The organism is Alloyangia mangrovi, from assembly GCF_002300555.2.
In the GTDB taxonomy this organism is placed as follows: Bacteria; Pseudomonadota; Alphaproteobacteria; order Rhodobacterales; family Rhodobacteraceae; genus Salipiger; species Salipiger mangrovi.
Genome location: NZ_NTHN02000003.1, coordinates 115,343 through 171,944 on the forward strand (window position 1 = coordinate 115,343; position 56,602 = coordinate 171,944).

At 66.3% G+C, this 56,602-nt stretch carries 51 protein-coding genes and 4 pseudogenes (2 of these 55 cut by a window edge); 32 read left to right on the top strand and 23 right to left on the bottom strand.

The window, feature by feature from the left end:
• From CLG85_RS02860 to uvrA, 4 genes are all read left to right on the top strand, one after another.
• Positions 1-668, top strand: partial view of a carbohydrate ABC transporter permease gene (locus tag CLG85_RS02860; RefSeq protein WP_095881585.1) — the 3' portion only. It extends 472 nt beyond the left edge of the window; only the last 668 of its 1,140 coding nucleotides appear in the window; the start codon falls outside the window, past its left edge; its stop codon occupies positions 666-668.
• A 16-nt stretch (positions 669-684) separates the two neighbouring features.
• Positions 685-2,328, top strand: a complete 1,644-nt coding sequence (locus tag CLG85_RS02865) for an alpha-glucosidase (protein WP_095881584.1) — start codon at positions 685-687, stop codon at positions 2,326-2,328.
• 35 nt (positions 2,329-2,363) lie between these two features.
• The gene (locus tag CLG85_RS02870; RefSeq protein WP_260348405.1) at positions 2,364-3,455 is read left to right on the top strand and encodes an ABC transporter ATP-binding protein; all 1,092 of its coding nucleotides are present in this window, start codon (positions 2,364-2,366) and stop codon (positions 3,453-3,455) included.
• Between the two features lie 186 nt (positions 3,456-3,641).
• Entirely contained in the window at positions 3,642-6,524 is a 2,883-nt protein-coding gene (uvrA, locus tag CLG85_RS02875; protein ID WP_095881582.1) for an excinuclease ABC subunit UvrA, read from the top strand.
• Between the two features lie 143 nt (positions 6,525-6,667).
• On the opposite strand, the gene CLG85_RS02880 is transcribed toward uvrA, so the two are convergent.
• The 3 genes from CLG85_RS02880 to CLG85_RS02890 all read right to left on the bottom strand — a co-directional run bounded on the left by CLG85_RS02880 (position 6,668) and on the right by CLG85_RS02890 (position 7,962).
• The gene (locus tag CLG85_RS02880; RefSeq protein ID WP_260348406.1) at positions 6,668-6,805 is read right to left on the bottom strand and encodes a hypothetical protein; all 138 of its coding nucleotides are present in this window, start codon (positions 6,803-6,805) and stop codon (positions 6,668-6,670) included.
• Positions 6,806-6,896: 91 nt separating this feature from the next.
• Positions 6,897-7,058 (bottom strand): hypothetical protein, encoded by a 162-nt coding sequence (locus tag CLG85_RS02885; RefSeq protein ID WP_260348407.1) that lies wholly within the window; start codon positions 7,056-7,058, stop codon positions 6,897-6,899.
• Between the two features lie 103 nt (positions 7,059-7,161).
• Complete coding sequence (locus tag CLG85_RS02890) at positions 7,162-7,962, bottom strand: enoyl-CoA hydratase (RefSeq protein ID WP_260348408.1); 801 nt, start codon at positions 7,960-7,962, stop codon at positions 7,162-7,164.
• A 54-nt stretch (positions 7,963-8,016) separates the two neighbouring features.
• Here CLG85_RS02890 and CLG85_RS02895 point away from each other — a divergent pair, with 54 nt between their 5' ends.
• The gene (locus CLG85_RS02895) at positions 8,017-8,439 is read left to right on the top strand and encodes a PaaI family thioesterase (protein WP_095881579.1); all 423 of its coding nucleotides are present in this window, start codon (positions 8,017-8,019) and stop codon (positions 8,437-8,439) included.
• 7 nt (positions 8,440-8,446) lie between these two features.
• On the opposite strand, the gene CLG85_RS02900 is transcribed toward CLG85_RS02895, so the two are convergent.
• Positions 8,447-9,499, bottom strand: coding sequence for an Ldh family oxidoreductase (locus CLG85_RS02900; RefSeq protein ID WP_260348409.1), 1,053 nt, complete (start codon positions 9,497-9,499; stop codon positions 8,447-8,449).
• Positions 9,500-9,760: 261 nt separating this feature from the next.
• Here CLG85_RS02900 and CLG85_RS02905 point away from each other — a divergent pair, with 261 nt between their 5' ends.
• The 4 genes from CLG85_RS02905 (at position 9,761) to CLG85_RS02920 (ending at position 14,312) form a co-directional block, all read left to right on the top strand.
• Positions 9,761-10,291 (top strand): SRPBCC family protein, encoded by a 531-nt coding sequence (locus CLG85_RS02905; protein ID WP_095881256.1) that lies wholly within the window; start codon positions 9,761-9,763, stop codon positions 10,289-10,291.
• Positions 10,292-10,349: 58 nt separating this feature from the next.
• Positions 10,350-10,835 (top strand): (2Fe-2S)-binding protein, encoded by a 486-nt coding sequence (locus CLG85_RS02910; protein ID WP_095881257.1) that lies wholly within the window; start codon positions 10,350-10,352, stop codon positions 10,833-10,835.
• Between the two features lie 214 nt (positions 10,836-11,049).
• Entirely contained in the window at positions 11,050-13,410 is a 2,361-nt protein-coding gene (locus CLG85_RS02915) for a xanthine dehydrogenase family protein molybdopterin-binding subunit (RefSeq protein ID WP_095881258.1), read from the top strand.
• Between the two features lie 116 nt (positions 13,411-13,526).
• Entirely contained in the window at positions 13,527-14,312 is a 786-nt protein-coding gene (locus CLG85_RS02920; protein WP_095881259.1) for an FAD binding domain-containing protein, read from the top strand.
• A 74-nt stretch (positions 14,313-14,386) separates the two neighbouring features.
• Here CLG85_RS02920 and CLG85_RS02925 read toward each other — a convergent pair.
• The 3 genes and pseudogenes from CLG85_RS02925 to CLG85_RS02940 form a co-directional block, all read right to left on the bottom strand.
• Positions 14,387-15,833: pseudogene (locus tag CLG85_RS02925) on the bottom strand (cobyric acid synthase).
• 37 nt (positions 15,834-15,870) lie between these two features.
• Positions 15,871-16,563 (bottom strand): YitT family protein, encoded by a 693-nt coding sequence (locus CLG85_RS27995; RefSeq protein ID WP_446323471.1) that lies wholly within the window; start codon positions 16,561-16,563, stop codon positions 15,871-15,873.
• Positions 16,564-16,715: 152 nt separating this feature from the next.
• A pseudogene (locus tag CLG85_RS02940) lies at positions 16,716-17,932 on the bottom strand (NADP-dependent isocitrate dehydrogenase).
• Positions 17,933-18,094: 162 nt separating this feature from the next.
• On the opposite strand from CLG85_RS02940, the gene CLG85_RS02945 reads away from it, so the two are divergent.
• The gene (locus CLG85_RS02945) at positions 18,095-18,454 is read left to right on the top strand and encodes a hypothetical protein (RefSeq protein WP_095881263.1); all 360 of its coding nucleotides are present in this window, start codon (positions 18,095-18,097) and stop codon (positions 18,452-18,454) included.
• Positions 18,455-18,522: 68 nt separating this feature from the next.
• Positions 18,523-20,028, top strand: a complete 1,506-nt coding sequence (locus tag CLG85_RS02950) for a methyl-accepting chemotaxis protein (RefSeq protein WP_235865326.1) — start codon at positions 18,523-18,525, stop codon at positions 20,026-20,028.
• 16 nt (positions 20,029-20,044) lie between these two features.
• On the opposite strand, the gene CLG85_RS02955 is transcribed toward CLG85_RS02950, so the two are convergent.
• The 9 genes and pseudogenes from CLG85_RS02955 to CLG85_RS02995 all read right to left on the bottom strand — a co-directional run bounded on the left by CLG85_RS02955 (position 20,045) and on the right by CLG85_RS02995 (position 30,184).
• Positions 20,045-21,286: a multidrug effflux MFS transporter gene (locus CLG85_RS02955; protein WP_095881266.1), complete on the bottom strand. Its 1,242-nt coding sequence runs from the start codon at positions 21,284-21,286 to the stop codon at positions 20,045-20,047.
• 194 nt (positions 21,287-21,480) lie between these two features.
• Positions 21,481-22,114, bottom strand: a pseudogene (locus tag CLG85_RS02960) (DsbA family oxidoreductase).
• A 201-nt stretch (positions 22,115-22,315) separates the two neighbouring features.
• Positions 22,316-23,188: a 3-hydroxyisobutyrate dehydrogenase gene (mmsB, locus tag CLG85_RS02965; protein WP_224850000.1), complete on the bottom strand. Its 873-nt coding sequence runs from the start codon at positions 23,186-23,188 to the stop codon at positions 22,316-22,318.
• Between the two features lie 42 nt (positions 23,189-23,230).
• Complete coding sequence (locus CLG85_RS02970; protein ID WP_095883139.1) at positions 23,231-24,262, bottom strand: enoyl-CoA hydratase/isomerase family protein; 1,032 nt, start codon at positions 24,260-24,262, stop codon at positions 23,231-23,233.
• Positions 24,259-25,401, bottom strand: a complete 1,143-nt coding sequence (locus tag CLG85_RS02975; RefSeq protein ID WP_095883138.1) for an acyl-CoA dehydrogenase family protein — start codon at positions 25,399-25,401, stop codon at positions 24,259-24,261. The genes CLG85_RS02970 and CLG85_RS02975 overlap by 4 nt, the downstream gene beginning before the upstream one ends.
• A gap of 97 nt (positions 25,402-25,498) precedes the next feature.
• Entirely contained in the window at positions 25,499-26,668 is a 1,170-nt protein-coding gene (locus tag CLG85_RS02980; protein ID WP_095883137.1) for a glycosyltransferase, read from the bottom strand.
• Positions 26,669-26,758: 90 nt separating this feature from the next.
• Positions 26,759-28,201, bottom strand: a complete 1,443-nt coding sequence (locus tag CLG85_RS02985) for a TRAP transporter large permease (protein ID WP_095883136.1) — start codon at positions 28,199-28,201, stop codon at positions 26,759-26,761.
• 1 nt (position 28,202) lies between these two features.
• Positions 28,203-28,991 carry a TRAP transporter small permease subunit gene (locus tag CLG85_RS02990; protein WP_095883135.1) on the bottom strand — a complete coding sequence of 263 codons (789 nt, stop codon included), beginning with the start codon at positions 28,989-28,991 and terminating at the stop codon, positions 28,203-28,205.
• 143 nt (positions 28,992-29,134) lie between these two features.
• Positions 29,135-30,184, bottom strand: coding sequence for a TRAP transporter substrate-binding protein (locus CLG85_RS02995; protein ID WP_176476646.1), 1,050 nt, complete (start codon positions 30,182-30,184; stop codon positions 29,135-29,137).
• Positions 30,185-30,498: 314 nt separating this feature from the next.
• On the opposite strand from CLG85_RS02995, the gene purM reads away from it, so the two are divergent.
• Positions 30,499-31,545 carry a phosphoribosylformylglycinamidine cyclo-ligase gene (gene purM / locus CLG85_RS03000; RefSeq protein ID WP_260348410.1) on the top strand — a complete coding sequence of 349 codons (1,047 nt, stop codon included), beginning with the start codon at positions 30,499-30,501 and terminating at the stop codon, positions 31,543-31,545.
• Positions 31,542-32,132 carry a phosphoribosylglycinamide formyltransferase gene (gene purN, locus CLG85_RS03005; protein WP_260348411.1) on the top strand — a complete coding sequence of 197 codons (591 nt, stop codon included), beginning with the start codon at positions 31,542-31,544 and terminating at the stop codon, positions 32,130-32,132. The genes purM and purN overlap by 4 nt, the downstream gene beginning before the upstream one ends.
• On the opposite strand, the gene CLG85_RS03010 is transcribed toward purN, so the two are convergent.
• On the bottom strand, positions 32,129-32,314 hold the full coding sequence (locus tag CLG85_RS03010) for a hypothetical protein (protein WP_260348412.1): 186 nt from the start codon (positions 32,312-32,314) through the stop codon (positions 32,129-32,131). The two genes, purN and CLG85_RS03010, sit on opposite strands and share 4 nt — an antisense overlap.
• A gap of 281 nt (positions 32,315-32,595) precedes the next feature.
• Between CLG85_RS03010 and rnd the strand changes: the two genes are divergently transcribed.
• Positions 32,596-33,753, top strand: coding sequence for a ribonuclease D (gene rnd / locus CLG85_RS03015; protein ID WP_260348413.1), 1,158 nt, complete (start codon positions 32,596-32,598; stop codon positions 33,751-33,753).
• A gap of 84 nt (positions 33,754-33,837) precedes the next feature.
• On the opposite strand, the gene CLG85_RS03020 is transcribed toward rnd, so the two are convergent.
• Complete coding sequence (locus tag CLG85_RS03020) at positions 33,838-34,311, bottom strand: hypothetical protein (RefSeq protein WP_141244559.1); 474 nt, start codon at positions 34,309-34,311, stop codon at positions 33,838-33,840.
• Between the two features lie 171 nt (positions 34,312-34,482).
• On the opposite strand from CLG85_RS03020, the gene CLG85_RS03025 reads away from it, so the two are divergent.
• From CLG85_RS03025 to lpxB, 13 genes are all read left to right on the top strand, one after another.
• The gene (locus CLG85_RS03025) at positions 34,483-34,893 is read left to right on the top strand and encodes a SufE family protein (RefSeq protein WP_095882396.1); all 411 of its coding nucleotides are present in this window, start codon (positions 34,483-34,485) and stop codon (positions 34,891-34,893) included.
• A gap of 101 nt (positions 34,894-34,994) precedes the next feature.
• Positions 34,995-35,558, top strand: a complete 564-nt coding sequence (gene frr / locus CLG85_RS03030) for a ribosome recycling factor (protein ID WP_095882397.1) — start codon at positions 34,995-34,997, stop codon at positions 35,556-35,558.
• Positions 35,559-35,587: 29 nt separating this feature from the next.
• Positions 35,588-36,313, top strand: a complete 726-nt coding sequence (gene uppS, locus CLG85_RS03035; protein ID WP_095882398.1) for an undecaprenyl pyrophosphate synthase — start codon at positions 35,588-35,590, stop codon at positions 36,311-36,313.
• Positions 36,310-37,101: a phosphatidate cytidylyltransferase gene (locus tag CLG85_RS03040; protein ID WP_095882399.1), complete on the top strand. Its 792-nt coding sequence runs from the start codon at positions 36,310-36,312 to the stop codon at positions 37,099-37,101. Before uppS ends, CLG85_RS03040 begins: the two co-directional genes overlap by 4 nt.
• 10 nt (positions 37,102-37,111) lie before the next feature.
• Positions 37,112-38,281, top strand: a complete 1,170-nt coding sequence (dxr, locus tag CLG85_RS03045) for a 1-deoxy-D-xylulose-5-phosphate reductoisomerase (protein ID WP_095882400.1) — start codon at positions 37,112-37,114, stop codon at positions 38,279-38,281.
• A gap of 71 nt (positions 38,282-38,352) precedes the next feature.
• On the top strand, positions 38,353-39,699 hold the full coding sequence (gene rseP, locus CLG85_RS03050) for an RIP metalloprotease RseP (protein ID WP_095882401.1): 1,347 nt from the start codon (positions 38,353-38,355) through the stop codon (positions 39,697-39,699).
• Positions 39,700-39,849: 150 nt separating this feature from the next.
• Positions 39,850-39,975, top strand: a complete 126-nt coding sequence (locus tag CLG85_RS03055; RefSeq protein WP_260348414.1) for a hypothetical protein — start codon at positions 39,850-39,852, stop codon at positions 39,973-39,975.
• An 85-nt stretch (positions 39,976-40,060) separates the two neighbouring features.
• Positions 40,061-42,427, top strand: coding sequence for an outer membrane protein assembly factor BamA (gene bamA, locus CLG85_RS03060; RefSeq protein WP_176476596.1), 2,367 nt, complete (start codon positions 40,061-40,063; stop codon positions 42,425-42,427).
• Positions 42,428-42,443: 16 nt separating this feature from the next.
• Positions 42,444-43,058 carry an OmpH/Skp family outer membrane protein gene (locus CLG85_RS03065; protein WP_235865396.1) on the top strand — a complete coding sequence of 205 codons (615 nt, stop codon included), beginning with the start codon at positions 42,444-42,446 and terminating at the stop codon, positions 43,056-43,058.
• 114 nt (positions 43,059-43,172) lie between these two features.
• Entirely contained in the window at positions 43,173-43,634 is a 462-nt protein-coding gene (gene fabZ, locus CLG85_RS03070) for a 3-hydroxyacyl-ACP dehydratase FabZ (protein WP_095882404.1), read from the top strand.
• Positions 43,631-44,419 (top strand): acyl-ACP--UDP-N-acetylglucosamine O-acyltransferase, encoded by a 789-nt coding sequence (lpxA, locus tag CLG85_RS03075; RefSeq protein ID WP_095882405.1) that lies wholly within the window; start codon positions 43,631-43,633, stop codon positions 44,417-44,419. The genes fabZ and lpxA overlap by 4 nt, the downstream gene beginning before the upstream one ends.
• A 5-nt stretch (positions 44,420-44,424) precedes the next feature.
• Complete coding sequence (locus CLG85_RS03080) at positions 44,425-45,210, top strand: LpxI family protein (RefSeq protein ID WP_095882406.1); 786 nt, start codon at positions 44,425-44,427, stop codon at positions 45,208-45,210.
• Complete coding sequence (lpxB, locus tag CLG85_RS03085) at positions 45,207-46,364, top strand: lipid-A-disaccharide synthase (RefSeq protein ID WP_095882407.1); 1,158 nt, start codon at positions 45,207-45,209, stop codon at positions 46,362-46,364. The genes CLG85_RS03080 and lpxB overlap by 4 nt, the downstream gene beginning before the upstream one ends.
• 87 nt (positions 46,365-46,451) lie before the next feature.
• On the opposite strand, the gene CLG85_RS03090 is transcribed toward lpxB, so the two are convergent.
• Positions 46,452-47,105, bottom strand: coding sequence for an invasion associated locus B family protein (locus CLG85_RS03090; RefSeq protein WP_095882408.1), 654 nt, complete (start codon positions 47,103-47,105; stop codon positions 46,452-46,454).
• 408 nt (positions 47,106-47,513) lie between these two features.
• On the opposite strand from CLG85_RS03090, the gene CLG85_RS03095 reads away from it, so the two are divergent.
• Positions 47,514-49,079, top strand: coding sequence for a helicase HerA-like domain-containing protein (locus tag CLG85_RS03095; RefSeq protein WP_095882409.1), 1,566 nt, complete (start codon positions 47,514-47,516; stop codon positions 49,077-49,079).
• Positions 49,080-49,095: 16 nt separating this feature from the next.
• Entirely contained in the window at positions 49,096-49,527 is a 432-nt protein-coding gene (locus tag CLG85_RS03100) for a potassium channel family protein (protein WP_235865397.1), read from the top strand.
• Positions 49,528-49,648: 121 nt separating this feature from the next.
• Here CLG85_RS03100 and CLG85_RS03105 read toward each other — a convergent pair whose 3' ends face one another.
• On the bottom strand, positions 49,649-49,765 hold the full coding sequence (locus tag CLG85_RS03105; RefSeq protein WP_095882411.1) for an entericidin EcnA/B family protein: 117 nt from the start codon (positions 49,763-49,765) through the stop codon (positions 49,649-49,651).
• Between the two features lie 51 nt (positions 49,766-49,816).
• On the bottom strand, positions 49,817-51,550 hold the full coding sequence (locus CLG85_RS03110; RefSeq protein WP_375796893.1) for an extracellular solute-binding protein: 1,734 nt from the start codon (positions 51,548-51,550) through the stop codon (positions 49,817-49,819).
• A gap of 641 nt (positions 51,551-52,191) precedes the next feature.
• Here CLG85_RS03110 and CLG85_RS03115 point away from each other — a divergent pair.
• The 3 genes and pseudogenes from CLG85_RS03115 (at position 52,192) to CLG85_RS03125 (ending at position 55,745) form a co-directional block, all read left to right on the top strand.
• The gene (locus CLG85_RS03115; RefSeq protein WP_095882413.1) at positions 52,192-52,965 is read left to right on the top strand and encodes a 3-hydroxybutyrate dehydrogenase; all 774 of its coding nucleotides are present in this window, start codon (positions 52,192-52,194) and stop codon (positions 52,963-52,965) included.
• Between the two features lie 101 nt (positions 52,966-53,066).
• Positions 53,067-54,303: pseudogene (locus tag CLG85_RS03120) on the top strand (putative DNA modification/repair radical SAM protein).
• Entirely contained in the window at positions 54,303-55,745 is a 1,443-nt protein-coding gene (locus CLG85_RS03125) for a UdgX family uracil-DNA binding protein (RefSeq protein ID WP_095882415.1), read from the top strand. The pseudogene CLG85_RS03120 and the gene CLG85_RS03125 overlap by 1 nt, the downstream one beginning before the upstream one ends.
• Positions 55,746-55,747: 2 nt before the next feature.
• On the opposite strand, the gene CLG85_RS03130 is transcribed toward CLG85_RS03125, so the two are convergent.
• Together CLG85_RS03130 and CLG85_RS03135 are read right to left on the bottom strand one after the other, a co-directional pair.
• On the bottom strand, positions 55,748-56,443 hold the full coding sequence (locus CLG85_RS03130; protein WP_095882416.1) for a DUF502 domain-containing protein: 696 nt from the start codon (positions 56,441-56,443) through the stop codon (positions 55,748-55,750).
• A gap of 92 nt (positions 56,444-56,535) precedes the next feature.
• Positions 56,536-56,602 carry the 3' end of a pseudouridine-5'-phosphate glycosidase gene (locus tag CLG85_RS03135; protein WP_095882417.1) on the bottom strand. The gene runs 851 nt beyond the window's last position, so the window shows 67 of its 918 coding nt (coding positions 852-918); its start codon lies beyond the right edge, outside the window — the gene reads right to left on this strand; it ends in the stop codon at positions 56,536-56,538.

Sequence of the window (56,602 nt, forward strand, 5' to 3'; positions counted from 1 at the left end):
ACGTGCTCTTCGGCACGACCGCGGGGGCAGGGGTCGGGCAGGCCTTTCTCAATACGCTGACCGTGGCGATCCCGGCGACGGTGATCCCGATCCTCGTCGCCGCCTTTGCCGCCTATGCGCTTGCCTGGATGGAGTTCCCCGGTCGCGCGCTGCTGATCGCCGCTGTGGTCGCGCTGCTCGTCGTGCCACTGCAGCTGGCGCTGATCCCGCTCCTGCAGCTGCACAACGCGATCGGCATCGGCAAGGGGTATCTCGGGGTCTGGCTGGCACACACCGGCTTCGGGCTGCCGCTCGCGATCTACCTTCTGCGCAACTACATGGTCGGCCTGCCCAAGGACATCATCGAGAACGCCCGGGTGGATGGCGCCTCGGACTTCCAAATTTTCACCAAGATCGTGTTGCCGCTCTCCTTCCCTGCGCTGGCGAGCTTTGCCATCTTCCAGTTCCTCTGGACCTGGAACGACCTACTGGTGGCGCTGGTCTTCCTCGGCACCGACGACGACCGGCTGGTGCTGACGGCGCGGCTGGTGAACCTCATGGGCTCGCGCGGCGGGCAGTGGGAGATCCTTGCAACCTCGGCCTTCGTGTCGATCGTCGTGCCGCTGATTGTTTTCTTCGCCATGCAGAAATACCTCGTGCGCGGCCTGCTTGCAGGCTCCGTGAAGTGATCGAAAGAACCGACCAATGAGCAACAACACCCTCCCAGTCCCCTCGACCCAAGACCGTGACTGGTGGCGCGGCGCGGTGATCTACCAAGTCTACCCGCGCAGTTTCCAGGACAGCAATGGCGACGGGATCGGCGATCTGCTCGGCATCTCCCGCCGACTGCCGCATATCGCCTCCATGGGTGTCGACGCAGTCTGGATCTCGCCCTTCTTCCGATCGCCGATGAAAGACTTCGGCTACGACGTGAGCGACTATTGCGACGTCGACCCGATGTTCGGGAGCCTCGCCGATTTCGACGTGCTGATCGAGACCGCGCACAAGCTCGGCCTCAAGGTGCTGATCGACCTCGTCATGTCACACAGCTCGGACCAGCACCCGTGGTTCGAGGAGAGCCGCTCGTCCAAGGACAACTCGCGCGCCAACTGGTATGTCTGGGCCGACGCCAAGCCCGACGGCACGCCGCCGAACAACTGGCTGTCGATCTTCGGCGGCTCGGCCTGGCAATGGGACACCACGCGCTGCCAATATTACCTGCACAACTTCCTGACCTCGCAGCCCGACCTCAACTTCCACGAGCCGCAGGTGCAGAAGACGCTGCTCGACGTGGCCGAGTTCTGGCTCGACCGCGGGGTGAACGGCTTCCGGCTCGACACGGTGAACTTCTACACCCATGACGCCGAGCTGCGCGACAACCCGGCCCTGCCGCCCGAACGGCGCAACCCGATCACCGCGCCCGCGGTGAACCCCTACACCTGGCAGGAACACCTCTACGACAAGACCCAGCCCGAGAACCTGGAGTTCCTCGCCAAGCTGCGCAAGCTGATGGACCGCTACAACGCCGCCGCCGTGGGCGAGATCGGCGAGGACCTGCGCGGACTCGAGGTGCTGGGCGAATACACCTCGGGCAGCGACCACCTGCAGATGTCCTACGCCTTCGAGCTGTTGTCAAAGCGCGCGCCGACGGCGGATTACGTCAAGGAGGTGATGGACAAGGTGGCCGAGGTCGCGGGCGGCGGCTGGGCCTGCTGGGCCTTCTCGAACCACGACGTCGAGCGCCATGTGACCCGCTGGGGCATCGGCGACGCCGGGGCTCGGCTCTACACCACGTTGATGATGTGCCTGCGCGGCTCGGCCTGCATCTACCAGGGCGAGGAACTTGCACTGCCCGAGGCGGTGCTGGCCTTCGAGGATCTGCAGGACCCCTACGGCATCCGCTTCTGGCCCGCTTTCAAGGGCCGCGACGGCTGCCGCACGCCGATGGTCTGGGAGCCCGACGCGCACCACGGCGGCTTCTCGGAAGGCAAGCCCTGGCTGCCGGTGAGCCACGAGCACCTGCGCATGACCGTCGAGGAGCAGGAAAAGGACCCCGCGGCGATCCTGCACCATTACCGCCGCGCCATCGCCTTCCGCCACGCCCATTCGGCGTTGCGCAAGGGCGAGATCACAGACGTCACGGCGACAGGAAATGTCCTCAGTTTCCACCGGAAGGACGACACCGAGGAGCTGTTCTGCGCCTTCAACATCGGTCCGGAACCGGCGGTGATCGACGCGCCGGCGGGCAAGTGGCTGCAGGTCGGCGTCGAGATGGGCTCGACCGGTACCGCGCCCGACGGCAAGTTCCACCTCGGGCCTTGGCAGCCCGCGCTGGCGCTGCGGATGTGATCGGCGGATACCAAGGATAAGGGGAGGCGGAGACGATGGCAGACCTGAAACTCACCGATGTCGGAAAAACCTACGGCGGCACCGTGGAGGTGCTCAAGGACATCGACCTCGACATAAAGGCAGGCGAGCTCATCGTCTTCGTCGGCCCCTCGGGCTGCGGCAAGTCCACGCTCCTGCGGATGATCGCCGGCCTCGAGCGGATCACCGGCGGCACGCTGGAGATCGACGGGCAGCTGGTCAACGACGTGCCCCCCGCGCAGCGCGGCATCGCCATGGTGTTCCAGAACTACGCGCTCTATCCGCATATGACCGTGCGCGACAACATGTCCTTTGCCCTGCAGATCGCCAAGAAGAGCAAGGCCGAGATCGCCGAGGCCGTGGAACGTGCCGCGAAGATGCTGCAGCTGGAGCCCTACCTCGACCGCCTGCCCAAGGCGCTCTCGGGCGGACAGCGACAGCGCGTCGCCATCGGCCGCGCCATCGTGCGTGATCCCAAGGTGTTCCTCTTCGACGAGCCGCTCTCGAACCTCGACGCGGCGCTGCGCGTGGCGACCCGGATCGAGATCGCCCAGCTCAAGGAGAAGCTGCCCGACCGCACGATGATCTACGTCACCCACGACCAGGTCGAGGCGATGACCCTCGCCGACCGCATCGTGGTGCTGGCCAACAAGGGCATCGCGCAGGTCGGCTCGCCGCTGGAGCTTTACGAGACCCCGAACAGCGAGTTCGTCGCGCAGTTCATCGGCTCTCCGGCGATGAACATGCTGGCGGGCGAGGTGATCGGGACCGGTGCGCAGACCACCGTGAGGCTACAGACCGGCGGCACCGCCGTCTCGGACGTGCCCACCAGCGATGCGGACATGGGGCTGCAGGTCAACGTCGGCATCCGCCCCGAGGATTTCACCGTCGCCGCGGGCGCGCCGGTCTTCACCGGCAAGGTTGCGCTGACCGAGGCGCTTGGCGAAGTGACCCTGCTGCATTTCGAGCCGCAGCCCGGCTGCAAGGAAGCGCTGATCGCCAAGCTTCCCGGCATCCATCAGGGCTTGCGCGGCACCGAGGTGGGATTGAGCGCGGAACCCGCCAAGGTGCATCTTTTCGCGGGCGGCATCTCATTGCGCTACCGTTGAGCACCGCAAAAGCCTTCGAAGGCTTCTGCAACTCTCTTTGTAGAGAGTTGCTCCACAGCCGCGCGCAGACGCGATAGGATGCAAAGGCGCATTCCCGCCCTGCATGTTCTCATTAAGTTCTCATTTACCCATTGCGATCCGGGGCGTTTCGCCTATGTGTAGGGGCGTTCCTTTCCCGAGGGTCTCATGCCAGAGCTCAAGCAGATCGAAGTGCGCGGCGCGCGCGAGCACAATCTCAAGAACATCGACGTGGATATTCCGCGCGACGAGCTGGTGGTGATCACCGGGTTGTCGGGCTCGGGCAAGTCCTCGCTCGCCTTTGACACGATCTATGCCGAGGGCCAGCGGCGCTACGTCGAGTCGCTTTCTGCCTATGCGCGGCAGTTCCTCGACATGATGGAAAAGCCCGATGTCGACCACATCTCGGGCCTCTCGCCGGCAATCTCGATCGAGCAGAAGACCACCTCGAAGAACCCGCGCTCGACCGTCGGCACCGTCACCGAGATCTACGACTACTTGCGCCTGCTCTTCGCCCGCGTCGGCACCCCCTACAGCCCCGCCACCGGCCTGCCCATCGAGGCGCAGCAGGTGCAGGACATGGTCGACCGCGTCATGGCGCTGGAGGAGGGCACGCGCGGCTACCTGCTCGCGCCGATCATCCGCGACCGCAAGGGGGAGTACCGCAAGGAATTCCTCGAACTGCGCAAGCAGGGCTTCCAGCGTGTCAAGGTGGACGGCGAATTCTACGAGCTCGACGAGCCGCCGACCCTCGACAAGAAGTTCCGCCATGACATCGACGTGGTGGTCGACCGCATCGTCGTGCGCGAGGGGCTCGAGACGCGGCTTGCCGACAGCTTCCGCACCGCGCTCGATCTGGCGTCGGGAATCGCCGTGCTGGAAACCGCGCCGCGCGAGGGTGAGGGCGATCCCGAGAGGATCACCTTCTCCGAGAATTTCTCCTGCCCGGTCAGCGGCTTCACCATCTCCGAGATCGAGCCGCGCCTGTTCTCCTTCAACGCCCCCGTCGGCGCGTGCCCGGACTGTGACGGGCTTGGCGTCGAGCTGTTCTTCGACGAACAGCTGGTGGTCCCCGATGTGACGCTGAAGGTCGCCGACGGGGCGATTGCACCCTGGCGCAAGGGCAAGTCGCCGTATTTCCTGCAGACCATCGAGTCGATCGCCAAGCACTACGAGTTCAACAAGAACGCCCGCTGGAAGGATTTGCCGAAGAAGGTGCAAGACGTCTTCCTGCACGGCTCCGGCAAGGAGGAAATCCCCTTCCGCTACGACGAGGGCGGTCGCGTCTACCAGGTGACCCGCGCCTTCGAGGGGGTGATCCCCAACATGCAGCGCCGCTACCGCGAGACCGACAGCGCCTGGGTGCGCGAGGAATTCGAGCGCTACCAGAACAACCGCCCCTGCGGCGCCTGCGGCGGCTACCGCCTGCGCCCCGAGGCGCTGGCCGTGAAGATCGGCTCGGCCAAGAAGGACACGCTGCTGCACGTCGGCCAGGTGGTGCAAATGTCGATCCGCGAGGCGCATGACTGGATCGAGACCGTCCCCGAGGCGCTTTCGGGCCAGAAGAACGAGATCGCCCGCGCCATCCTGAAAGAGATCCGCGAGCGGCTCGGCTTCCTCAACAACGTCGGGCTCGAGTATCTGACCATGTCGCGCTCGGCCGGCACGCTCTCGGGCGGCGAGAGCCAGCGCATCCGTCTCGCGTCGCAGATCGGCTCGGGGCTGACGGGCGTGCTCTACGTGCTCGACGAGCCCTCCATCGGCCTGCACCAGCGCGACAACGACCGGCTGATTGGCACGCTGAAATCGCTCCGCGACCAGGGCAACACGGTGATCGTCGTCGAGCATGACGAGGACATGATCCGCCAGGCCGACTACGTCTTCGACATCGGCCCGGGCGCCGGGGTGCACGGCGGCCAGGTGGTCAGCCACGGCACGCCGCAGATGATCTCGGACGATGCCGCCAGCCTCACCGGCCAGTACCTCGCCGGAACACGCGAGATCGCCGTGCCGACCGAGCGCCGCAAGGGCAGCGGCAAGATGCTCAAGGTGGTCAAGGCCACGGGAAACAACCTCAAGGAGGTGACCGCCGAGTTCCCGCTGGGCAAGTTCGTCTGCGTCACCGGCGTCTCGGGCGGCGGCAAGTCGACGCTGACCATCGAGACGCTCTACAAGAACGCCGCCATGCGGCTCAACGGCGCGCGCGAGACCCCGGCGCCCTGCGAGACGATCAAGGGCTTCGAGTATCTCGACAAGGTCATCGACATCGACCAGCGGCCGATCGGCCGCACGCCGCGCTCGAACCCGGCGACCTACACCGGCGCCTTCACCCCGATCCGCGACTGGTTCGCCGGGCTCCCCGAGGCCAAGGCGCGCGGCTACAAGCCCGGGCGCTTCAGCTTCAACGTCAAGGGCGGCCGCTGCGAGGCCTGCCAGGGCGATGGCGTCATCAAGATCGAGATGCATTTCCTGCCCGACGTCTACGTCGAGTGCGAGACCTGCAAGGGCAAGCGCTACAACCGCGAGACGCTGGAGATCCACTTCAAGGGCAAGAGCATCGCCGACGTGCTCGACATGACCGTCGAGGAGGCGCAGGAGTTCTTCCAATCCGTGCCCTCGATCCGCGAGAAGATGGACGCACTGATGCGCGTCGGCCTCAGCTATGTGAAGGTCGGCCAGCAGGCGACGACCCTCTCGGGCGGCGAGGCGCAGCGGGTGAAGCTCTCCAAGGAACTGGCGAAACGCTCGACGGGCCGCACGCTCTACATCCTCGACGAGCCGACCACTGGCCTGCATTTCGAGGACGTGCGCAAGCTGCTCGAGGTGCTGCACGAACTGGTGGAGCAGGGGAACACGGTGGTGGTGATCGAGCACAACCTCGACGTCATCAAGACCGCCGACCACATCATCGATATCGGTCCCGAGGGCGGTGACGGCGGCGGCGAGATCGTGGCCACGGGCACCCCCGAAGAGGTCGCCGAGGTCGGGCGCTCGCACACCGGCCACTACCTCAAGCCGATGCTGCGTCCCGGCAAGGTCGCCGCGGAATAAACGCGCGGCGCGGACGCTAGGGCGCGCCGCTGCGTATTGGCAAAGAGAAGAAGGACCGGTCGCTTCCAGAAGCGCCGGTCCTGATTTCTTCTAGGCGGAAATATCCCTGGGGGTCCGGGGGGCAGCGCCCCCCCGGCGTCTCCTCACTTTGCCAGCTGCGCGATGCCGCCGATGATGTCCAGGACCGCGCCGGTGTCGGGATCGACGCGGTAGACGTAATCGTCAACGTTGTAGTAGGTCCGGCGCGGGTCGAGCTGGTAGCGGCCCGGATCGCGGATCACGATGTAATTGTCGCGGATTCGCTCGCCGCGGTCGAAGCGGTGAATGTGGACCTCGTCGCGATCGTGATCCCGGTCGCGATCACGGTCATGATCATGGTGGCCCTGCTGGACTTTTTTTGTACTGACCCGGGGGCATGCAGGCCTCGTTCTTCTTGGCGAGGCCCGGCGGGCAGCCCTTGTTGCCGGCGCTGGCGGCCATGGGAGTGACGAGGACGGCGGCCGACAGGGCCGCGAAAGTGAGGGTACGCAACATGCTGCTCTCCTGTACGTGGTGCGGAGTTATACGCAGACAACGCGCGGCTCCGCCGCATGAGTTCCCGAAAACCCGGCGAGATCAGCGGCTTTCCGCCACAGGTTCATGTGCTCCAGTTGGGCTTGCGCTTGTCGAGAAAGGCGGCGATGCCTTCGGCAGTGTCGTGCTCGAGCATATTTTCGACCATGACCTGTCCGGCCAACGCATAGGCCTCCTCCAGCGGCAGCTCTGCCTGGGCGTAGAAGGCCTGCTTGCCGATCTTCACCGCCTGCGGCAGCTTCGAGGCGACGCTTTCCGCCAGCGCCAGCGCCGCGGCGGGAAGCTCGGCTTCGGGGACCACGCGGTTGATGAGCCCCATGGCCTGCGCTTCGCCTGCGGGGATGAACCGGCCCGTGGTGAGCATCTCGAAGGCCTGCTTGCGCGGCAGGTTGCGGGTCAGCGCCACCATGGGCGTCGAGCAGAAGAGCCCGATGTTGACCCCGTTGACGGCAAAGCGCGCATTCTCGGCGGCCACGGCCATGTCGCAGCTCGCCACCAGTTGGCAGCCGGCGGCGGCAGCGATGCCGTGGACCTGCGCGATCACCGGCTGGGGCAGGCGGGTCAGCCCGGACATCACCTTGGCGCAACGGGCAAACAGGTCGGCGAAATAGCCCGCGCCCTTGTCCTCGGCCTGACGCCCGGCCTGCATCTCGCGCAGGTCGTGGCCGGCGCAGAAGACCTTGCCTGCGCCCGAGATGACCACGGCGCGGATCGTCTGATCCTGGCCGAGCGGGTCGATCTGCGCCTGCAGCGCCGCCAGCATCGCATCCGACAGCGGGTTCAGCCGCTCCGGGGCATTCAGCCTCAGGTGTGCCACCGGCCCGGTGTCGTGACGTTCCAGAATTGCCATCTTGTCCTCCTCCATCCTCGCGGGCAGCCTAGCCAGCAAGGAAGAGGGGCGAAAGAGGCGGGAGGTCGCATGGCGCTGCAGTTCACCATTCCGGAGATGACCGGGTTCCTGAGAGAGGTCTTTCCGCAGATCGAGGGCATGTTTGCCATCGATCGGATGGACGAGGAGCTGCTGGTGATGCGGCTGATCGTGGACGAGCAGCACCTGCGGCCCGGCGGAACCGTCTCGGGCCCGTCGATGTTCGCGCTTGCGGATGTGGCGGCCTATGTGGCGACCATGGCGCGGATCGGGCGCGAGGCGCTCACCGTGACCACCCATTGCTCGATCGACTTCATGCGCAAGCCCGAGGCCGGGCGCGACCTGCTGGCCGAGGCGCGGGTGCTGAAGATGGGCCGCAGCCTCAGCGTGACCGACGTGCTGCTCTACTCGGAACACTCGGACGATCCGGTCGCCCATGCCTCGCTGACCTACGCCATTCCGCCTCGGCGCTGAGCGCGGCTCAGAGGGGCTCGGGGAAGGCCAGACCGGCTTCGGCAGCGCAGGCGCGGATGCGGGTGAGCACCTCGTCGGGCAGGGCGATGCCCTCGCGGCGCGCGCGCTCGGCGGCCGAGGCGGCACGGTCGCCGGGGATGCGCACGGGGCGCGCGGGATCGATCGGGCGGCTGGCCCGGCAGGCCTCGTTCAGATGCGCGACCTGCGCCACGAAGGCCTCGTGCCCGCCAAAGGCCGCGGGGTCCATCACCTGCAGGAAGACATTGGCGCCCCAGCGGGTCGGCGCCTCGACCCGGCCATGGCCAGCCAGCGCCTGCGTCAACATCTCGACCATCAGCCCCATCGCAAAGCCCTTGTGACCGTGGTCCGCGCCACCCACCGGCAGGATCGATCCCTTGGGCTGCTGGTTGATGACGGTAGGGTCGGTGGTGGCGTGGCCCTCGCCGTCCAGCATCCAGGGATGCGCAAATTCGGTGCCGGAGTTAATGTGCTCGCGCACCTTCGACAGCGTGGTGATCGAGGCGCAGGTGTCGATCAGCACCGGATGGTCCTTGCCCGGGTAGCCGACCGCCCAGGGGTTGGGGGTGAGCAGCGGCTCGCAGCCTCCGTAGGGCGCCACCCATTGGCCCGAGGGATCGGAGGTGGCGATGTAGCACACGTAGCCCTTCTCGGCGGCGATGCGGGTCAGCGCCGAGAGGCAGCCGATGTGATGGCTGCGGCGGATCGCCATGGCGGCCATGCCATACTCGGCGGCGCGCGCCATGCAGGTCTCGAGCGCGCGGGTCATCACCCAGTGGCCGGGCAGGTAGTTGCCGTCCCAGAGCAGGGTGACCCTGTTGTCGGCCAGCACCTCATGTTCGCCCTCCTTGGTCATCAGGTCCTTGGCCAGCTCAGGCAGGTAGTAGGAGACCATCGATATGCCATGGGTGGTGACGCCGATCTCGTCGGTCTGGATCAGCAGCTCGGCGACGGTCTCGGCCTTCTCGGGCGGCAGGCCAGCGCCGGCCAGCAGGTTTCGGGCGAGGGTGAAAAGCGCGGTGCGGTCATAGGTCTGGGTCATGCGGGTGTTGTCGGATGGGTCTGACCCCACGTCAATCACCCAAATGCGACCGCGCGGATTTTTCCCGCGCTTGCGGAGGCATGCCCGGCGCGTGCCGCCTCAGACGGGGGTTGCGAAGTTGCGAAATCGGCGCGATCCTCCGCACTGAACACGTCATGCCGCGACCGGGCATAGAGGGGGGGGGGACCGGCTGCGCCTTTGGTCTAATAGGCGCGGCGCCACTTCCTGTTAGTCTGGGAGCTGTCAGAGAGGACATTAGCCATGCAGATGAGCGATACACGGGTGATCAAGGCCCCGCGCGAGGTGGTCTGGGCCGCGATCCTGAACCCCGAGGTGCTGAAGGCCTGCGTGCCTGGCTGCACCGAGCTGACCGGCACGCCCGAAAAGGGGTTCGAGGCCACGGTGGTGCAGAAGGTCGGCCCGGTGAAGGCAACCTTCAAGGGCACCGTGAGCCTGTCGAACATGACCGAGCCCGAGGCGGTGACGCTCTCGGGCGAGGGCAAGGGCGGTGCCGCGGGCTTCGCCAAGGGCGGAGCGGACGTGCGCTTCGCCGAGGTCGAGGGCGGCACTGAGCTGACCTACGAGGTCGATGCCAAGGTCGGCGGCAAGCTTGCGCAGCTCGGCAGCCGGATCATCGACGGCTTTGCGAAGAAAATGGCCGACCAGTTCTTCACCAACCTGCAGGACGCCGTCGAAGGGCCCAGCGAGGCCGACGAGGCGCCTGTGGCCGAGGGGGACGCCGGTGAAGAGGGCAAGAAAAAGGGATGGTTCAAGCGGATGGTCTCGGGCTGACGCCCGTGCCACAGTGCAACCAACCGAAAACCGATCAGTCATCCCAGGGAGGGAACGTATGACCAAGGTAACGATGACGGTGAACGGCAAGGCTGTCAGCAAGGAGGTCAGGGGCAACATGCTGATGACCGAGTTCCTGCGCGACGAGCTGCATCTGACCGGCACCCACGTCGGCTGTGACACCTCGCAATGCGGCGCCTGCAACATCCACGTCAACGGCGAGACCGTGAAGGGCTGCACCATCTTCGCCGCCGAATGCGACGGCGCCGAGGTGGGCACCATCGAGGGGCAGGCCAATGCCGACGGCTCGCTCAACGTGATCCAGCAGGCCTTCCAGGACCACCACGGGCTGCAGTGCGGCTTCTGCACGCCGGGCATGGTGATGTCGGCGGCGACACTGCTGAAGGAGAACCCCAAGCCCACCGAGGCCGAGATCCGGCACTATCTCGAGGGCAACATTTGCCGCTGCACCGGCTACCACAATATCGTCAAGGCGATCATGGCAGCCAGCGGGCAGGATGTAAGCACCATCGCCGCCGAGTGATCTCGGCACCGCGGACCCCTGGGGGACCCCGCGCATCCACGAAAATCTGCGAACGATACAGTCTACGAACGATAGAGTCTGCGAACGATCCGGTGGCGGTTGGGAGGCCGCCGACGGAACAGGGAGGACCGGCGGAAGCGAACCCCGCCGGCTGGAGAGTTCGAGGCGGGCCGGGCGCGGCCCAAGCCCGCCGGCATATCAGGGAGGAGACCCCATGCCGAAGGATCATGGCATCGGAGCGGCCCAGAAGCGGCGCGAGGACGTGCGCTTCCTGACCGGGGCCGGGAAATATACCGACGACATCAACGTCTACGGGCAGACCTACTGCCACTTCCTGCGCTCGGACGTGGCGCATGGGAAGATCACCAGCATCGACACCAGCGCCGCCGAGGCAATGCCCGGCGTGGTGCGGATCTTCACCGGCAAAGATTTCGAGGGCATCGGCGGGCTGCCCTGCGGCTGGCAGGTGACCGACAAGAACGGCGATCCGATGAAGGAGCCGCCGCATCCGGTGCTCGCGCAGGGCAAGGTGCGCCACGTCGGCGATCCGATCTGCGCGGTGATCGCCGAGACCCTGGACCAGGCCCGCGACGCCGCCGAAGCGATCGAGCTGGAGATCGAGGAGCTACCGGCCGTCGTCGACATGCGCGCCGCGCTGGAGAGCGGCTCGGCACTGGTGCACGACGAGCTGACGGACAACCTCTGTTACGACTGGCAGTTCGGCTCCGACCAGGCGGCGGTGGACAAGGCTTTTGCCGATGCCGCCCATGTCACCACTCTGGAGCTGGTCAACAACCGCCTTGTCGCCAACCCGATGGAGCCCCGCGTCGCAGTGGCCGAATATGCCCGGGCCAATGACGAGAGCACGCTCTACACCACCTCGCAGAACCCGCACGTCATTCGCCTGTTGATGGGCGCCTTCGTGCTGGGCATCCCCGAGCACAAGCTGCGCGTGGTCGCCCCCGACGTCGGAGGCGGCTTCGGCACCAAGATCTTCCACTACGCCGAAGAGGCCTTCGTCACCTTCGCGGCGCGGCAGATCAACCGGCCGGTCAAGTGGACCTCGACCCGCTCCGAGGCCTTCATGTCCGACGCACATGGCCGCGATCACGTGACCAAGATCGAACTGGCGCTGGACGCCGAGAACAACTTCATCGGGCTGCGCACCGACACGCTGGCCAACATGGGGGCGTACCTCTCGACCTTCTCGTCATCGGTGCCCACCTGGCTGCACGGCACGCTGATGGCGGGGAACTACAAGACCCCGGCGATCCAGGTGAACGTGAAGGCGGTGTTCACCAACACCGTGCCGGTCGATGCCTACCGCGGGGCGGGCCGGCCCGAGGCGACGTTCCAGCTCGAGCGGCTGGTGGACAAGGCGGCGCGGGAGCTGGGCGTCGATCCGATCAAGCTGCGCCGGCAGAACTTCATCGAGAGCTTCCCCTACGCGACTCCGGTGGCGGTGGAATATGACACCGGCGACTACGTGGCAACGATGGACAAGCTCGAAGAGATGATCGACGTCCCCGGCTTTGCCGCGCGCCGCGCCGAGAGCGAGGCGAAGGGCAAGCTGCGCGGACTCGGCGTCAATTGCTACATCGAGGCTTGCGGCATCGCGCCGTCGAACCTCGTGGGGCAGCTCGGCGCACGGGCAGGGCTTTACGATGCGGCGACGGTGCGGGTGAACGCCACCGGCTCGATCTCGGTCATGGTGGGCGCGCACAGCCACGGGCAGGGGCATGAGACCGCCTTCCCGCAGGTGGTCGCAGACATGCTGGGTATCGATGAGAGCATGATCGACATCGTCCACGGCGACACCTCGAAGATCCCCTTCGGCATGGGCACCTACGGCTCGCGCTCGCTGGCGGTCTGCGGCTCGGCCATGGTCCGCGCCACCGAGAAAATCATCAACAAGGCCAAGAAGATCGCGGCGCACCTGATGGAGGCCTCGGAGGGCGATATAGAGCTCAAGGACGGCATGTTCACCGTCGCGGGCACCGACAAGTCGGTGGCCTGGGGCGATGTGACCCTCGCCGCCTACGTGCCGCACAACTACCCGCTCACCGAGATCGAGCCGGGGCTGGAGGAGACCGCCTTTTACGATCCGGCCAACTTCACCTATCCCGCCGGAGCCTATGCCTGCGAGGTAGAGGTCGATCCCGACACTGGCAAGGTCACCATCGAGCGTTTCGCCGCCGCCGATGATTTCGGCAACGTGGTGAACCCGATGATCGTCGAGGGGCAGGTGCATGGTGGCATCGCCCAGGGCATCGGCCAGGCGCTGCTCGAGAGCTGCATCTACGATGCCGACGGCCAGCTCCTCTCGGCAAGCTACATGGATTACGCCATGCCGCGGGCCGGGGACGTACCCTTTTACATGGTGGACCACAGCTGCGCGACGCCCTGCACCCACAACCCGCTTGGGGTGAAGGGCTGCGGCGAGGCCGGGGCCATCGGCTCGCCGCCCGCCGTGGTGAACGCGGTACTCGATGCATTGAACCATGCCGGGCATGACGTGGCGCATATCGACATGCCCGTCTCGCCGCACCGCGTCTGGAAGGCCATGCAGGGATGATCCTTTTCCCCGGCGCAGGCGCTTGCATCTTGCGCCGGGGAGGGTGAGTATTCGACGAAATATGAAAGGGATGAGGGGCGCCGGACCGCCCCGGACCCTTCCGCAGGAGGACGACGATGTACAGCTTTGACGTTGTAAGACCCAAGAGCGTGGCGGATGCCGTTGCCGCGCTCGGCGAGGAAGAGGCGCAGGCGCTCGGGGGCGGGCAGACGCTGATCCCCTCGCTGAAGCAGCGGCTCGCGGCGCCCGCCGTTCTGGTAAGCCTTGCCTCCATCGACGAGATCAAGGGCGTGTCGAGCGAAGGCGGCACCTTGAAGATCGGCGGCGGCACGACCCATGGCACCGTGGCACGCGAAGTGGCCTCGAGCTACCCGGCGCTGGCGGCCATGGCCGGAAATATCGGTGATCCGGCGGTGCGCAACCGCGGCACCATCGGCGGCAGCCTTGCCAACAACGACCCGGCGGCCTGCTACCCGGCCGCGGCGCTGGCCTCGGGCGCGACGATCGTCACCAGCAACCGCGAGATCGCCGCGGACGACTTCTTCGAAGGGCTGTTCACCACCGCGCTCGAAGAGGGCGAGATCATCACCGCGGTGCAATTCCCGATCCCCGAGAAGGCCGCCTACATCAAGTTCGAACAGCCGGCATCGCGCTTTGCGCTGGTGGGTGTGTTCGTCGCCAAGTTCGCCGATGGCGTGCGCGTTGCGGTGACCGGTGCCTCGGAAGACGGCGTGTTCCGCTGGACCGAGGCCGAGGCGGCGCTTTCGGGCGATTTCTCCGCCGCGGCGCTCGACGGGCTTTCCGTGCCGGCGGACGGTCTGATGACCGACCTGCACGGCTCGGCCGCCTACCGAGCCCACCTGATAGGTGTGCTGACCAAGCGGGCCGTCGCGCAGGCGTGAATGCACGCGATGCACCCGAGGCGCCTTCCGGGAAACCGGGAGGCGCTTTTTCCTTGGGGCCCGCCCCGCGCAGGCTATCGCGCCAGCGCCAGCAACCCTTCGACGTCGAGATGTGCCTCCATGTGGTCGGCCAGCGTGTCGAGCACCGTCTCCACCTTCGCCTCGTAGCGGGTGTCGCTGCGCGCCACGCCGAGCCCCTCGAGCCACGTGCCGCGGAAGGCGTCATCGGCGAAGAGCCCGTGCAGGTAGCTGCCGGTGATCCGCCCGTCGCGGGAAATCGCGCCATCGGGTGATCCGTCGATGACCGCGAAGGGGCAGCCGCAGTCGGGGCCCTCGGTGCGGCCTATGTGGATCTCGTAGCCCTCCAGCGGCAGGCCGCTGGCGACATGCTGCGCGCGTACCCGCGTGAGGCGCTTCTCGGCAGTCATCACCGTGTCGACCTCGAGCAGGCCGAGGCCGGGATCGCTGCCCGCCGGGCCCTCGATGCCTTCGGGGTCCGAGATGCTTCGGCCGAGCATCTGGTAGCCGCCGCAGATCCCCAGCACGTGCCCGCCGCGCCGCACGTGCGCGGCTAGATCGACGTCCCAGCCCTGCGCCCGCAGGAAGGCGAGATCGCCGCGCGTCGACTTGCTGCCCGGCAGGATCACGAGGTCGGTGTCGCCGGGGATCACCTCGCCCGGGCCGATCATGGAAAGCGACACGCCCGGCTCCTGCGCCAGCGGGTCGAGGTCATCGAAATTGGCGATCCGCGAGAGGGCGAGGCAGACGACCTTGAGCCCACCGTCCGGCGCGCGGCGCGGCAGGTCGAGCGCGTCCTCGGCAGGCAGAAGATGCGCGTCGCGGAACCATGGCAGCACGCCGAAGCCGCGCCAGCCGGTGGTCTCGGCGATCAGCGCGTAGCCATCGTCAAACAGGCGAGGATCGCCACGGAACTTGTTGATCAAAAAAACCTTTCACCAGTGCCGCGTCGTCGGGCGCGATGACAGCCTGCGTGCCCACCACCTGCGCGATCACCCCGCCGCGGTCGATGTCCCCGGCCAGAACCACGGGCACATCCGCCGCGCGGGCAAAGCCCATGTTGGCGATGTCGCGGGCGCGCAGGTTGACCTCGGCGGGGCTGCCGGCGCCTTCGACCAGCACCAGATCATGCGACGCCTTCAGGCGCTCGAAGCTCTCCAGCACGCCCGCCATGAGCCGCTCCCTCAGCCCGCCGTAGTCGCGCGCTTGCGTGGTGGCGATGCGCTTGCCCTGCAGGATCACCTGCGCGCCCATGTCGGTCTCGGGTTTCAGCAACACCGGGTTCATGTCGGTCACCGCCTCGAGCCCGCAGGCCCGCGCCTGCAGCGCCTGCGCCCGGCCGATCTCGCCGCCATCGGTCGTGACGGCGGCGTTGTTCGACATGTTCTGCGGCTTGAAGGGGGCGACCTTGATCCCCCGGCGCAGCGCCGCGCGGCAGAGCCCGGCGACCAGCATCGACTTGCCGACGTTCGAGCCGGTGCCCTGCAGCATCAGCGCGGGCATTCGGGGCCTCCGGCAATGCGGGGAACGTCAAAAGAAATCATGGGACCTGCCGTGCTGTGTCGGACCCAGTCATGCCATCGCGAGGTTCCGGGAACCAGCGCCAATGCAACCTCAGGAGCGCGCGATGTACCGATCGCGGCGGTGGTTGATCGCTATGAGCGCGTTGAGGATGATCGCTCCCAGCAGCGACCAAAGCACCTGCATCGGCGCAAAAAACAGGAACGACGAGGCGAAGACCAGCAGGTCGAAGCCAAGCTGGATGTAGCCCGCCTTGATCCCGCGCGTGTCCTGCAGCCAAAGCGCCACGATGCCGACCCCCCCCAAGCGTCGCGCCATGGCGGAAGAGCGAGAGCAGCCCGAGCCCGGCGCAGACCCCGAAGAGCGCGGCGGCCAGCGGCTCCGAGACCTCGACGTGCATCGCCGTGGGCATCAGGTCTACCATGCTCGACATCAGCACCACCGAGATGAAGCTCTTGATGGTGAATCGCCAGCCGAGCTGCTTCACGGCAAGGATGTAGAAAGGCGCGTTGAGCAGGAAGAAGAGCAGGCCGAAGCGGATCCCCGTGGGCTCTCCCAGAACCAGGGCGAGGCCAGCGATCTGTCCGGTGAAAAGCCCCGAGGCGCGCAGGAACTGGATCCCGAGGGCGACCAGCGTCGTACCGACGAGGATGCCGTGGACGTCTTCCCACAGCGTATGGCGATCTGGAGGGGGGCTATCGAGGAGGAGCATGGGACAGGAATGCTGACCTTTATGCGCAAGGTCAAGAGGGCATTCGCTGCAGCGCAGCGTCAGCAGGGAGGGTTGCTTGGAAAAGAGGCAGGAACGAAAAGGGCCGGCCCCTCAGGACCGGCCCAAATTTTTCAGGCACTTGGATACCGGCGTTACACCGTGCCGAGCGCCTTGTTGAGGTTCTCGTCGACTTTCTCGAGGAAGCCCATGGTGGTGAGCCACTTCTGGTCCGGCCCGACAAGCAGCGCGAGGTCCTTGGTCATCCAGCCCGATTCCACGGTCTGAACCACCACCTTCTCGAGCGTCTCGGCGAAGGTCATGAGCTGCGCGTTGGCATCGAGCTTGGCGCGGTGCTTGAGGCCGCCGGTCCAGGCGAAGATCGAGGCGATGGAGTTGGTCGAGGTCGCCTGGCCCGCCTGGTGCTGGCGGTAGTGGCGAGTGACCGTGCCATGCGCCGCCTCGGCTTCGACGATCTTGCCATCGGGGGTCATCAGCTGCGAGGTCATCAGCCCGAGCGAGCCGAAGCCCTGCGCCACGGTGTCGGACTGCACGTCGCCATCGTAGTTCTTGCAGGCCCAGACGAAGCCGCCGTTCCACTTCATGGCGCAGGCCACCATGTCGTCGATCAGCCGGTGTTCGTACCAGATTTTCTTCTTCTTGAACTCGGCCTCGAATTCTTCCTCGAAGACCTTCTGGAAAAGGTCCTTGAAGCGCCCGTCATAAGCCTTGAGGATGGTGTCTTGGTCGACAGGTACACCGGCCAGCCCATCATGAGGCCATAGTTGAACGAGGCCCGGGCAAAATCGATGATCGAGCTGTCGAGGTTGTACATCGCCTGGTAGACGCCGGCGGAGGGGGCCTGATAGACCTCCTTCTCGATCACCGTGCCGTCCTCGCCGACGAATTTCACCGTCAGCGTACCGGCGCCGGGGAAGGTGAAATCGGTGGCCTTGTACTGGTCGCCGAAGGCATGGCGGCCGATGACGATAGGCCTCGTCCAGCCGGGCACCAGGCGCGGCACGTTGCGGCAGATGATCGGCTGGCGGAACACCACGCCGCCGAGGATGTTGCGGATCGTGCCGTTGGGCGAGCGCCACATCTTCTTGAGGCCGAATTCCTCGACCCGCGCCTCGTCGGGGGTGATCGTGGCGCATTTGACCGCGACGCCGATCTCGCGGGTCTTTTCCGCCGCATCGATGGTGATCTGGTCCTCGGTGCGGTCCCGCTCCTCGATCCCGAGATCGTAGTAGAGCAGATCGACGTCGAGGTAGGGCAGGATCAGTTTCTTCTTGATGAAGTCCCAGATGATCCGGGTCATCTCGTCCCCGTCCATTTCGACGATGGGGTTCTCGACCTTGATCTTCGACATGGGTGTCCCTTTCGCTGGCTGAGTCGGCTGCGCCGCATGTAGCGCGTTTCCCGCGGTGTGGAAAGGTTGGTATGCAACCGTATACCGCCACGTCGTTCACTTCGTCGTATTTTCCCTGCTCGATTAGCAAAATCGAAAACCTTCGCCGCCTATAGAGGCGTCATGAGACAGAAAGCTGAGGATTTCATGACCGCGCTCCTGCTGGCACTCGTGCTCTGTATCCTCTTTGGCGCCGGGCTCTTCGCGATCTTCGGCACTGGGACCGCGCCGCAGGGGGCACTTTCCGTATCGCTGCCCGGGGCGCTCTCGGGCGTCGTCCTGGTCATCGCACCGCCCTGGGGTCAGGGCGCCGCGGCGCTCGTGACAAGGGCCGGGGGCCGGCAGATCGGCCCGGTCTCGGCCCCCTTCGGAACATTCGCCAGCTTCGACGGCCCGGCCCCCGTGGACCGGCTTCGGGACCTTGGCGCCTGGGCCGCGCGGGATGCCGGCGCGCTGGCCACCATCTGCGGAGTCCGGCCATGACGATCAGGGCCCTGAATTCCCTCTCCTCCGCCCTGCAGGCGCGCGTACGCGCCCTGTCGGAGCGAACCATGCTGTTTCTGCTCGGGATCATGCTGCTCCCGATTTTCGTGGTCACCGATCTCTACCTCGGCCGGGTCATGATGCCGAGCACGGGCGTCGCCGTCGTGCTGCTGGCGATCGCCGGGGCCGCGATGCGGCTGCAGAGAGGGCTGACCGACTACGTGCTCGCCGCTGTTGTCGTCGCCGAGGCGGCGGTCCTAACCGCCGCCTACCGGCTGCACCCCTGGCAGCTCGACACGCATATGATCTACTTCGTGATGCTCGCAGGGCTGTCGATCCTCGGCCGCGTCCGCGTGCTGCTTTTTGGCTGCCTGCTGGTCGCCATCCAGCATCTCGGTCTCGTGCTGCTCATGCCCGCGCTGGTCTTTCCCTCGACCGACCTCCTCGAGAACCTCATGCGGGTGCTGCTGCACGGTGGTATCGTCATTATGGAAGGGCTGATCCTGACCCTGGCGATCCTGCAGCGGAACGCGGGCCGCCAACGGCTCGCCGAAAGCGCCGAACGCCTCGCCGACGAAAGCCACCGCGCGGCCGAGGCTCAGGTGCGGGCCGAGGCCACCGCGCAGCTCACACAGGACCTCGTCGCGCGGTTCTCCAAGCATTTCCACGCGCTCGCGGAGAGGGATCTCGATTGCGCCCTGAACGAGCCAATGGAGGGGGTCTTCGAAGCCCTCAGGCAGGATTTCAACCGCGCGCTTTCGCAGTTGCAGGACGCGCTCGGCAGCGCGCGGCGCACCGCCGAAGGGGTCGATGAAGAGGCCGGGGCGCTCGAGCAGGTCACCGGCGATCTGTCGCTGCGCAGCGAGCGGCAGGCGCAGGAACTCAGCACCGCCGCCAATGGCATGGCCGATGTCACCGGTGCCCTGCGCGGTACGGCGTCCCGCGCGGGCGAGCTCTCGGAACAGGCCCGGCTGGCGCGGGACAGCGCGGAAGAAGGCGGCACAGTCACCGATCGCGCCATCGCCGCCATGCAGCTCATCGAGCAGAGCTCCTCCGAGGTGGGCAAGATCATCGACCTTATCGACGACATTTCCTTCCAGACCAACCTGCTCGCCCTGAACGCCGGAGTCGAGGCTGCCCGCGCCGGGGAGTCCGGCAAGGGTTTCGCCGTGGTCGCCTCGGAGGTCCGTCAACTCGCGCAGCGCACTTCCGAAGCCGCGGCCGGCGTGAAAAAGCTGATCCTCGACAGCGAGGAGCAGGTGTCCGAAGGGGCGAAACTGGTGAACGAGGCTGGCGGGCGGCTCTCGACCATCGTCACCGCGATCAGCACGGTGAGCAACATGATCTCCGAGATCCGCGATGATGCCAAGGGCCAGTCGGAGCGGCTCGCGACGCTCTCCGAGGCCGTTTCGCGCCTCGACAGCCAGACCCAGGAAAGCGCCGCCCTGAGCGAGGAGATGGCGGCCATGGGCCTGCGCCTGCGCGGTCACGCCCGCGATCTGGCCCGTGACATGGCGGTGTTCCGGCTCTCGGCAAGCGACAGCGCCCCGGCGCAAACACGGCGCCGGGCCTGAGAGCTGGGGCGCGACCTCAGCGACCCGCGCGCGCCTCGATCCTCTTGAGGCGCAGCATCAGCAGGAAGGCCAGGCTGACCTCGATGAAGACACCACAGGCCAGCGGCAGCGGGGTTCCGTTGAACATCAACCCGACGGGCACCGCGAGCCCCACGGCGATCACCGTCGACAGGGCCCCGAGCAGCGATGAGGCGATCCCGGCGATATGCCCGACCGGCTCCATGGCGATGGCATTCACATTGCCCATGGTCAGCCCCATCATGAAAAAGACCGAGACCTGCCAGACAAGAAAGACCGCAAAGCCGGGCGCCCCGCTCAGCCCGCTTGCGAAGATCAGCGTCGCGATCCCCGACAGGACGATCTGCATCAGCAGGACCGCGGTCACGATCCGCCGCATCCCAAGGCGCCCCACGAGCTTGGCGTTGACGAAGCTGGCCGAGGCCGAAAAGACCGCCGCCCCGCCGAACCAGAGCGGGAAATAGGTCCCTTGGCCATAGCTGACGTCGTAGATCTGCTGCACCGAGGAGATCATCGAGAACATGCAGGCCGCCACCAGCGCCTGCACGCCGATCGACACCTGGACCACCGGGTGAGCCATCAGCTCCTTGGTCGCGGCCCAGAGCGGGCCGGCGCGGAACGGCCGGCGACGCTCGCGCGGCAGCGTCTCGGGCAGGCGCATCGTCATCCAGAGGGCGATGACCGAGGCGAAGACGACAAAGGCAAGAAAGACCCCGCGCCAACCTGCCACGGCGATGATCAGCGTGCCGATGCTCGGCGCGACGGCTGGAAACAGGGTGAAGACCATCATTACGAAGGACATGATCTGCGCCATTCCGCGCCCGGCATAGACGTCGCGCACGATGGCCAGCGCCACGACCCGCGGCCCGGCCGCGCCGAGCCCCTGCAACATGCGCGCTGCCAGAACCAGCTCCAGCGTGTCCTCGCCCGCGGCGAGCAGAGCCGCGACGATATAGATGGCGATGCCGCCAAGGATCACCGGTTTGCGCCCAAATGTGTCGGACAGCGGCCCGGTGAACAGCGTGCCGATCCCCATGCCGAAGACGAAGCTGGTCACCACCAGCTGCGCCCGGTTGAGATCGTCCGGCGTAAGCTCCTCGCCGATCTGCGGCAGGGCGGGCAGCATCGCATCAACAGAAAAGGCGATGGTCGCGAACATGGCCGCAAGCAGGGCGATGAATTCAAAGCGGCCGGGGCCCTTGGACGCGCGCGGCGCGGCTGCGGGATCGGAGGAGGTCATGGTCATCAAGGTCTCGACAGAAAACCCCCGCGGCCCCGGGGGACGCGAGGGGAGGGAGGAGAGGGGCGTTCCGCTCTGACCTAGCGGCAAATGTGGCGTAGCGGAACCCGCCGCGCGACCCGATCCCCGCACAGAGCGCCCGCGCCCCACGCACAGGCGTAGGCAAGAGCCCGCCGTGGTTGCCGCGGGCCCGCTCAGACCTGGGCGCGAATTTCCTCGATCACCCGCAGCCAAAGCTCGGTCGGCTGGGCGCCGGGCACCGCATGTTGGCCGGCCACCACGAAGGTCGGCACCGCCTGCACCCCCATACCGCGAGCCGAGGCGTCCATCTCCTGGATTTCACGCCGGTCGGCGTCGGAAGCCAGCAGCCGCTGAACAACCGAGCCGTCCATGCCGGAGCTGTCGGCGATATCCGCCAGAACCTCGGCCTCGCCGATGTCGCGCCCGTCAACGAAATAAGCGCGGAACAGCGCGGAAACGACCGCCGTCTGCACGCCTTCGACCCCCGCCCAATGAATGAGCCGATGCGCGTCAATCGTCGAGGGCGTGGTCTTGATCTTGTCGAGATTGATCTCGAGCCCGGCGTCCGCGGCCCTGCCGGCGACGGGCATATAGGCCTGCACTGCACCCTCCTTACCGCCGAATTTCGCCTCGAGATAGGCGCGGCGGTCCATGCCCCCCCACGGGCATTTCCGGGTTCAGCATGAAGGGACGCCAGCGGATGGTGAAGGGATGGTCCGGCTGCTCCAGCAGCGCGCGGTCCAGAAGGCCCTTGCCAATGTAGCACCAGGGGCAGATCGGGTCAGAAAATATGTCAAGCGTGGTCATGAAAAGTCCGTCCTTTGCCGCCTCATAACAGGCAGGACGCGGCTTGGCGACAGGCTCCAGCCCAGAAATAAAGCATTTCGGCTCCCCCCGAAACACCCCAAGCGCGCCGCCCCCGGATGATCCCCCATCTTCTTCTAGGTGCAAATATCCCGGGGGTGAGGCCGCAGGCCGAGGGGGCAGCGCCCCCTCGAGCGCCACCTCTCAATCGCGCCCGCGCGCCTCGAACCGCGGCAGCATGGCCGAGAAATCCCGGCCGCGACCGTCCTCGTCCTCGACGAAGGCCCTGTAGAGCTCCAACGCCCGCGCGCCCATGGGCGTGTCGGCATCCGCCGCCTCCGCCGCCTGCTGCGACAGGCCAAGATCCTTGAGCATCAGTTCGGCGGCGAAACCGGGTTTGTAGCCATTATCTGCGGGCGATTGCGGGCCAACCCCGGGTGCCGGGCAGTAGGCGTTCATCGACCAGCTGTAGCCCGACGAGGTGGAGACCACGTCGAACATCGCCTCGCGCGACAGCCCCAGCTTGTCGGCCAGCGCAAAGGCCTCGCAGGTGGCGATCATGGTGACCCCGAGGATCATGTTGTTGCAGATCTTCGCCGCCTGTCCGTTGCCCGAGGGACCGCAGTGCACGGCCTTCTGCCCCATGATGTCAAAGAGCGGTTTGGCGGTGGCAAAGGCCTCCTCGGAGCCGCCGACCATGAAGGTCAGCGTGCCTGCCGCCGCGCCGCCGATGCCGCCCGAGACCGGCGCGTCGAGCGCACCGAGGCCGGCGGCCGCGGCCCGCTCCGCCACCGCGCGGGCGCTCTCCACATCCACTGTCGAGCAATCGAGCAGCACCGCGCCGGGCGCCATCGCCGGGAGGATTTCCGCCGCCACGTCGCGCAGGATCGCGCCATTGGGCAGCATGGTGATCACCACCTCGGCGCCCGTTGCCGCCTCTGCCGCCGATCCCGCCTGCGCGGCGCCCGGGACAGTTACCCCCGCCACGTCAAAGCCGGTCACCTCATGGCCTGCCGCGATCAGATTCGCCGCCATGGGCGCGCCCATGTTGCCCAGCCCGATAAAGCCGATTTTCATATCTGTCTCCTCCCCTAAACTCCGGTGCCCGATGCCATAGGCTCAGAGCGCCAGCTCGTCCTCTCCCAGCGGCGCCAGCAGTGCCGCAACCCGCTCCTCCGGCACGCCGCCGAGCGGCAGGCTCCAGCGCGGAGTGCGGTCCTTGTCGATAAGCTGCGCGCGCACCCCTTCGAGGAAATCGCCCTGCTGCATGATACGATGCGCGACGCGGTACTCCTGCGCCAGCGCCGCCCTGATGTCTTCGGGCGCCCGGCCGAGCCGGTCCAGCATCGCCAGCGTGACTGCCATCGAGAGCGGCGAATTGCGCCGAACCTGCTTCAGCGCCGCCTGCGCCAGGTCGCTCTCGGCCGAGGCCAGCGCCGCCTCGATCGCCCCGAGGTCACCAGAGGAATAGAGCGCGTCAATCTCGGCTTGCGCCTGCGCCATCGGGCTTGCCGGGGCAGGGCGCGCGGCCTCTTCCAGCGCCGAGACTTCGCCGGTCTCGATCAGCCGGTCTTTGACCAGCGGCCAGCTCTCCTCGGGCATGAAGAGATCGGCAAACCCCGCGTGGATCGCATCCCCGGGCCCCATCCGCGCGGCGGTCAGCGCGAGATGCGCGCCGAGCCTGCCCGGCGCCCGTGCCAGCAGGTAGGAGCCGCCCACGTCCGGCACGAATCCGATGCCGCATTCGGGCATGGCCACCTGCGCGCTCTCGCCGACCACCCGGTGCGAACAATGCCCGCCAAGCCCGACACCGCCGCCCATGATGAACCCATGCATGAAGGCAACGATAGGCTTGGGGTATGCGGCGAGCTTGGCGTTCATCCGGTACTCGTCGGCCCAGAAGCGGCGGCCGAAGTCCAGGTCACCGCCGAGCCCGCGTCGGTACATTTCCGCGATGTCGCCCCCGGCGCAGAAGGCGCGCTCGCCTGTCGCGTCGAGGATCACCAGCGCCACCTCCGGGTCCTCGGCCCAGGCGTCGAGCGCCTTTTCGGCCTCGAGGCACATCTCCCAGCTCAGCGCGTTGAGCGCCTTGGGACGGGTGAGGGTGATATGGCCGGCGCGGCCGGTCTTGCGGGTCAGGATATCGGTCATCGGTTTCCGATCAGGCTGCGCGCGGTGATCAAACGCATGATTTCATTGGTGCCCTCGAGGATCTGGTGCACCCGCAGATCCCGCACCAGCTTCTCGATCCCGTAATCCGCCAGATAGCCGTAGCCCCCATGAAGCTGCAGGCACTGGTCGACCACCTTCGAGCCCGCCTCGGTGACGAACTTCTTGGCCATGGCGCAGAACTTGGTGGCATCGGCGGCGCCGGTGTCCAGCTTCCAGGCCGCCTGGCGCAGGAAGACGCGCGCCGCCTGCAGCTCGATCTCCATGTCGGCAAGCCGGAACTGCAGGGCCTGGAACTGGTCGATGCTGGTGCCGAACGCCTTGCGCTCGGCCATGTAGCCCAGCGTGGCATCCAGCGCCGCCTGCGCCGCGCCGAGCGAGCAGGCCGAGATATTGAGCCGCCCGCCGTCGAGCCCGGCCATGGCATAGCGGAACCCCTTGCCCTCCTCGCCGAGGAGGTTGCCGAGCGGCACCTCGCAGCCGTCGAGCTGCACCTGCCGGGTCGGCTGGCTCTTCCAGCCCATCTTGTCCTCGAGCCCGCCGAAGCTGAGCCCCGGCGTGCCATCCTCGACGAGGATCGCCGAGATGCCCCTGGGCCCGTCCTCGCCGGTGCGGCACATGACCAGATAGGCGTCCGAATAGCCGCCCCCCGAGATGAAGGCCTTGGTGCCATTGAGCCGGTAGCTGTCGTTGCTCTTCTCGGCCTTCGTGCGCAGCGCCGCGGCGTCCGAGCCGGAGCCCGGCTCGGTCAGGCAGTAGGACAGGACCTTCTCCATCGTCAGCGCCCCTGGCAGTACCCGTGCCTTGAGCTCACCCGAGCCGTAGGCGTCGATCATCTTGGCGCACATGTTGTGGATCGACAGGAAGGCCGCCACCGAGGGGCAGGCCATGCTGAGGGCCTCGAAGACCAGCGTCGCGTCGAGCCGGGTCAGCCCCGAGCCGCCGCTGTCCTCGGACACGTAGAGCCCGCCGAAGCCCAGTTCTGCCAGCTTCGGCCAGAGATCGCGCGGGATCGTGCCCGCCGTTTCCCAGTCGCGGGCGAAGGGCGCGATATGCTCCTGCCCGAAGGCCTTCGCCATATCGAAGATCGCCTGCTGCTCCTCGCTCGGTGCAAACTCCATGGGGCCTCCCTTTCCCGATGCTTCCGGGGCCTCCCAACCCCGGAAATGAACGTTTGTTCAGAACATGGCGGGAATCGCGCGACGATGCAAGCCGCCGTCAGTGCGCCTCGCGCAGTGCGACAACCCGGCGGATCTCGTCCTCGACCTTGCCGAGCAGCACGGCGTTGTCGAATTTCGCCTCGGCGGTGGCGCGGGCGGCGCGAGACATGGCGGCACGGTCCGGAAGGTCGAGCACCTTGGCGATGGCCCCGGCAAAGCCGTCTTCGTCCCATTCCGGCACGAGAAAGCCGGTCTCGCCCTCTGTCACCGCCTCGGGGATGCCTGCGTGCAGGGTCGAGACGGTGATGCAGCCCGCGGCAAGCGCCTCCTGGATGGCGGTGGGCAGCCCCTCGGTGTTGCCGTTCTTGTCGGTGATCGAATGCTGCAGGAAGGTCTCGGTGGTCAGCAGGTGCTCGCGCACCGCCTCATGCGGCAGCGCGCCGGTGAATGTGACCTGATCCGCGACACCAAGCTCGGCGGCCAGCGCCTTGCAGGGCTCCAGCAGCGGGCCATCCCCGATGAAGGTCAGATGGGCCTCGCGGCCTCTGGCGGCGGCGGCAAAGGCGCGCAGGGTGATCTGCGGCGCCTTCTTGTCGACCATGCGACCCACGGCAAGGCAGGATCCCGGCACCTTCGCACCCGGCACGAAGCGGCGCACATCGACGCCCGAGGGCACAACGTGGGAGTTGGGATGGGTGACGCCGTGTTTCGCGAGGTTGTCGAGCAGGAACTGCGAGACGGAAAAGACCCCATCGAGGCGCGGCATCATCTTGCGGTAGCTCTTGACCCGTTGCGGCGAGGTCAGTGCGCGCGAGGCATCGGTGCCGCGGAAATAGGTGAAGACCGGCAGGTTCATCTCGTTGGCGAGCTTGGCCACGACGAGGGCCTGGGTGCCGAACTCGGCGAGGATCACCTCGACGCGCTGGTCGTGCAGCCACTCCATCAGCCTTGTGCGGTTGGCGCCGAAGGGCAGGCGGCCAGTGCCCTCGGTCAACGAGTTCCAGCCCATCGCCACCGGGGCGATCACCCTGTCCGAGATCGACAGCCTGGAGCGGCGCTCGAACAGCGGCTTGCCGTAGGGGTTCTTGCCGTTGAAGCGGCCGCAGAGCACCACGGTGTCGCCGCCGAAAATGCGCTCGATGTGGCGGTTGATGAAGGTCTCGCCCGGCACATGGTAGTCGGAGGTGACGATGCAGGTCTTGAACTGGGGCTTCTCTGGGCGGCTCATGCGGGATCTCCCGGGGTCTTCTCGCCGCGCCTACATGCCTTTGATGGCCCCGCCGCGCAAGGGCGCCGGGGCCGGTGTCTCAGGTCCGGGTCATTCCCCGTAGGCCATGGCGGGCAGCCAGGTGGTCAGCGCCGGGAACTCGAAGACGATGAAGAGGCCCAGAAGCTGCAGCACCACGAAGGGAATGATGCCCTTGTAGATGTGCCCGAGGTTCACGCCCGGCGGGCAGACGCCCTTGAGGTAGAAGAGCGCAAAGCCCACCGGTGGTGTCAGGAACGAGGTCTGCAGGGTTACCGCCACGAGAATGGCGAACCAGACCACCTGCGGGTCGCGCACCTGGTCGAAGCCTGGCACCGCCAGCTCGAGCCCCTGGATGATCGGCAGCATCAGCGGCATGATGATGATGGTGATCTCGATCCAGTCGAGCAGGAAGCCGAGGCAGAAGACGATGAACAGGATGAAGGCGATCGTCAGGTAGGGGTTGTCGAAGGCCGAGAGCACCAGGTGCTGCACGATCTCGTCCCCGCCGAAGCGGCGCAGTACGAAGGCGAAGAAGTTCGCCGCCAGGAAGATGCCGGTGATGTAGCCCGCGGTGTTGAGCGTCGAGCGCGCCACCTCGCGGAACACCTTCCAGTCGAGCTTGCGATTGACCAGCGCCAGGATCGTCGCGCCGAGCGCGCCAAGCCCGGAGGCTTCGGTCGGGGTGGCGATGCCGACGAAGATCGAGCCGAGCACCAGCAGGATCAGGAACATCGGCGGCACTACGGCAAGCAGCACCTCCTTGACCTCTTCCATGCCCACCTTTCCGGACTTCTCCGGCGCCGGCATCGAAGAGGGCGAGATGAAGCCGTAGATCACGATGAAGACGATGTAGAGCGCGCCGAGGATGAGCCCCGGGAAGAGCGCCCCCATGAACAGGTCCCCGAGCGAGATCGCCAGCTGGTCCGACATGATCACCAGCATGATCGACGGCGGGATCAGGATGCCCAGCGTGCCGGCGCTGGCGATGGTCCCCGTCGCGATGGGCTTGGAGTAGTTCTGCGCCATCATCGCCGGCAATGCCATCACCCCGAGCAGCGTCACCGAGGCTCCGATCACCCCGGTCGAGGCGGCGAGGATGATGCCGATCAGCAGCACGGTCAGCGAGAGCCCCCCGCGCAACGAGCCGAAGAGCTTCTGCATGGCGTGCATCATCCGCTGCGCCACGCCCGACTGGTCGAGCATGAGACCCATGTAGATGAACATCGGCAGCGCCACGAGCACCGGGTTGTTGACGATATTGCCGAAGAGACGACCCGACAGCGCCAGAAGCCGGTTGTACTCGAGGCCGATGCGGTCGAACTCGATCACGTCCTTGAACTCGGCGCGGAACGGGTCGAGCAGGATCTGCGACAGGATCACGAAGATCAGGCTCACGCCGACCAGCGACATGGCAACGGGAATGCCGCGGAACAGCATGTAGATGAAGGTCAGGAACATCGCCGCGACGGCGATCTCGTTCAGCGTCAGGAATTGGCCGAGGAAGTGCAGCATCTCAGCGCTCCTTACGCGCGAAGAGCCGCGCCACAACAATCACGATCACCGAGGCAACAAGCGCCAAGGCAATGGTCTTCTTCATTTCCCACGGGCCGAACTCCAGATCGTCGAAGATCGCCGCGCGGGTCGCGGTGCGGATGCTGTCCACCTCGGGGTCGGTCACCATGAGCCAGCCGACGCAGGCGTACCAGATGATCAGCTGGATCCCGAAGACGGTGGACGGCAGGGCGAAGAGCAGCTGCTTCCAGAGCAGCGGCCGGGTGAGCTGCGACAGGTGCCGCACGTAGGCCGACCAGATCGCCACCATGATCACGATGAAGCTGAGGTTCATCAGCGACTTCAGGATCCACAGGTTGTGCAGGCCGTTGGGGCTCGACGAGCCCTCGTCGGCGATGATGGCGGTGAGCGCGTAGTCCAGCGTCACGTCCCAGCACAGCAGGATGAAGGGGAAGAACAGCCAGACCAGCGCGATGATGTCGATGATCAGCCGCTTCTTCTTGGCGAAGTTGTCGTAGAAGATGTCGACCCGCACGTGGCTGCCGGTGGTCACCGCATAGGCGATGCCGATCAGCACGGCGACGCCGTAGAGCCACCATTGCAGGTCATCGAGCCAGGCCTGGTTGTGGCCCATCTGGCGCAACACCACCTGCGCGCAGATTGCGAGCATGAGAATGGGAAAGAGCCAGGCGAAGAGATTGGACAGGTGCACGATGAACCTGTCGCCCCGGTTCTGGTCCTTGCGTCCGATCTCTCCGGGGTCGGAGATGGCGACCTTGAAATCCTCCACGGGCCTTGTCCTTTGTATTGCATGCCTTGTGGGATTTGCGCCGCGGCCTGAGGGCCTCGCGACGTGAAAACGGCGCGCCCCCGAAGGTTCTGGCGCGCCGAAAGGGGGCCGGGCGCGGGCGCCCGGCAGTCAGCCGTCTTGCCTCAGTTCCAGGGACGCGGCAGGTAGATGTTGTTGAACCAGGTCTTGTAACCCGCGCGGAACTCGCTGAGGTCGGCCCAGGCCTTGGCGAACATCTCGTCCTCGGCCTTCAGCTCCTCCACCACTTCGAGCCAGGCGGCTTCGAACTGCTTGAGTTGCTCGGGGGTCCAGTTCTTGATCGTCACGCCATGCTGCTCGACGTTCTCGACCATGGCCGGGAAGTTCTTCGCCTCGCCTTCGGCGAAGTTGTCGGTCAGGTTGGCCATGCAGGCGATCTCGATCTGCTTCTGGCTCTTCTCGTCCAGCTCTTCCCAGCGATCCTTGTTGATCAGCAGCTCGAACATGGTGGCGGGCTGGTGCCAGCCGGGGAAGTAGTTGTACTTGGCGATGTTGTAGAAGCCGAGGTTGGCATCGACGATCGGCATCGAGAACTCGGTCGCGTCGATCGCGCCGCGCTCCAGCGCCGGGAAGATGTCGCCCGCGCCGAGCAGCGAGGTCGAGACACCCAGCTTCTGCATCACCTCGGCGCCAAGGCCGAAGAAGCGCATGTTCAGACCCTTGAGGTCGTCGAGCGAGTTGATCTCTTTCTTGAACCAGCCCGAGGTCTCGGGGGCGTAGGAGCCGCAAAGCACCACGTGGACGTTGTATCCGTTGGTGTCATACATCTCCTGGAAGAGATCCATGCCGTCGTCGTAGAGCATCCAGGCCAGCATCTCGCCCGGCTCGGGGCCGAAGGGCACGGCGGCGAAAAGGCCCGCGGCGGGCATCTTGCCCTGCCAGTAGCCCGAGGTCGAATAGGCCGCGTCCACCGAGCCGTTCGACACCGCGTCGAGCATCTCGAGCGACGGCACCAGCTCGCCCGGATCGAAATGTTCGAACTCGACGCCTTCCGAGATCGCGTTGATCTTCTCGACGAAGTTGACGGCAGCGGTGCCGAGGATCGGCAGGTTCTTGGAATAGCCCGAGGTCATCTCGAGAAGTTCCTGAGCCGAGGCGGCGCCCGCGAATGCGAAAGCAGCGGCCGAAACGGCCGTGAAGGTCTTGTTGATCATGATATTCCTCCCTGTGTCGGCACCCCCTCCCAAGGGCGCCGCCGGCACTTTAGGCCTATCCGAAAAGCTAACGGAGCCTCACGACGCTGTGAATACCCAGTTCTGCGTAGAGGTGACGCAAGAATATTGCTGACGCTACGGCACTTAGGGAAGATTGCTGCCCGGACTTGCGCCTCTTGTTACGCTCTCCAGCGCGAAGGAAGAGGGACGATTTTGCCTTTCTCGCCGCTTCCCCAGCCAAAGCCCCGGCATGGGCGCTTTTCATCGCTGCCCGCCTGCGCTATGCCCCCGCGAAACGAGGTCTGGAGGTTGGCATGACCGAAGGTAAGAACGGCATCACCTATGCGGATGCAGGCGTGGATATCGATGCGGGCAACGCGCTGGTGGAACGGATCAAACCGGCTGCCAAGCGGACCAACCGCAGCGGGACGGTGTCGGGTCTGGGCGGCTTCGGCGCGCTCTTCGATCTGAAGGGCGCGGGCTACGAGGACCCTATCCTCGTCGCGGCGACCGACGGCGTGGGCACCAAGCTGCGCATCGCGATCGACACCGGCCACGTCGACGGCGTGGGCATCGACCTTGTCGCCATGTGTGTCAACGACCTTGTCTGCCAGGGTGCAGAGCCTTTGTTTTTCCTTGATTATTTCGCCACCGGCAAGCTCGACACCGAGAGCGCCGCGCGGGTGATCGAGGGCATCGCCGAGGGCTGCGTGCGCTCGGGATGCGCGCTGATCGGCGGCGAGACCGCCGAGATGCCGGGCATGTACCCGGCGGGCGATTTCGATCTCGCGGGCTTTGCCGTGGGCGCGATGGAGCGCGGCTCCGACCTGCCCAAGGACGTGACCGCGGGAGACGTGCTGCTTGGCCTCGCCTCGGACGGCGTGCACTCGAACGGCTACTCGCTGGTCCGCAAGCTGGTCGAGGTCTCGGGCCTTGGCTGGGACGCGGACTGCCCCTGGGCCGAGGGCTCGCTGGGCGAGGTGCTGCTGACCCCGACCCGCCTCTATGTGAAGCAGGCGCTGGCGGCGGTGCGTGCCGGCGGCGTGCACGCGCTGGCGCATATCACCGGCGGCGGCCTCACCGAGAACCTGCCGCGCGTGCTGCCCGAGGGCTGCGGCGCGACCATCGACCTTGGCTCGTGGCAGCTGCCGCCGGTGTTCAAGTGGATGGCCGAGGTGGGCGGCATCGAGGAACGCGAGATGCTCAAGACCTTCAACTGCGGCATCGGCATGATCCTGTCGGTTTCGGCGGATCGCGCCGAGGCGCTGAAGGCGCTGCTCGAGGCCGAGGGCGAGACCGTCTTCACCCTCGGCACCGTGACCGAAGGGCAGGGCGTGGCCTACGAGGGCGCGCTGAAGTGAAGCGCGTCGCGATCTTCATCTCGGGCGGCGGCTCCAACATGGTGACGCTGGCCGAGAGCATGACCGGAGATCACCCGGCCCGCCCGGTTCTGGTGCTGTCGAACAACGAAGATGCCGGCGGGCTGAAGAAGGCCGAGGCGATGGGCATCCCCACCGCCGTTGTCGACCACCGCCCGTTCAAGGGCGACCGCCCCGGCTTCGAGGCGGCACTGCAGGCGGAACTGGACAAGGCCCAGCCCGACTTCCTCTGCCTTGCGGGGTTCATGCGCGTGCTCACCGCGGGCTTCGTCGAGCCGTGGAAGGGGCGGATGCTGAACATCCACCCCTCGCTGCTGCCGAAGTATCGCGGGCTGCACACCCATGCGCGGGCGCTGGAAGCGGGCGACACCGAGCACGGCTGCACCGTGCACGAGGTCACACCCGAACTGGACGACGGCCCGGTGCTCGGCCAGGCGCGGGTGCCGGTGCTGGCGGGCGACACGCCCGACATGCTGGCCGCGCGCGTGCTGGAGATGGAGCACAAGCTCTACCCGGCGGTGCTGCGGCGCTTCGCGGCGGGCGACAAGACGCCGGTGCTGCTGCCTTAATTCGGGACCCGGTGGCTGGCCGCATTGCCGTGCCACTCAAGCGTCGCCGCGCTCCGGTCGGGCGCGGTGAGCGCGGGCAGGCCAAGGAGCACGAACAGCGCAAGCGCCGCGAGGATGGCTCCGAAACCGCCGCTGATGGCGGGGCGGCGGGTGTAGCTGTAGGCAAGATCGAGCGAGGTCATGGGAGGGCTCCTTGGGGCTTTGCTGCTGAGGTCGGGGGACTTTGGGAGTGTCCCCAACATAGGCCCTGCATTCTCTTCGCGGAAACGAATGCTTGTAAGGCCGAGCATCACGAGACGTGATGATTCCGAGTCCCAAGGGCGCCTTCGGTGACCGGCTTGCAACCCGGCCAGTGCGAAAATGCGGCTCCCGCCCGCTTTCCGGCTCTGCCGCTTTGAACTTCACGCGCCGAAGGTGTAGGAGGCGCGATAACCAAGACAAACAAGAACGGGCCGGTGCACGAATGAAGACATTGACCAAGACCGAAGAGCTCGCGGAATTCTGCGCCGAGGCCGCCACCGCGCCCTATGTGACCGTGGACACCGAGTTCCTGCGCGAGCGCACCTATTACTCCAAGCTCTGCCTGATCCAGCTGGCGATCCCCGGCAAGGGCGAGGAGAACGCGGTTCTGGTTGATCCGCTGGTCGACGGGCTGTCGCTCGAGCCGCTGATGGAGCTCTTCCGCAACACCGCGGTGGTCAAGGTCTTCCACGCCGCGCGTCAGGATCTCGAGATCTTCTTTGTCGACCACGGCGTGATCCCCGAGCCGCTCTTCGACACGCAGGTCGCCGCGATGGTCTGCGGTTTCGGCGAGCAGGTTGGCTACGAGACGCTCGTCAAGCGCATCGCCAAGCAGCAGCTCGACAAGAGCTCGCGCTTCACCGACTGGTCGCGCCGCCCGCTGACCGAGGCGCAGAAGAAATACGCCGTCGCCGACGTGACCCATCTGCGGGTGATCTACGAGTTCCTCGCCGCCAAGCTCGAGGAAACCGGCCGCGCGCATTGGGTGGGCGAGGAACTGGCGACGCTGACCGACCCCGAGACCTACATCACTCGCCCGGACGAGGCCTGGCTGCGCGTGCGCACCCGCTCGTCGAGCCCGCGGTTCCTGGCCATCGTGCGCGAACTGGCGGCCTTCCGCGAGGACTACGCACAGTCGCGCAACATCCCCCGCAACCGGGTGTTCAAAGACGACGCGCTGGCCGAACTGGCCTCGACGAAGCCGGTCACCATGGAAGACCTTGGCCGCTCGCGCCTGCTGCTGCGCGAGGCCCGCAAGGGACCGATCGCCGAGGGCATTCTCGCGGCGGTGAAGGCCGGACAGGACGCCCCCAAGGAAGACCTGCCCAAGGTCGACGACAGCCGCGACCAGTTGCAGGTGAACCCGGCGTTGGCAGACCTGCTGCGGGTGCTGCTCAAGGCCAAGACCGAAAGCTCGGGCGTCGCCTCGAAGCTGATCGCCCCGGCGGCCGAGCTCGATGCCATCGCCGCGGGTCAGCGCGACGTGAAGGCGCTCAGCGGCTGGCGCCGCGAGGTTTTCGGCGCCGATGCACTGCGCCTCTGCGCGGGCGAAATCGCCCTCGCCGCCAACGGGAAAGCGGTCGAGGTCATCGAGATATGAGACTGCGCCTCGGGCAAAGAAAAGCGCGCCGCAAGATTGCGGCGCGCTTTTTCATTGGGGCAACTTTCTTCGAAGGAATTTGCCTCAGCGGCTGACGCTCTGGGCATTGCGCAGCCCCTCGACGCGCAGGGCGCGGTAGGGGGCCAGTTCCTTGTCGCTCATCCATTTGGCCACGGTGACCGTACGCGCCGCCTCGCTCGTCGCCCCCGGAGCGCGGACCTGCAGCGCCAGCAGCCGGAAGGCGAGGGTGCCGGTATCCTCCGAGCCCTCGACCGGCTCGAGGCGCACGTCGAAGGGGCCGGGGAAATCGGCAAGACCCGTCACCCGTACGATGTATCCGCCCGGGCGGCGCTCCAGAAGCAGTTCGGTGATCATGCCCACCGGCGTGCCCTTGTATGCGTCTTCCTTGCTCGAGAAGAAGCTCGCGGCGGCGGAACGCTGCGGAATCAGAGGGTTGTTCTCTCCGGTTCCGCTGCTCACCGGCGCGCCCTCGTCCTGGCCGACGCAGCCGCCGAGCAGGAGTGCCGAGATCATAAGAGCCGATACGGGTTTGAACATGGGTCGCGAAGCCTCTGCCTGTGATGTCCATCGGGTTAGCGTATCGGGCCAACATTGAAAAGCGTGCATTGCCGGGTCTGGACCTTTGGGGCCCGCCCGCCTACTTCTCGGGACCGATCACAGCCGCGCCCGGTCCTTCCGGCCCGCGCGGCGCGGCAAGCAGGAGCGCAGATGGCACAGGCAGGGTTCGAGGAACTGGTCGAGGATTTCGAATTCCTCGAGGATTGGGAAGACCGCTACCGCACGGTGATCGAACTGGGCAAGGCGATGGACCCTCTTCCCGAGGCGCTGAAGGTGCCGGCCACCAAGGTCGAGGGCTGCGCCTCGCAGGTCTGGCTGCACCTCACCTGGGAAGACGGGCGGCTGCAGTTCGAGGGCGAAAGCGACGCGATGATCGTGCGCGGGCTCATCGCCGTGCTGCACCGGCTCTACGACGGGCTGACGCCGGAAGAGGTTACGGCGATCGATGCCCGCGCCGAACTCGGACGGCTCGGCCTCAACGAGCATCTTTCCGCGCAGCGCTCCAATGGCTTGCGTGCCATGGTGGAGCGGATCCAACAGCAGGCCGCCGCCGCGGCGTGAGCCTTGCGGGACGGCCTGGCAGGCTGCAAAGCGCTATACATCCGTCCGCCGCTGGCTTAGAACGCCTTTTAACCGGAATGACTTGAACGGGCAGAACCAACATGTCTGAAGAATTCGAACTCGACACCGCCGATCTCCAGCGCCGTATGGATGGCGCCATGGCCAACCTGCGCACCGAATTCGCGTCGCTGCGGACCGGGCGCGCCTCGGCCTCGATGCTCGAGCCGGTGCAGGTCGACGCCTATGGCTCGATGACCCCGATCAACCAGGTCGGCACCGTCAACGTGCCCGAGCCGCGTATGGTCACCATCAACGTCTGGGACAAGGGTCTTGTCGGCAAGGTGGAAAAGGCGATCCGCGAAAGCGGCCTCGGCATCAACCCGCAGCTCAACGGCACCATCATCATGCTGCCGATCCCCGAGCTGAACGAGGAACGCCGCCGCGACCTGACCAAGGTGGCCGGCCAATATGCCGAGCACGCCCGTGTCGCGATCCGCAATGTCCGCCGCGACGGCATGGACCAGATCAAGCGGGCCAAGGGCGACGGCATGTCCGAGGACGACCAGAAGCTCTGGGAATCCGAGGTCCAGGAGATGACCGACACCTATATCAAGAAGGTCGACGTCGCGTTGGAGACCAAGCAGGAAGAGATCATGCAGGTCTGAGGCGGAAACGCCCCAAGCGAGGAGGGCCTATGCCCAAACCGATCCGAGACGGCAACGGCCCGCGTCATGTGGCCATCATCATGGACGGCAATGGCCGATGGGCGACCCAGAGGGGCCGCCCTCGGCTGTTTGGCCACCATGCCGGTGCCAAGAGGGTCCGCGAGATCGTCCAGGCCTGCCCCGATGTTGGGGTCAAATACCTGACGATCTTCGCCTTCTCGACCGAGAACTGGAAGCGCACCCAGACCGAGGTGGCGGGGCTCATGAGCCTCTTCCGCCGCTATATCCAGAAAGAGGCACGCGCGCTTCACGCCGAGAACGTGCAGGTGCGCTTCATCGGCGATCGGGTTAAGCTGGACAGGAAGCTCATCACCCTGATGGACGAGCTCGAGGCGCTGACCTCGGGCTGCACGGGGGTGAACCTGACCATCGCCATCAACTACGGCGGACGCGACGAGGTTGCCCGGGCGACCAAGCGGCTCGCGCAGGACGTGGCCGCGGGCAAGCTCTGCCCCGAGGACGTCAACGAAGAGACCTTGCCGAAATACCTTGATACCTGCGTGCTGCCCGACCCGGATCTGGTGATCCGCACCTCGGGCGAGGCGCGCATCTCGAACTTCCTGCTCTGGCAGTCCGCCTATGCGGAGTACGAGTTCGTCGACACGCTCTGGCCGGATTTCTCGGCCGAAGAATTTTCCTCCCTGATCGGCGGCTACGGGCTGCGCGAGCGGCGCTACGGCGGTGTGAAGGCATGAGCTCGGCGCGCTGGAGCGACCTTGGGCCACGCATGGCCTCGGCGGCGGTGCTGATCGTCGTCGCGCTGATCTGCGTCTGGCTGGGCGGCATCTGGTGGCGGCTCGCCATTTCGCTGGCCTGCGGCGGCATGGTCTGGGAGCTGGTCAACATGGTCGACACCAACCGACGCAAGTCGGCGCGGGTGCTGGCCCTTGTCGCCGGTGTCTGCGCGCTGGCCTCGGTCTACCTGCCACCGGCCTTCGCACTGCCGTTGCTGCTGCTGCCGTCGATGGCCGGACTCGGCCAGATGGAGCGGGGCGGGGTGACCTATGCGGTCTTCACCGCGATGATCCTGCTCGCCGGGTACGGCATCATGTCGCTGCGCTCGGACTTCGGGCTGACGTGGATGCTCTGGATGGTGACCGTGGTCGTCGTGACCGACGTCGCGGGCTATTTCGCCGGCCGCGCCATCGGCGGGCCGAAGCTCTGGCCGCGCGTCAGCCCCAAGAAGACATGGTCCGGCTCGGCCGCGGGCTGGATCGGTGCTGGCATCGTCGGCGCGATCTTCGCCGCGCTGTCGCGCGAGGCGGGCTTCGGGCTGGTCGGCGTGTCGATCGCCATCTCCATGGCCAGCCAGATCGGCGACATCGCCGAGAGCGCGATCAAGCGGCGCGCCGGGGTGAAGGACAGCTCGAACCTGCTGCCGGGTCACGGCGGCCTGCTCGACCGCTTCGACGGCATGCTGGGTGCCGCGCTCTTCCTGCTGATCGCCGGGCAGATCGTCGACTTCCCGCCCGGGGTCGAATGAGACAAGAGAAATGAGACGCATTTCCATTTTCGGCGCGACCGGATCGATTGGTCAGAACACGCTCGACCTGATCGCCCGCGATCCCGAAAGCTATCACGTCGTCGCCCTCACCGGTGGCAAGAACGTCGCGCAACTCGCCAAGGACGCACGCAAATTCGGCGCCGAGCTTGCGGTGACCGCTGACCCGGCGCTTCTGCCGGAATTGCGCGCGCGACTGGCCGGATCGTCTGTCGAGGCCGCCGCTGGCCCTGAGGCGATCATCGAGGCGGCGAGCCGGCAGGCCGATTGGGTCATGTCGGCCATCGTTGGCGCGGCCGGTCTCGCGCCGGGGCTGCGGGCGCTTGAGATGGGCGCGACGCTGGCGCTGGCGAACAAGGAAAGCATGGTCTGCGCCGGGCCGCTGGTGCTGCACACCGCGCAGACCCATGGCGGGCGCGTGCTGCCAGTGGACAGCGAGCATTCGGCGGTCTTCCAGGCGCTGATCGGCGAGGAAATGAGCCGCGTCGAGCGGGTGATCATCACCGCCTCGGGCGGCGCCTTCCGTGACTGGCCGATTGAGAAACTGGCCGAGGCGACCCCGGAGCAGGCCGCGACCCATCCCAATTGGGACATGGGCCAGCGGATCACGATCGACTCCGCCTCCATGTTCAACAAGGCATTGGAAGTCATAGAAACTAAAGAATTTTTCGATCTCAACCCAGCAAAGATCGAGGTGGTCGTCCATCCCGAGAGCATGATCCACGCGCTGGTCGGCTTCTGCGACGGTGCGCTGATGGCGCATCTTGGACCGCCGGACATGCGCCATGCCATCGGCTTTGCGCTGAACCATCCGCAGCGCGGCGCGCTGCCGGTGGAGCGGCTCGATCTGGTGAAGCTCTCGCAGCTGACCTTCCGCCCCGCCTGCGAGACCCGCTGGCCGGCGCTGCGGCTGGCGCGCGAGGTGATGGCGGCGGGCGGTCTTTCGGGCGCGGTGTTCAACGCCGCCAAGGAGCAGGCGCTCGACGATTTCATCGGCAACCGCATCGGTTTCCAGGACATGGCGGGTCTCGTCGAGCAGACGCTGGAACGTCTTTCGGCCGAGAGCGCGGTCACAAGCGCCGAGATCACCCTTGATAACGTCCTCGCCGCTGACCATCTCGCACGCAGGACCGCGCGCGAGCTGATGCTGCAGTACCACTGACGCTGACCGCCGCGTGCCGGTGAGACGGCCCGCCACGGGACAATAAGAAACGAGTTGAAAGGGCAGGGCCTTTGGAGATCACACAGCTGATTCCGCAATTCGGGGGCGTAATCTGGACGCTCCTGGCATTTGTCATCGCGCTGTCGGTGATCGTCGCGATCCATGAATACGGGCATTACATCGTCGGCCGCTGGTCGGGGATCCATGCCGATGTCTTCTCGCTCGGCTTCGGCCCGGTGCTGCTCAGCCGGGTCGACAAGCGTGGCACCCGCTGGCAGATCGCTGCGCTGCCCTTCGGCGGCTACGTGAAGTTCAAGGGCGACGACACTGCCGCCAGCGGCACCGCCGACACTGCCGCGCTCGAGGCGATGACCGAGGACGAGCGCCGCCAGACCATGACCGGAGCGCCGCTCTGGGCCCGCGCCGCCACCGTCGCGGCCGGGCCGGTCTTCAACTTCGTGCTGACCATCGTACTCTTCACCGGCATCTTCATGATGCAGGGGCAGGTCTCCGAGCCGCTCACCGTGGGCGAGCTGCGCCCCATGCCGAGCGTGCAGGAGCTTCAGGAGGGCGACGTGCTGCTGGAGATCGAGGGCATGCAGACGCCCTCCTTCGACGACGCCGAGGGTTTTGACAGCTTCCTCAAGAACCTGCCGCTGCAGAACTCGCTGACCTACACCGTCGAACGCGATGGCAGCCGGCAGGAGGTGAACGGCCCCTATGTCTATCCGCCGCTGGTGTCGCAGGTCGTGCCGCGCTCAGCCGCCAATGAGGCGGGCATGGAACAGGGCGACGTGATCATGGCCATCGATGGCGTGCCGATCTTTGCCTTCGACCAGCTCAAGCAGCGCGTGGAAAGCTCGGACGGGGCGACGCTGGGGCTGGAGGTGTGGCGCAACGGCGAGATCCTCGATCTTGCGCTCACCCCCAAGCGCACCGACGAGCCACTGCCCGATGGCGGCTATCACACGGTCTTCCGGATTGGGATCGTCGGTGGCATCTTCTTCGAGCCGGCGACCGAGACCGTTGGGCCGATTGATGCGGTCAAGGGCGCGGTGAGCCGCACCTACAGCATCGCCGCCGGCTCGCTCTCGGGCCTGTGGCACATGATCGCCGGCAATATCTCCTCGTGCAACCTGTCGGGGCCGATCGGCATCGCGGAGACCTCGGGGGCCATGGCGTCGCAGGGCGGGCAAAGCTTCCTGACCTTCATCGCTGTGCTCTCGACCGCCGTGGGCCTGCTGAACCTCTTCCCGGTGCCGGTGCTCGACGGCGGCCACCTGGTGTTCTTCGCCTACGAGGCGGTCACCGGCAAACCGCCCTCGGAGCGGGCGCTGCGGGCGCTGATGTCCGCGGGGCTCGTGCTGATCCTCGGCATGATGGTCTTCGCGTTGACCAACGACATCTTCTGTCCCTGAGGATTGCTGCCCCGAAGGCGGGGCAGGGCGACGGGAACCAAGGAATGCCAAAGCCGGGCGGGAGAAATTCTTCCGCCCGGCTTTTTCGCCCTAAATCCGCCATGATGACCCTTCATTCAGGGGCCCGGGTATTTTTCACCGGGGCACATCATGCAGACCTTCCAAGACGGTTATCGCGGGCTCGGCTTGCTGCTGGCAATCAACTGGGACCGGCTGTTCTTCGTCGCGGTGATCCTCGCCGCGTTGTATTTTGGCGCCTTCCTGGGAACTCTTTGACACCTCGCAGTTTCGTCTTTTGACAAGAAGACCTTCACCCGCTACTCACGATAAAAAAAATATTTCGGCGGAGTGGACAGCGAGCATGAGCATCGAGCAGAAGTCGGGCAGGCCCCGCGGCAAAACTTACGCACATCGGGCAGGTGTTTCGGCACTTGCCCTATCGCTTGCGGCAGCGATGGCCTTCACTGCGCTGCCCGAGGCAGTGCAGGCACAATCCTATGCATTCAGCAACGTCCGGATCGAAGGCAACGAGCGCATCGAATCCGGCACCATCCTCAGTTACGCGGGCATCGCCCGTGGCGAGACGGTGAGCGCAGGGGAGCTGAACTCGGCCTACCAGCGCATCGTGGACTCCGGCCTCTTCGAGAGTGTCGAGATCACCCCGCAGGGCAATACGCTGGTGATCCAGGTCACCGAGTTCCCGACGGTCAACCAGATCGCCTTCGAGGGCAACCGCCGGCTGAAGGACGAGGACCTGAGCAGCATCGTCAAGAGCCAGTCGCGCCGCGTCTACAGCCCGCGCCAGGCCGAGCAGGATGCCCAGCAGATCGCCAATGCCTACCTGCAGCAGGGCCGCATCGCCGCGCAGGTGACACCGAAGCTGATCCGCCGCTCGAACAACCGCGTCGACCTGGTCTTCGAGATCTTCGAGGGCGGTGTCACCGAGGTGGAGCGCATCGGCTTTGTCGGCAACCAGGCCTTCTCCGACGGGCGCCTGCGCCGCGTCATCCAGACCAAGCAGGCCGGCCTGCTGCGCGCGGTGATCCGCAGCGACACCTACATCGAGGACCGCGTGGCCTTCGACCGCCAGCTGCTGCAGGACTTCTACGCCTCGCGCGGCTACGTCGACTTCCGCGTGACCGGCATCAACTCCGAGCTTTCCGAGGAGCGTGACAGCTACTTCCTGACCTTCAACGTCGAGGAAGGACAGAAATTCAACTTCGGCCGCATCGGCGTGGCAAGCGAGCTGCCCGAGGTCGATCTGGCGAGCTTCCGCAACGCGATCAGCCTGCGCTCGGGCAAGGCCTATTCGCCGGCCGAGGTCGACAAGGAGATCATCCGCCTCGAACGTCTTGCGACCAAGCAGGGGCTGAACTTCGTCCGCATCGACCCGCAGGTCACCCGCAATGACCGCGCGCAGACGCTCGACGTCACCTTCAACCTGACCCGCGGCCCGCGCATCTTCATCGAGCGCATCGACATCGAGGGCAACACCACCACGCTCGACCAGGTGGTCCGCCGCGAGTTCGACTCTGCCGAGGGCGACCCCTTCAACCCCCGCGCCATCCGCGAGGCCGCCGAACGCATCCGCGCGCTCGGCTACTTCTCGGACGCGCAGGTCGACGCCCGCGAAGGCTCCACCCCGCAGCAGGTGATCGTCGATGTGAACGTCACCGAGAAGCCCACCGGCTCGATCGGCTTCGGCGGCTCCTACTCGACGACCGACGGCCTCGGCGCCTCGATCTCCTTTGCCGAGCAGAACTTCCTCGGCCGGGGTCAGCGCCTGTCCTTCGGGATCAACACCGCGTCGACGAACCAGAGCTACACGTTCAATTTCGTCGAGCCCTATTTCCTGGGGCGCGACGTCTCCTTCGGGCTGGCGCTGAGCTACCGCGAGACCTCGTATGACAGCGCCGATTACGACACGGCGACCGGCATCTTCCGTCCCAGCCTGACCTTCCCGATTTCGGACAACGGTCGCCTGGGCCTGCGCTACACCTACCGCTACACCGACATCATCGACTACGATGAGGACCAGGTCGGCAACGTGGTGATCTCGGAAGCCGAGGAGGAGGCCCGCAACGACCACATGCTGGGCTACACCCTCAGCTACGACACCCGGCGCGAGGGTCTCGACCCCGACCGCGGCTACCTGCTCGAGTTCGGCCAGGACTTCGGCGGCCTCGGCAGCGACACCAACTTCGTGCAGACCGACCTGCGCGCCGTGGCGCAGACGCTGGTCTGGAACGAGGAAATCACCCTGCGCGCCACCTTCCAGGCCGGGGCGATCAACTACATCGACGGCGACAGCCGCGTGACCGACCGCTACATGATGACCGAGAACATCATGCGCGGCTTCGAATACGCCGGCATCGGCCCGCGCGAAGTGAACGACGACGAGGACATCGACTCCCCGCTGGGCGGCAACTACTACGCCGCGCTGCGCTTCGATGCCGAATTCCCGCTCGGCCTGCCCGAGGAATACGGCATCAGCGGCGGTGTCTTCTACGACATCGGCTCGATCTGGGGGCTGTCCGATGACACGATCGCAAAGGCCGGAGACAATGAGATCCTCTACAGCGATTTCACCGCCCGCCAGTCGATCGGCTTCTCGGTCTTCTGGGACTCGGTGCTCGGGCCGCTGCGCCTGAACTTCTCGACCCCTGTGTCGAAGGAAAAATATGACAACGAGCAGAACTTCAGCCTCTCGGTGTCGAGCACCTTCTGAGCTTGTGGCGCGCAGCTTGCTGCGCGCCGCCGTCCTCGGGATCGTCCTTGCCGCTTCGCCCGCGCTCGCGCAGGACGGAATGCGCTCGGAGATACGGCCCGGCATCGTGCAGAGCGAGATCCTCACCGTCGAGATCGACCGGCTTTATGCCGAGAGCGATTTCGGAAAGCAGGTCTCGGAGCTGCTCGAGGAGACGGGCACGGCGATCGCCGCCGAGAACCGCCGCATCGAGGCCGAACTCACCGCCGAGGAAAAATCCCTCACCGAGAAACGCCGGACGATGGATCCCGCGGCCTTTCGCAAGCTGGCCGACGCCTTCGACACCAAGGTGCAGGAGCTGCGCGACGCGCAGGACAGCAAGGCGCGGACGCTGGGCAATCTTTCCGAGGAACGCCGTCGCGTGTTCATCTCCCGCGCCGAGCCCGTGCTGGCCGATATCATGCGCGATGCCGGGGCGAGCGTCATCCTCGACCAGCGCACGGTGTTCCTGTCGACCAATGCGATAGACATCACCGAGGCCGCGATCTCGCGGATGAACGAGCTGCTGCCCGAGCCCGACCCTCTGCCCGATCTGACCGGAACCGAACTGCCGCAGACCCCTGCTGCACCGGAGACCTCCCGCAAGCCCTGAGCCCGCGCTGTTTCAGCCTGTTGCATCGCGTGACGTCGCCGCGCGCGCGCCGCTTGCCCCGAGCCGCCGGGATTGCTAGGGGAGAGGCGACTTTTTCCTTTTGAAAGGCCCACGATGACCGAGACGCTTCTCAGCGCTGACATTCAGCTGATCCAGCGCATCCTGCCGCATCGCTATCCGTTCCTGCTCGTCGACAAGGTCGTTGAGATCGACGGCACCAGCTCGGCCGTGGGCATCAAGAACGTCACGATGAACGAGCCGCATTTCCAGGGCCACTTCCCCGGCCTGCCGATCATGCCGGGCGTGACCATCGTAGAGGCCATGGCGCAGACCACCGCGGTGATGGTGGGTGTGGCGCTTGACCTCGCTGACAAGGACCTGAAGGTCTATTTCATGGGCATCGACAAGTGTAAGTTCCGCCGCAAGGTGGTGCCGGGCGACGTCCTCAAGATGAAGGTGCGCACCCTGCGCGGCAAGCCGGGCGGCAAGGTTTGGAAGTTTGAAGGCGTGGCCGAGGTCGACGGCGAGCTGGCCTGCGAGGCCGAGTTCACCGCGATGATGGACCTGCCGGCGTGACCCAGACCGTGATCCACCCCAGCGCCTATGTCGAGGAAGGCGCGCAGATCGGAGAAGGCTGCAAGATCGGCCCCTTCTGCCACGTCGGCCCCGAGGTGGTGCTGGCGGCGAACGTCGAGCTTAAGAGCCACGTGGTGGTTACCGGCCGGACCGAGATCGGCGAGGAGACGGTGATCTTCCCCTTCGCGGTGATCGGGGAGATCCCGCAGGATCTGAAGTTCCGCGGCGAGAAGACCAAGCTGGTCATCGGCAAGCGCAACCGCATCCGTGAGCACGTGACGATGAACTCCGGCACCGAGGGTGGCGGCGGCGTGACCCGCGTCGGCGACGACGGGCTCTTCATGGCCGGTTGCCACGTGGCGCATGACGCGCAGGTCGGCGACCGGGTGATCCTCGTCAACAACTCTGCGTTGGCCGGGCACTGCGTGATCGAGGACGACGTGATCGTCGGCGGTCTTTCCGGCGTGCACCAATGGGTGCGCATCGGCCGTGGCGCGATCATCGGCGCGGTCACCATGGTGACCAACGACGTGATCCCCTACGGCCTCGTGCAGGCGCCGCGGGGCAAGCTCGACGGGCTCAACCTCGTTGGCCTCAAGCGCCGTGGCGTGAGCCGGTCCGACATCACAGCGCTGCGGGCTGCCTTCCAGATGCTGGCTCAGGGCGAGGGCGCCTTTGCCGAACGCGCCAAGCGCCTCGGCGAAGAGACCCAGAGCGAGTATGTTCGCGAGATCGTCGACTTCATCCTCGGCGACAGTGACCGTCACTTCCTGACGCCGGGCTGAACCTCGTGCTGGCTCTGATCGCAGGGCAGGGGGATCTGCCTCGGGCAGTCATCGAGGCCCTGCCCGAACCGGCGTTGGTCTGTGGCATGGAAAGCTCGCCGCCCGACCGTGTGGCAGCGGATCACCTGTTCCGGATCGAGAAGCTCGGCACCTTCCTGCGCTGGCTCAAAGCCCAGGGAGTGACCCGCGTCTGCATGTGCGGTGCGGTGGGCCGGCCGGAGATCAGGGCGTCACGGCTCGACGTGCCGACGCTGCTCCTGCTGCCGAAAATCCTGCGCGCTCTCAAGCGCGGCGACGATGGTGCGCTGCGCATCGTCATCGGGCTGCTCGAGGACGCGGGGCTCGAAGTCGTCGGCGCGCATGAGGCCGCCCCGGCGCTGCTGCCGGAAACCGGGGTACTGACGCAGGCACGGCCCGGCACCGAGGCCGCGCAGATGGCCACGCTTGCCGATGCGGTGAGCCACCGTCAGGGACTCGAGGACCTGGGCCAATGCTGCGTCATCTCCGGCGATCAGGTGGTCGCGCAGGAAGACGCGCGCGGGACAGATGCCATGCTGGGCGCCTTGCCGCCGGTGCCGGGTGGTCTCTTCTACAAGGCGCCGAAACCTGGGCAGGAGCGCCGCGCCGACCTGCCGGTCATTGGCCCCAACACCGCCGTCGGCGCGATCCGCGCCGGGCTGGCGGGCATCGTTATCGAGGCGCAGGGCGTCATGGTGCTCGACCGCGCGGCGGTCATCGAAATGCTGGATGCCGCAGGGCTCTTCCTGTGGGTACGGGAGCGGGACGCATGAAGGTCTTCATCATCGCGGGCGAGCCCTCGGGCGACAAGCTGGGCGGCGCGCTCATGCAGGGGCTAAAGGCACAGGTACCCGAGGTCTCCTTCGAGGGGATCGGCGGCGAGCGCATGCTCGAGGAGGGGCTGCAGAGCCTCTTTCCCATGGACGAGATCTCGATCATGGGCATCACCGAGATCCTGCGCAACTACGGCGCGCTCAAGGCCCGCATCCGCCAGACCGCCGACGCGGTGGTGGCCGCCAAGCCCGACGTGCTGATTACCGTCGACCTTCCGGAATTCTCGCTGCGCGTGGCCAAGCTGGTGAAGGAGAAATCCGACATCCGCACCGTCCACTACGTGGCCCCGACGGTCTGGGCCTGGCGCCCCGGCCGCGCGGCGAAGATGGCGAAACACATTGACCAGGTCCTGGCGCTACTGCCCTTCGAGCCGCCCTACATGGAGGCCGCGGGCATGCGCTGCGATTTCGTCGGCCACCCCGTTGTGACCGATCCGCAGGCGAGCCAGTCCGACGAGGCCGAGTTCCGCCTCCGCCACGATATCGGCGACGCACCGCTCTGCCTGATCCTGCCCGGCTCGCGCCGCTCCGAGGTCTCGCGCCTTGGTCCGGTCTTCGGCGAGGCGCTGGGGCAGCTCAAGGAGCAGCGACCCGAGCTGCGCTACGTGCTGCCCATGGCCGCACCGGTGGCGGAGCTCGTCAAGGAGACGGTGAAGGGCTGGCCGGTCACTCCAATCCTGCTCGATCCGCGCGAGCAGGGCGAGGCCGGCAAAGCCGAGAAGCGCGCCGCCTTTGCCGCCGCCGACGTGGCGCTGGCGGCATCTGGGACGGTGGCGCTGGAGCTGGCCGCGGCGAGCACGCCCATGGTCATCGCCTATGACATGGGCTGGCTGTCGCGGCAGATCATCGGCCGGCTGATGTTGGTGGACTCGGTGAACCTCGTGAACCTCGTCACCGATAGCCGCACCGTGCCCGAATACATCGGCGACGATTGCCGCCCCGGGCCGATCGCCGATGCGGTGCTGCGCGTGCTCGACGCGCCGCAGGACCAGACGCGGGCGATGCAACAGACCATGGAGCTGCTCGGCAAGGGCGGAGAAGCGCCGGGGATGCGCGCTGCCGAAGCGGTGCTCGCCGGGCTGCGCGAATGCTGATCCCGGTCCGATCGAGGCCAGACCTGCAGACATGAAAAAGCCCCGGCGCCTCGCGGCCCGGGGCTTTCGCGTTGCGTACTGCCGCGCTTACTGGCGCAGCGCGCTGGTCTCTTCGTAGCCCGCGGTGAAGCCCGAGAGCGACATGTCGAGCGTCACCTTCTGGTCCGGCGCCAGCGCCGGGACGATGGTGATCTGCGCGCCCTTGCCCGCCTTGAAACGGTTGACGTCTTCCTCGGTGAAGCCGACGCGGGCGTAGCAGCCCACGGGGGTGCAGAAGGAGAAGTCGTAGCGCTTGGCCTGACCGCCATCGACGGCGATGGTCAGCTTCTGGGTCAGCAGCGTCTCGAGCGGCACGACGAAGGTGCCCCCGGCTGCGACCTGGCCACCGTTGGACACCCGGAACAGGCTGACCTCGGCAACATTGTTGCCGTCGCCGTCCTGCAGGAGCTGGTACATCTGGCAGGGGTCCTCGGCCTCGGTGCCCTCGGGGGCGCGCAGGCATTGCAGCTCCCACGAGCCATGCGTGGCCTTCACGTAGGTCTCGGGCTGCTGGCCGGGTGCGGCGGGTGCTTCGCCACTGGCGTCCTCGCCCAGCGAAAGTCCGCCGGCGGCAACGGTGCCCTCGGACTGGTCTGCTGCGGGAGCGTCGCTCGGTTTGGCGGCGTCCTGCGCATAGGCCGGCATTGCTGCCAGAGCCGCCGCGAGCGGCAGCAGGCGCAGGATGTGGAGAGGTCTGATCATGGGTCCCCCTGAAACGGTCATTCTTGCCTCATTGCCCGCTTAGCATGCACACCAAGCGGTGTCAGGCCAGAAATGGGAGGCATCACGGGAACGGCAATAAAGCGCGGAAACCATTCATCAAAAAGAGAAAAGGGACCCTGCGGTCCCCTTTCCCTTGCTCCCTGTCGGACCGGCCGACTTTGTCATTGACGAGACGCTACGAAACTCTTTCCCACCGGTCAACAGGCATTGCAACGGCAGGGCTTCACTTTTGTGCAAAAGGCCGCGCCCGTGCAACGGACGCGGCAAGTCAGACAGGGAGGAAGTTCGCCCGGAGCAGGAGAGGACATGTTGCCCCGGACGAATTTCATACTGGCGCCAAAGAGTTAAGATTGTATGCTCGAGCCCGGACGGCAGCGGAGGCAGGCCATGACGGATGATGTTTTTCTAGGCGGTGGCGGCGAAGCCTATTCGGAAAAACAGTATCTTGGCCTCAAGTATGGCAACCGCCACGGGCTGATCGCCGGCGCCACCGGCACTGGCAAGACAGTCACCTTGCAGATCCTCGCCGAGGGGTTCTCGGCAGCGGGCGTGCCGGTCTTCCTGTCGGACGTGAAGGGTGACCTCTCGGGGCTGGCCCGGGCCGGGTCGGAAGGCGCCGACCTCCACACGCCCTTCATGGAGCGCAATGCCAAGATCGGCTTCGACGATTTCACCTACGCCGGTTTCCCGGCGGTCTTCTGGGACCTCTTCGGCGCCAAGGGCCACCCGGTGCGCGCCACCGTGGCCGAGATGGGCCCGCTGCTGCTCGCGCGGCTGCTGGAACTGACCGAGGCGCAGGAAGGCATTCTCAACATCGCCTTCCGCTTGTCGGATGAACAAGGCCTGCCGCTCCTTGATCTCAAGGACCTGCAGGCGCTGCTGGTCTGGGTCGGGCAGAACGCCAAGGAGTTGAGCCTGCGTTACGGCAATATCTCGAGCGCCTCGGTGGGGGCGATCCAGCGGCGGCTGCTGGTGTTGGAAAACCAGGGCGGCGCGCGCTTCTTCGGCGAACCGGCGCTGGAGCTGTCGGATCTGATGACCTGCGCGCCGGATGGGCGCGGCCATGTGAACATCCTCGCCGCCGATGCGCTGATGGGCGCACCGCGGCTCTACGCGACCTTCCTGCTGTGGCTTCTGTCGGAGCTCTTCGAGGAGCTGCCCGAGGTCGGCGATCCCGACAAGCCAAAACTGGTGTTCTTCTTCGACGAGGCGCATCTGCTGTTTGATGACGCCCCCAAGGCGCTGATCGACAAGGTCGAGCAGGTGGCGCGGCTGGTGAGGTCCAAGGGGGTCGGCGTCTATTTCGTGACGCAGAATCCCGACGACATCCCCGAGGACATCCTCGGCCAGCTCGGCAACCGCGTGCAGCACGCGCTGCGCGCCTTCACCGCGCGCGACCGAAGGGCGCTGAAGCAGGCCGCCGAAACCTACCGCGAGAACCCCGCCTTCGACACCGAGACAGCGATCCGCGAGGTCGGCACCGGCGAGGCGGTGACCTCGTTCCTGCAGAAGAAGGGCGTGCCCGGCATTGTCCAGCGCACGCTGGTGCGCCCGCCGAGCTCGCAGCTGGGGCCTATCAGCGATGCCGAGCGGACCGAGGTGATGGACGCCTCGCCGCTGAAGGGGAAATACGACACGCCGGTGGACCGCGAATCCGCCCATGAGATCCTGCAGGCCCGCGCCGCCGCTGCGGCAACGGCTGCAGAGGAAGCAGAGAAGGCCGATCATGCGGTCGAGGACGAGATCCGTGACTACAACCGCGCCCGCCGCTATGATCCCACGCCGCGCGTACAGCCGCGTAAGAGCAGCACGAGCACGTCGCGCAGCAGCCGGTACAGCGCGCCGGACAGCATCGGCGAGGCGCTGGGGCAGGCGGTACTGAAGGAACTCTCGGGTACCACCGGCAAGCGGCTGGTGCGCGGTATTCTCGGCAGCCTGTTCAAGGCGCGTTAGGTCAAGCGGGATGGGCATGTGGGCGCAGATCGCACTGGGAACGGGGCTGCTGTGTCTCTGCGCGGGGCTCCAGATCTGGATCGTCGCCCGCACCGCGCCCCGGCTGCTCGGCGCCATCGCGCGGATCGGAGTGCGCGGCGGGCCGCTGCGACTCTTCGGGCTGATATGCGCGGCCTTCGGGGCCATGGTTATGGCGCATACGCTGCAAATCTGGCTGTGGGCGGCGAGCTTTCGCCAGCTCGGCGCTTTCGAGACCCTGCCCGAGGCCTTCTATTTCGCCGTGGTGAGCTACACGACGCTGGGCTACGGCGACATCACGCTGGGCGAGGGGCTGCGGATCTACGGCGCCTTCGCGGCGATCACCGGGCTGCTGACCTTCGGGGTGAGCACCGCCTTCCTGCTGGCGGTGCTCACCCGGCTCCATCCGGTGCTCGGCGAAGAGCCCTGAGGGAAAAGCGGCACGACGTGCCGAGCCGGAGGCCTTACGGGGGCGCTGCCCCCGGTCCCCCGGGATATTTCCGCCTAGAAGAACGCGCCTGCCTTGCGCGGTGGCGCGGCCGGGCGGCTGGTCAGAACCAGCTGTCGACGGTCCGCGAGGCGCGCGAGACGTCCTGGCCGAAACCGTCGACGGTGCCGCAGGCGGCAAGCGGGGCGGCCAGGAGGGCGAGAAGGAAGAGGCGTTTCATACTGTCTGCTCGTCGTTTGTTGGTCTTGTCAGTCTTTTGGATCAGGCGAAATCAGTTCTTTTCTTCCCACCACCAGGCGTTCGGCTGCCAGTCGATCCAGTCGCCGTAGACCGGCGTCGGCTCGGCAAATGTCAACTGCTTGGCGTGGGCGATCCAGCTCTGATTCCACTCATAGGTGGGGATCACATATCGGCCAGCGGTGAGCACCCGGTCAAGCGCATGGGTGGCGGCGAGGAACTCCTCGCGGCTGGTGGCGGTCAGCAGGTCCTCGATCAGCGCGTCGACCGCCGGGCTCTTGATGCCCATGAGGTTGCGCGAGCCCTGCTGGTCGGCGGCGGCGCTACCCCAGTAGAGCCGCTGCTCGTTGCCCGGAGAGAGCGAGATGCCGCGGCGGAACCAGGTCATGTCGAAATCGAAGGAGGCGCTGCGGGCGTTGAACTGCGCGGAGTCGACCGTATCGACCCGCACCTTGATGCCGAGCCGTTCCAGCGCCTGCACGTAGATGTCGATCATCGAGCCGGCCTCGGTCTCGCCCTGCGGCAGCAGGATGTCGAACTGGAAGGGCTGGCCCTGCGGGTCCATCATCGTCCCGTCCTGCACCGCGTAGCCGGCCTCCTGCATCAGGTCCATCGCCTTGCGCAGCCCCGAGCGGTTGCGGGCCGAGCCGTCGCCCTGCGGCAGCTCGTAACCTTCGAGCGTGCCCGGAAGCAGGCTGTCGGCGAAGGGCTCCAGCAACTCTTTGACGCGCCCACTTGCGGGGCCGTGCTGCATGGCGAGCTCGGAGTTGGAGAAATAGGAGGTGATCCGCGGCTGGCGCCCGCCGGTCAGCGTTTCGTTGATGTACTCGAAGTTGAAGAGCTGGATCATCGCCTCGCGCACGCGCCAGTCGTCGAATCCGGGGCGGCGGGTGTTCATCACGAAGCCGGTCATCCCCGAGGGCCGGCCGTGCGGGATCACCGATTTCACCACCTCGCCCGATTGCACCGCGGGGAAATTGTACTGGCTCTCCCATTTCTCGGAGTTCAGTTCGCGGTTCGAGTTCAGCAGTCCCGCCTTGAAGGCCTCGAACATGGCGGTGCCATCGCCGAAGAACTCCATGCGCACCTCGTCGAGGTTGGCCTGGCCCTTCATGAAGGGCACGTCCTTGCCCCAGTAGTCGGGATTGCGTTTGAGCGAGACGTAGCGGCCTGCCTCGAAGCTGTCGACGACATAGGGCGCGGTGGTGATCGGCACCACGTCGAGCCCGGAGGCGGCAAAATCCTTGCCTTCCCACTGCGCCTTCTTGAGGATCGGGCGCATGCCGACGATCAGCGCCAGCTCGCGGTCCTGCACGTTGAAGGTGAAGCGAAGGCTGTGCTCGCCGGTCTGCTCGATGCTCTCGATGCGGCTGTAGGTGCCCTGGTAGCGCGGGTGACCTTCGGTGCCGAGAGTGTTGAAGCTCCAGATCACGTCCTCGACCGTCACCGGGGTGCCGTCGGAGAATTTCGCCTCGGGGCGCAGCGTGTATTCGACCCAGTCGCGCTCGGGCGAGGTCTCGACGGTTTCGCAGATCAGGCAATAGAGCGTGAAGGGCTCGTCCCAGCTGCGGCCCATGAGCGATTCATAGGCCAGGAAGCGCAGCTGCCAGGGCACCGAACCCTTGAGGATATGCGGGTTGAGGCTGTCGAAGCTGCCGACCTCGCCGGTGACGATGCGGCCACCCTTGGGCGCCTCCGGGTTCACGTAGGGCAGGTGATCGAAGTCCGCGGGCAGGGCGGGCTCACCATACATGGCAATGCCATGCATGGGCTCCGCGCTTGCGGCGATTCCCGAAAAAAGCGCCAGCGCGGTGAGCGCGGGCCGGATGGGAGAATATCTGAAATGAATCGCGGCCATCGTCGAAATCGTCCTGCTCTGCCCTTGTTTTCTTGGTTTTCGACCCTACCGGGGCTTTTACGTCTTTTCAAACTTTTAGGTTGGACTCCGGCAGCAAAGCGCGTATAAAGACATCACTGCTCGATAGGTTTCTTGCCTGTATGAAACCTGCCTCAATGACTGAACGCCGGCTTCGTGCCGGCGTTTTTTTTTGGTTTTTCGCGCTCTTCCGGGAAGAACCTGTCATTCGGCGCCGCCAAATTCCTCGAATCCGACCTGCCAAATTTTGGCGTTCGCGGGGCCGCTTTGCGTCGGCATCGCTATTGAAGATTTGGACGTATGCGTCGGTGTGCGACGGTGCGCCGAGCCATACAGGGCAGGGCGCGGCTTGCATAGGGGGGGCAGGCCGGGTTCCGGCCTACGAATCCGTGATGACGTTGCGAACACGGGCTTGCAGCTTCGCGCGGGATGACCGAGCAATGGCGAGGGACCGGAACCGGGAGGCGTGGTCATCCCGTTCCCCACGCAGGCGGCAAGCCATGTCGGTGCCGCAAGAAACGAGGAGTTTTCGCATGTCACTCAAGGGCAAGACGGCAGTCGTCACCGGATCGAACTCGGGCATCGGGCTCGGCGTTGCGCGCGAGCTGGCGCGGGCCGGGGCATCGGTGGTGCTGAACTCGTTCACCGACCGGGACGAGGATCACCAGCTGGCCGCGGACATGGCCAAGGAGTTCGGCGTCGAGGTGCGCTACATCAAGGCCGACATGTCCAAGGGTGACGAGTGCCGCGCGCTGGTCGAACAGGCCGGGGCCTGCGACATCCTGGTGAACAACGCCGGGATCCAGCACGTCTCGCCGATCGATGAATTCCCGGTCGAGAAATGGGACGCGATCATCGCGATCAACCTCAACTCGGCGTTCCATACGACCGCCGCGGCCCTGCCGATGATGCGCAAGGCGGGCTGGGGTCGGGTGATCAACGTCGCCTCGGCGCACGGCCTGACCGCCTCGCCATTCAAGTCGGCCTATGTGGCGGCCAAGCACGGCATCGTCGGCATGACCAAGACGGTGGCGCTGGAGACGGCGCGCGAGGATATCACCTGCAACGCCATCTGCCCGGGCTACGTGAAGACCCCGCTGGTCGAGGCCCAGATCCCCGACACCGCCGCCAAGTACAACATGACCGAGGACGAGGTGATCGAGAAGGTCATCCTCGAACGCCAGCCCTCGAAGGAATTCGCCACCACCGAGCAGATCGGCGGCACGGCGGTCTTCCTATGCTCCGACTTTGCGGCGCAGATCACCGGCACGACGATCTCCGTCGACGGCGGCTGGACCGCGCTCTGACCCGGCGCTGACATCGCGGGCGGGGACACTTCGGCGTGAGCCGGGTGGCCCCGCCCGAGTCCGGCATTGATCGGGCATCCATGTGAACATATCATGAACACATGGCAAGAATGACCCTCGATCAGAAGCTCGCGATTCTCTCGGACGCGGCGAAATACGATGCATCCTGCGCCTCGAGCGGGGGGGCAGACGCGCGACTCGCGCGACGGCAAGGGAATCGGCTCGACCACCGGCTCGGGCATCTGCCATGCCTATGCGCCGGACGGGCGCTGCATCAGCCTGCTGAAGATCCTGATGACGAACTTCTGCATCTACGATTGCGCCTATTGCGTGAACCGGGTGAGCAGCAACGTGACGCGCGCCCGTTTCACCCCCGAGGAGGTCGTGACGCTGACGCTGGAGTTCTACCGGCGCAACTATATCGAGGGGTTGTTTCTGTCTTCCGGCATCATTCGCAGCCCCGACGAGACGATGTCAGACATGGTGCGGATCGCGCGGATGCTGCGGACGGAGCATCATTTTCGCGGCTACATCCACCTCAAGACCATCCCCGATGCGGCGCCCGAGCTGATCGCGGAGGCGGGGCTCTACGCCGACCGGCTGTCGATCAACGTCGAGCTGCCCACCGATCGGGCGGTGAAGGACTATGCCCCCGAGAAGGATCCGGCGCAGATCCGCCGTGCCATGGCCGACGTGCGTCTCAAGCGCGAGGCAGGCAAGGAGCGCAGTTTCAGCGGCAAGCGCCCGCCGCGCTTTGCCCCCGCCGGGCAGTCGACGCAGATGATCGTCGGCGCGGACGGGGCGGATGACACCACCATCCTGCGCACCTCGACCCGGCTCTATTCGGGCTACAAGCTGCGGCGGGTCTACTACTCGGCCTTCTCGCCAATCCCCGATGCCTCGGCCGCACTGCCGTTGATCAAGCCGCCGCTGATGCGCGAGCACAGGCTCTACCAGGCCGACTGGCTGCTGCGCTTTTACGGCTTCGACGTCGAGGAAATCGCCTCGGCCACGCGCGGTGGGCACCTTGACCTCGAGGTCGATCCCAAGCTCGCCTGGGCGCTGGCAAACCGGCATCTCTTTCCGCTCGACGTGAACCGGGCCGAGCGCGAGATGCTGCTGCGGGTGCCGGGGCTGGGGACCAAGACCGTGGCGCGGATCCTTACGACCCGGCGCCACCGCACGCTGCGCTATGATGACCTGCGGCGGATGGGCGCCAACCTCAAGCAGGCCAAGCCGTTCATCACGCTGCTTGACTGGCGCCCACGCGCGCTGAGCGATGCCGCCGACCTGCGCGCCCGCTTCGCGCCGCCCCCAGAACAGCTCTCGCTCTTCTGATGCGGCGCGTCACGCTGCCCGAGATCGGCACCTTCGAAGCCTGGCGGGACGAGGCGCGGGCTTTGCTGGGGGCAGGCATCCCGCCCGAGGAGGTGCTCTGGCAGCGCGGGCCCGGCGCCGATGACCTCTTTACCACCGACCCGCCGCAGATCACCGGCGGTCCGACCACCGTGCCGCGCGGATTTGTCGACCTGGCGCGGCTGGTCGTCTGCCACAGTGACCCCGAGCGCTTCGCCCGGCTTTACGCGCTGCTCTGGGCGCTCCGGGACGACAGGCGCCTGCTCGAAGACCGGGGCGATCCGCGTGTCGGCAAGCTCGCCCGCATGGCCAAGGAGGTCAGCCGCGACCGGCACAAGATGACCGCCTTCGTCCGCTTCCGCGAGCTTGAGGCGCCGGGGACGGACCGCCGCCGCTTTGCCGCCTGGTTCGAGCCGAGCCACCACATCCTCGAGCTGACCGCGCCGTTTTTCGTCAAGCGTTTCGGGGATATGGACTGGGCGATCTTCACCCCCGATCTCTCGGCACATTTCGAGGATGGCGCGCTGCGGTTCACGCCAGGGGCGCCCAGACCCGATCTGCCGCAGGACGCGACCGAGGATCTCTGGCGCACCTATTTTCGCAATATTTTCAATCCCGCACGGCTGAAGCCCAAGGCGATGCAGGCGGAGATGCCGAAGAAATACTGGCATAACATGCCCGAAACGCAACTGATCCCCGAGCTCATCGCCACCGCCGAGACCCGCGCGCGGCAGATGGCGGAGGCGGCACCAACGCTTGCACCCACACGTGCAGGAACGATCAGCGCGCGCCTGCGCCTGCCCACGACCGGGATGCCAGAGGATGTCGGCGATCTTACTGCGGCGCTCGCTGGCTGCCGGCGCTGCCCGCTGTGGCAGGATGCGACACAGCCGGTGCCCGGCGAGGGACCGTTGGATGCCCGACTGATGATCGTCGGCGAACAGCCCGGGGATCGCGAGGACCTGGAAGGGCGACCCTTCGTCGGCCCGGCGGGCCAGCTCTTCGACAGCGTCGCGCAGCGGGTCGGGCTCGACCGGGACGCGACCTATGTCACCAATGCGGTCAAGCACTTCAAGTTCACCCCGCGCGGCAAGCGGCGGCTCCACCAGGCGCCGAACAGCGGCGAAATCCGGCACTGCCGCTGGTGGCTGGACCTCGAGCGAAGCCGGGTGAAACCGCAACTGATCCTCGCCATGGGCGCGACGGCGTTGGAAAGCCTGACCGGAGATCGCCGCGGGCTGATGGCCCGTCGCGGCGGGATTGAACGCACCGAGGACGGAACCCCGGTGCTGGTCACCCTGCATCCGTCCTATCTCCTGCGCATTCCCGCCGCGGAGCGCGCGGCGGCCGAGGCGCTCTTCGAGGCGGACCTGAGGCTTGCGGTGCGGGAACTGGCCGCCCTTGCGGAGCGGCCGGACCGCTGATTTCAGCTGGCGCGGCGCACCGGCTCGACCTTCGGCTTTTCACCCGTTCTATCGGGCGGGTAGACGAGCCCGGCGGAAATCACCAGCTTGGCGGCGTCCTCGATGCTCATCTCCAGCTCGACCACGTCCTCGGCGGGGAAATAGAGCAGGAAGCCCGAGGTCGGGTTCGGTGTCGTCGGCACGAAGACCGAAACCAGTTCTCCCATCACCTCCGAACGGGCGAGAATCTCGCCCTTGGCCTGGGTCGAGATGAAGCCGATCGCCCAGATGCCCTTGCGCGGGTACTGCACGAGGCAGGCCTTCTCGAAGTTGCTCTCGGTCTGCGCAAAGACCGTCTCGGCGATCTGCTTGATGCCAGAGTAGATCGAGCGCACCACCGGGGTGCGGTCCACAAGCGTTTCGGCAAAGCGGATCATCGAGCGGCCGATCAGCCCCTTGGCCACCCAGCCCACGAGGATGGTGAACACGAGGAAGAAGATCACGCCGACGCCGCGCAGGTTGATGCCGATGTATTCCTCGGGATTGAAACGCTGCGGCACCAGCGGCAGCACGAAGCCGTCGACCCAGCCGAACAGGGTCCAGATCAGCCAGATCGTCAGGCCGACCGGGGCGATGACCACCAGCCCGGTCAGGAAGCTCGCCCTGAGGCTCGCGAAGATGCCGGGGCGGCGGGGCTTGTCGTCGAAGGGCGTGTTCATTCTTGTTCCGGAGACAGAGGTGTTCCGAAACAAACTAGGGTCTCGCGCGCCGCTTCACAATGGGCGCGCGAGACTGTGATCTACGCTGTGGTTTACGTAGCGGGCAGGGCGCTCATTTCCGCCGCGATGGCGGCGCCAAGGCGGGCGTTGTTCAGCACC

Bases quoted from the DNA above. Each gene is read 5' to 3' on its own strand.
- CLG85_RS02890 (WP_260348408.1), bottom strand. From the start codon at position 7,962: ATGGAGGAGGACAAGATGGCAATTCTGGAACGTCACGACACCGGGCCG.
- dxr (WP_095882400.1), top strand. From the start codon at position 37,112: ATGAGACGCATTTCCATTTTCGGCGCGACCGGATCGATTGGTCAGAAC.
- lpxB (WP_095882407.1), top strand. From the start codon at position 45,207: ATGAAGGTCTTCATCATCGCGGGCGAGCCCTCGGGCGACAAGCTGGGC.
- CLG85_RS03105 (WP_095882411.1), bottom strand. From the start codon at position 49,765: ATGAAACGCCTCTTCCTTCTCGCCCTCCTGGCCGCCCCGCTTGCCGCC.
- CLG85_RS03040 (WP_095882399.1), top strand. From the start codon at position 36,310: ATGAGCTCGGCGCGCTGGAGCGACCTTGGGCCACGCATGGCCTCGGCG.
- purM (WP_260348410.1), top strand. From the start codon at position 30,499: ATGACCGAAGGTAAGAACGGCATCACCTATGCGGATGCAGGCGTGGAT.
- CLG85_RS02995 (WP_176476646.1), bottom strand. From the start codon at position 30,184: ATGATCAACAAGACCTTCACGGCCGTTTCGGCCGCTGCTTTCGCATTC.
- CLG85_RS02900 (WP_260348409.1), bottom strand. From the start codon at position 9,499: ATGACCCAGACCTATGACCGCACCGCGCTTTTCACCCTCGCCCGAAAC.
- CLG85_RS02950 (WP_235865326.1), top strand. From the start codon at position 18,523: ATGCTGTTTCTGCTCGGGATCATGCTGCTCCCGATTTTCGTGGTCACC.
- mmsB (WP_224850000.1), bottom strand. From the start codon at position 23,188: ATGAAAATCGGCTTTATCGGGCTGGGCAACATGGGCGCGCCCATGGCG.
- CLG85_RS02865 (WP_095881584.1), top strand. From the start codon at position 685: ATGAGCAACAACACCCTCCCAGTCCCCTCGACCCAAGACCGTGACTGG.
- CLG85_RS03090 (WP_095882408.1), bottom strand. From the start codon at position 47,105: ATGATCAGACCTCTCCACATCCTGCGCCTGCTGCCGCTCGCGGCGGCT.
- CLG85_RS03010 (WP_260348412.1), bottom strand. From the start codon at position 32,314: ATGACCTCGCTCGATCTTGCCTACAGCTACACCCGCCGCCCCGCCATC.
- fabZ (WP_095882404.1), top strand. From the start codon at position 43,173: ATGACCGAGACGCTTCTCAGCGCTGACATTCAGCTGATCCAGCGCATC.
- uppS (WP_095882398.1), top strand. From the start codon at position 35,588: ATGCCCAAACCGATCCGAGACGGCAACGGCCCGCGTCATGTGGCCATC.
- CLG85_RS03125 (WP_095882415.1), top strand. From the start codon at position 54,303: ATGCGGCGCGTCACGCTGCCCGAGATCGGCACCTTCGAAGCCTGGCGG.
- CLG85_RS02870 (WP_260348405.1), top strand. From the start codon at position 2,364: ATGGCAGACCTGAAACTCACCGATGTCGGAAAAACCTACGGCGGCACC.
- CLG85_RS03110 (WP_375796893.1), bottom strand. From the start codon at position 51,550: ATGCATGGCATTGCCATGTATGGTGAGCCCGCCCTGCCCGCGGACTTC.
- CLG85_RS02985 (WP_095883136.1), bottom strand. From the start codon at position 28,201: ATGCTGCACTTCCTCGGCCAATTCCTGACGCTGAACGAGATCGCCGTC.
- CLG85_RS02910 (WP_095881257.1), top strand. From the start codon at position 10,350: ATGACCAAGGTAACGATGACGGTGAACGGCAAGGCTGTCAGCAAGGAG.
- rnd (WP_260348413.1), top strand. From the start codon at position 32,596: ATGAAGACATTGACCAAGACCGAAGAGCTCGCGGAATTCTGCGCCGAG.
- CLG85_RS02905 (WP_095881256.1), top strand. From the start codon at position 9,761: ATGCAGATGAGCGATACACGGGTGATCAAGGCCCCGCGCGAGGTGGTC.
- CLG85_RS02970 (WP_095883139.1), bottom strand. From the start codon at position 24,262: ATGACCGATATCCTGACCCGCAAGACCGGCCGCGCCGGCCATATCACC.
- CLG85_RS03055 (WP_260348414.1), top strand. From the start codon at position 39,850: ATGCAGACCTTCCAAGACGGTTATCGCGGGCTCGGCTTGCTGCTGGCA.
- CLG85_RS02975 (WP_095883138.1), bottom strand. From the start codon at position 25,401: ATGGAGTTTGCACCGAGCGAGGAGCAGCAGGCGATCTTCGATATGGCG.
- CLG85_RS03020 (WP_141244559.1), bottom strand. From the start codon at position 34,311: ATGTTCAAACCCGTATCGGCTCTTATGATCTCGGCACTCCTGCTCGGC.
- CLG85_RS03130 (WP_095882416.1), bottom strand. From the start codon at position 56,443: ATGAACACGCCCTTCGACGACAAGCCCCGCCGCCCCGGCATCTTCGCG.
- CLG85_RS02945 (WP_095881263.1), top strand. From the start codon at position 18,095: ATGAGACAGAAAGCTGAGGATTTCATGACCGCGCTCCTGCTGGCACTC.
- CLG85_RS02920 (WP_095881259.1), top strand. From the start codon at position 13,527: ATGTACAGCTTTGACGTTGTAAGACCCAAGAGCGTGGCGGATGCCGTT.
- CLG85_RS02885 (WP_260348407.1), bottom strand. From the start codon at position 7,058: ATGTTGCGTACCCTCACTTTCGCGGCCCTGTCGGCCGCCGTCCTCGTC.
- CLG85_RS02895 (WP_095881579.1), top strand. From the start codon at position 8,017: ATGGCGCTGCAGTTCACCATTCCGGAGATGACCGGGTTCCTGAGAGAG.
- uvrA (WP_095881582.1), top strand. From the start codon at position 3,642: ATGCCAGAGCTCAAGCAGATCGAAGTGCGCGGCGCGCGCGAGCACAAT.
- CLG85_RS02980 (WP_095883137.1), bottom strand. From the start codon at position 26,668: ATGAGCCGCCCAGAGAAGCCCCAGTTCAAGACCTGCATCGTCACCTCC.
- CLG85_RS03095 (WP_095882409.1), top strand. From the start codon at position 47,514: ATGACGGATGATGTTTTTCTAGGCGGTGGCGGCGAAGCCTATTCGGAA.
- frr (WP_095882397.1), top strand. From the start codon at position 34,995: ATGTCTGAAGAATTCGAACTCGACACCGCCGATCTCCAGCGCCGTATG.
- CLG85_RS02915 (WP_095881258.1), top strand. From the start codon at position 11,050: ATGCCGAAGGATCATGGCATCGGAGCGGCCCAGAAGCGGCGCGAGGAC.
- CLG85_RS02955 (WP_095881266.1), bottom strand. From the start codon at position 21,286: ATGACCTCCTCCGATCCCGCAGCCGCGCCGCGCGCGTCCAAGGGCCCC.
- CLG85_RS03100 (WP_235865397.1), top strand. From the start codon at position 49,096: ATGTGGGCGCAGATCGCACTGGGAACGGGGCTGCTGTGTCTCTGCGCG.
- CLG85_RS03115 (WP_095882413.1), top strand. From the start codon at position 52,192: ATGTCACTCAAGGGCAAGACGGCAGTCGTCACCGGATCGAACTCGGGC.
- CLG85_RS03025 (WP_095882396.1), top strand. From the start codon at position 34,483: ATGGCACAGGCAGGGTTCGAGGAACTGGTCGAGGATTTCGAATTCCTC.
- bamA (WP_176476596.1), top strand. From the start codon at position 40,061: ATGAGCATCGAGCAGAAGTCGGGCAGGCCCCGCGGCAAAACTTACGCA.
- CLG85_RS27995 (WP_446323471.1), bottom strand. From the start codon at position 16,563: ATGCTCCTCCTCGATAGCCCCCCTCCAGATCGCCATACGCTGTGGGAA.